Source organism: Paenibacillus phyllosphaerae (assembly GCF_014192105.1).
Classification (GTDB): domain Bacteria; phylum Bacillota; class Bacilli; order Paenibacillales; family Paenibacillaceae; genus Paenibacillus_Z; species Paenibacillus_Z phyllosphaerae.
Genome location: NZ_JACHXK010000028.1, coordinates 1 through 57,671, shown reverse-complemented (window position 1 = coordinate 57,671; position 57,671 = coordinate 1). Strand labels below are relative to the sequence as shown.

At 54.8% G+C, this 57,671-nt stretch carries 40 protein-coding genes and 1 rRNA gene (1 of these 41 running past the window's edge); 37 read left to right on the top strand and 4 right to left on the bottom strand.

The annotated features are described in order from the left end of the window. From FHS18_RS31070 to argH, 17 genes are all read left to right on the top strand, one after another. Window positions 1-1,574, top strand: partial view of a flagellin N-terminal helical domain-containing protein gene (locus FHS18_RS31070; protein ID WP_183604294.1) — the 3' portion only. 136 nt of this gene lie to the left of the window's left edge; 1,574 of the gene's 1,710 nt are visible here — the last part of the coding sequence; its start codon lies off the left edge, out of view; it ends in the stop codon at window positions 1,572-1,574. 165 nt (window positions 1,575-1,739) lie between these two features. Then, a complete protein-coding gene (locus FHS18_RS31065; protein ID WP_183604293.1) occupies window positions 1,740-2,156 on the top strand; it encodes a flagellar protein FlaG in 417 nt (138 codons plus the stop codon). 33 nt (window positions 2,157-2,189) lie between these two features. After that, the gene (gene fliD / locus FHS18_RS31060) at window positions 2,190-3,779 is read left to right on the top strand and encodes a flagellar filament capping protein FliD (RefSeq protein ID WP_183604292.1); all 1,590 of its coding nucleotides are present in this window, start codon (window positions 2,190-2,192) and stop codon (window positions 3,777-3,779) included. A 14-nt stretch (window positions 3,780-3,793) separates the two neighbouring features. Further along, window positions 3,794-4,219, top strand: coding sequence for a flagellar export chaperone FliS (gene fliS / locus FHS18_RS31055; protein WP_183604291.1), 426 nt, complete (start codon window positions 3,794-3,796; stop codon window positions 4,217-4,219). Next, on the top strand, window positions 4,179-4,514 hold the full coding sequence (fliT, locus tag FHS18_RS31050; RefSeq protein ID WP_183604290.1) for a flagellar protein FliT: 336 nt from the start codon (window positions 4,179-4,181) through the stop codon (window positions 4,512-4,514). Before fliS ends, fliT begins: the two co-directional genes overlap by 41 nt. Window positions 4,515-4,719: 205 nt before the next feature. Then, window positions 4,720-4,917, top strand: a complete 198-nt coding sequence (locus tag FHS18_RS31045; protein WP_183604289.1) for a cold-shock protein — start codon at window positions 4,720-4,722, stop codon at window positions 4,915-4,917. A gap of 307 nt (window positions 4,918-5,224) precedes the next feature. Continuing rightward, entirely contained in the window at window positions 5,225-5,770 is a 546-nt protein-coding gene (gene hpf, locus FHS18_RS31040) for a ribosome hibernation-promoting factor, HPF/YfiA family (protein ID WP_183604288.1), read from the top strand. Window positions 5,771-5,929: 159 nt separating this feature from the next. Beyond that, window positions 5,930-8,446 carry a preprotein translocase subunit SecA gene (gene secA / locus FHS18_RS31035; RefSeq protein WP_183604287.1) on the top strand — a complete coding sequence of 839 codons (2,517 nt, stop codon included), beginning with the start codon at window positions 5,930-5,932 and terminating at the stop codon, window positions 8,444-8,446. 94 nt (window positions 8,447-8,540) lie between these two features. Next, window positions 8,541-9,660 (top strand): peptide chain release factor 2 gene (prfB, locus tag FHS18_RS31030; protein ID WP_183604286.1). Its coding sequence is split into 2 segments (ribosomal slippage): window positions 8,541-8,612 and window positions 8,614-9,660, totalling 1,119 coding nucleotides; the frame shifts between segments, so codons are not numbered across the junction. Between the two features lie 493 nt (window positions 9,661-10,153). After that, a complete protein-coding gene (locus FHS18_RS31025) occupies window positions 10,154-10,993 on the top strand; it encodes a YitT family protein (RefSeq protein ID WP_246428016.1) in 840 nt (279 codons plus the stop codon). A gap of 268 nt (window positions 10,994-11,261) precedes the next feature. After that, window positions 11,262-12,311 (top strand): N-acetyl-gamma-glutamyl-phosphate reductase, encoded by a 1,050-nt coding sequence (argC, locus tag FHS18_RS31020; RefSeq protein ID WP_183604285.1) that lies wholly within the window; start codon window positions 11,262-11,264, stop codon window positions 12,309-12,311. A gap of 48 nt (window positions 12,312-12,359) precedes the next feature. Beyond that, window positions 12,360-13,604, top strand: a complete 1,245-nt coding sequence (gene argJ, locus FHS18_RS31015) for a bifunctional ornithine acetyltransferase/N-acetylglutamate synthase (RefSeq protein ID WP_183604284.1) — start codon at window positions 12,360-12,362, stop codon at window positions 13,602-13,604. Between the two features lie 26 nt (window positions 13,605-13,630). Beyond that, window positions 13,631-14,419: an acetylglutamate kinase gene (argB, locus tag FHS18_RS31010; RefSeq protein ID WP_183604283.1), complete on the top strand. Its 789-nt coding sequence runs from the start codon at window positions 13,631-13,633 to the stop codon at window positions 14,417-14,419. 83 nt (window positions 14,420-14,502) lie between these two features. Next, window positions 14,503-15,696, top strand: a complete 1,194-nt coding sequence (gene argD, locus FHS18_RS31005; protein ID WP_246428015.1) for an acetylornithine transaminase — start codon at window positions 14,503-14,505, stop codon at window positions 15,694-15,696. Window positions 15,697-15,723: 27 nt separating this feature from the next. Continuing rightward, the gene (argF, locus tag FHS18_RS31000; protein ID WP_183604281.1) at window positions 15,724-16,680 is read left to right on the top strand and encodes an ornithine carbamoyltransferase; all 957 of its coding nucleotides are present in this window, start codon (window positions 15,724-15,726) and stop codon (window positions 16,678-16,680) included. A 172-nt stretch (window positions 16,681-16,852) separates the two neighbouring features. Continuing rightward, entirely contained in the window at window positions 16,853-18,091 is a 1,239-nt protein-coding gene (locus tag FHS18_RS30995; protein WP_183604280.1) for an argininosuccinate synthase, read from the top strand. A 97-nt stretch (window positions 18,092-18,188) separates the two neighbouring features. Then, on the top strand, window positions 18,189-19,604 hold the full coding sequence (argH, locus tag FHS18_RS30990; RefSeq protein ID WP_183604279.1) for an argininosuccinate lyase: 1,416 nt from the start codon (window positions 18,189-18,191) through the stop codon (window positions 19,602-19,604). 90 nt (window positions 19,605-19,694) lie between these two features. Here the strand turns inward: argH and FHS18_RS30985 are convergent, their stop codons facing one another. Both FHS18_RS30985 and FHS18_RS30980 read right to left on the bottom strand, forming a co-directional pair. Next, window positions 19,695-21,284, bottom strand: coding sequence for a sensor domain-containing diguanylate cyclase (locus tag FHS18_RS30985; RefSeq protein ID WP_183604278.1), 1,590 nt, complete (start codon window positions 21,282-21,284; stop codon window positions 19,695-19,697). A gap of 187 nt (window positions 21,285-21,471) precedes the next feature. Beyond that, window positions 21,472-22,947, bottom strand: coding sequence for a VanW family protein (locus FHS18_RS30980; RefSeq protein ID WP_183604277.1), 1,476 nt, complete (start codon window positions 22,945-22,947; stop codon window positions 21,472-21,474). 436 nt (window positions 22,948-23,383) lie between these two features. On the opposite strand from FHS18_RS30980, the gene ftsE reads away from it, so the two are divergent. The 9 genes from ftsE to uvrA all read left to right on the top strand — a co-directional run bounded on the left by ftsE (window position 23,384) and on the right by uvrA (window position 37,567). After that, entirely contained in the window at window positions 23,384-24,070 is a 687-nt protein-coding gene (gene ftsE / locus FHS18_RS30975) for a cell division ATP-binding protein FtsE (RefSeq protein ID WP_183604276.1), read from the top strand. Further along, on the top strand, window positions 24,060-24,977 hold the full coding sequence (gene ftsX / locus FHS18_RS30970; RefSeq protein WP_183604275.1) for a permease-like cell division protein FtsX: 918 nt from the start codon (window positions 24,060-24,062) through the stop codon (window positions 24,975-24,977). The genes ftsE and ftsX overlap by 11 nt, the downstream gene beginning before the upstream one ends. A 14-nt stretch (window positions 24,978-24,991) precedes the next feature. Beyond that, a complete protein-coding gene (locus FHS18_RS30965) occupies window positions 24,992-26,179 on the top strand; it encodes a murein hydrolase activator EnvC family protein (protein WP_343060757.1) in 1,188 nt (395 codons plus the stop codon). A gap of 158 nt (window positions 26,180-26,337) precedes the next feature. Further along, window positions 26,338-27,795 carry a S41 family peptidase gene (locus tag FHS18_RS30960; protein ID WP_183604274.1) on the top strand — a complete coding sequence of 486 codons (1,458 nt, stop codon included), beginning with the start codon at window positions 26,338-26,340 and terminating at the stop codon, window positions 27,793-27,795. Window positions 27,796-28,025: 230 nt separating this feature from the next. Continuing rightward, on the top strand, window positions 28,026-29,321 hold the full coding sequence (locus tag FHS18_RS30955) for a PDZ domain-containing protein (protein WP_246428014.1): 1,296 nt from the start codon (window positions 28,026-28,028) through the stop codon (window positions 29,319-29,321). 200 nt (window positions 29,322-29,521) lie between these two features. Next, window positions 29,522-29,971 (top strand): MarR family winged helix-turn-helix transcriptional regulator, encoded by a 450-nt coding sequence (locus FHS18_RS30950; protein WP_183604272.1) that lies wholly within the window; start codon window positions 29,522-29,524, stop codon window positions 29,969-29,971. Between the two features lie 237 nt (window positions 29,972-30,208). Continuing rightward, window positions 30,209-32,224, top strand: a complete 2,016-nt coding sequence (locus FHS18_RS30945) for a YhgE/Pip domain-containing protein (RefSeq protein ID WP_183604271.1) — start codon at window positions 30,209-30,211, stop codon at window positions 32,222-32,224. A gap of 271 nt (window positions 32,225-32,495) precedes the next feature. Next, window positions 32,496-34,496 carry an excinuclease ABC subunit UvrB gene (uvrB, locus tag FHS18_RS30940; RefSeq protein WP_183604270.1) on the top strand — a complete coding sequence of 667 codons (2,001 nt, stop codon included), beginning with the start codon at window positions 32,496-32,498 and terminating at the stop codon, window positions 34,494-34,496. A gap of 185 nt (window positions 34,497-34,681) precedes the next feature. Next, window positions 34,682-37,567, top strand: coding sequence for an excinuclease ABC subunit UvrA (gene uvrA, locus FHS18_RS30935; protein ID WP_183604269.1), 2,886 nt, complete (start codon window positions 34,682-34,684; stop codon window positions 37,565-37,567). A 268-nt stretch (window positions 37,568-37,835) separates the two neighbouring features. Here uvrA and FHS18_RS30930 read toward each other — a convergent pair whose 3' ends face one another. Beyond that, window positions 37,836-39,446: a nitrite/sulfite reductase gene (locus FHS18_RS30930; protein WP_183604268.1), complete on the bottom strand. Its 1,611-nt coding sequence runs from the start codon at window positions 39,444-39,446 to the stop codon at window positions 37,836-37,838. Between the two features lie 265 nt (window positions 39,447-39,711). Between FHS18_RS30930 and FHS18_RS30925 the strand changes: the two genes are divergently transcribed. Then, window positions 39,712-39,936 carry a DUF2759 family protein gene (locus FHS18_RS30925; protein ID WP_183604267.1) on the top strand — a complete coding sequence of 75 codons (225 nt, stop codon included), beginning with the start codon at window positions 39,712-39,714 and terminating at the stop codon, window positions 39,934-39,936. Window positions 39,937-40,164: 228 nt separating this feature from the next. On the opposite strand, the gene FHS18_RS30920 is transcribed toward FHS18_RS30925, so the two are convergent. After that, a complete protein-coding gene (locus tag FHS18_RS30920; RefSeq protein WP_183604266.1) occupies window positions 40,165-41,133 on the bottom strand; it encodes a sugar phosphate isomerase/epimerase family protein in 969 nt (322 codons plus the stop codon). A 368-nt stretch (window positions 41,134-41,501) separates the two neighbouring features. Between FHS18_RS30920 and FHS18_RS30915 the strand changes: the two genes are divergently transcribed. From FHS18_RS30915 to FHS18_RS30870, 10 genes are all read left to right on the top strand, one after another. Further along, the gene (locus FHS18_RS30915) at window positions 41,502-42,614 is read left to right on the top strand and encodes a S1C family serine protease (protein ID WP_409348592.1); all 1,113 of its coding nucleotides are present in this window, start codon (window positions 41,502-41,504) and stop codon (window positions 42,612-42,614) included. 91 nt (window positions 42,615-42,705) lie between these two features. Then, entirely contained in the window at window positions 42,706-44,619 is a 1,914-nt protein-coding gene (locus tag FHS18_RS30910; RefSeq protein ID WP_183604265.1) for a copper amine oxidase N-terminal domain-containing protein, read from the top strand. 169 nt (window positions 44,620-44,788) lie between these two features. After that, window positions 44,789-47,311 (top strand): U32 family peptidase, encoded by a 2,523-nt coding sequence (locus tag FHS18_RS30905; protein WP_183604264.1) that lies wholly within the window; start codon window positions 44,789-44,791, stop codon window positions 47,309-47,311. Window positions 47,312-47,454: 143 nt separating this feature from the next. After that, window positions 47,455-49,299 carry an AfsR/SARP family transcriptional regulator gene (locus tag FHS18_RS30900; protein ID WP_183604263.1) on the top strand — a complete coding sequence of 615 codons (1,845 nt, stop codon included), beginning with the start codon at window positions 47,455-47,457 and terminating at the stop codon, window positions 49,297-49,299. Continuing rightward, window positions 49,290-51,428 (top strand): ATP-binding SpoIIE family protein phosphatase, encoded by a 2,139-nt coding sequence (locus tag FHS18_RS30895; protein ID WP_183604262.1) that lies wholly within the window; start codon window positions 49,290-49,292, stop codon window positions 51,426-51,428. The genes FHS18_RS30900 and FHS18_RS30895 overlap by 10 nt, the downstream gene beginning before the upstream one ends. Before the next feature lie 28 nt (window positions 51,429-51,456). Beyond that, window positions 51,457-51,816, top strand: coding sequence for an STAS domain-containing protein (locus FHS18_RS30890; protein ID WP_343060754.1), 360 nt, complete (start codon window positions 51,457-51,459; stop codon window positions 51,814-51,816). 39 nt (window positions 51,817-51,855) lie between these two features. Beyond that, entirely contained in the window at window positions 51,856-52,578 is a 723-nt protein-coding gene (gene pcrB, locus FHS18_RS30885; RefSeq protein ID WP_246428013.1) for a heptaprenylglyceryl phosphate synthase, read from the top strand. Window positions 52,579-52,849: 271 nt separating this feature from the next. Continuing rightward, window positions 52,850-55,201, top strand: coding sequence for a DNA helicase PcrA (gene pcrA, locus FHS18_RS30880; protein ID WP_183604259.1), 2,352 nt, complete (start codon window positions 52,850-52,852; stop codon window positions 55,199-55,201). Between the two features lie 97 nt (window positions 55,202-55,298). Continuing rightward, complete coding sequence (gene ligA, locus FHS18_RS30875) at window positions 55,299-57,314, top strand: NAD-dependent DNA ligase LigA (RefSeq protein ID WP_183604258.1); 2,016 nt, start codon at window positions 55,299-55,301, stop codon at window positions 57,312-57,314. Between the two features lie 281 nt (window positions 57,315-57,595). After that, a 16S ribosomal RNA gene (locus tag FHS18_RS30870) occupies window positions 57,596-57,671 on the top strand; the annotation flags it as partial.

Genomic DNA, 57,671 nt, shown 5'->3' with positions numbered 1-57,671 from the left:
TTGCGATTTCCGAGAAAATGCGCGGACAGATCCGCGGTCTCGACATGGCGTCGAAGAACGCTCAAGACGGTATCTCCCTGGTTCAAACAGCTGAGGGCGCGCTGAACGAAACCCACAGCATCCTGCAGCGTATGCGTGAACTGGCGGTTCAATCGTCCAACGATACGAACACGACAGAAGACCGTAATCAGCTGCAAGAAGAAATGAACCAGCTGACTTCCGAGATCAACCGGATCGGTAACACGACCGAATTCAACACGAAGAAATTGCTGAACGGGAGTCTGACCGAGGATTTCGAAGTAACAAAGGCTTCTACAACTGCCGATACAACAGTTGACGTTCTAAAAGCAACGACTCAGACGGTTACGGTGGGCGCTGAGCCAGTAAGCTGGTCTGGCGACGGTTCCGAGGTTGACTTCGATGTTAGCTTTACGGGTAACGCTGCTAACGGCTTTGACTGGGCTGCCCTGGATACTGATGAAACGAACACACTGTCGATTACGCGTGGCGCTGACGGCTTTACGCTTTCGTTTAGCGGTACAGACTCTGCCGGTACTCCGCAGACACTGGATATCGCTGCACAGGACCTAGCATACGATGATGCTACGGATACATACTCGTTCAATAACGATGGCATCTCCCTGTCTTTCAAAGGTGACGACGCAACGGATTGGGCAGCAGGAGAAACCGTAACAATCGACTTGAACAAAGCGAACAGCGGAACCGGTGACGTAACTACGGCACCGATCAACTCGACGCCTGTAGCACAAGATTGGACAACGAATGACAGCACCGCAGGTAACGAACCTGCAATGACTGGTTTTGAAGTCGATGCAGCTGACCCTGATTTGATCGCGAACGTTTCCCAAGTGAACGTGCAATTTGATGGCACGAATCTGATCGTTGATCTTCAAGATTCGACTGGCACGTCCGTTTCGAAAACAACCTACTCGTGGGATGGCGCTACGGCATTCGACTACGATGCTAACGGCATTAAGTTCAACCTGGATGCAGGCGATGCTACTGACCTGACTGGCACATTTAAGTTGGAAACAGAAACTAAAAAAGTTGTAACTGAAGCGGGAAAAACTACAGCCGCTGTTACTGAAGACCGTTCCCTGAAGTTCCAAATCGGCGCTAACCAAAATCAATCGATGACTTTGGCGGTTTCTGACATGCGTGCATCCGCACTGGGCCTGACAGGAACAGGAACAGGATTCTCTTCGGCAGCTAACGTTACCGATGGTACGGATAACACATTGGCCGAGAAGGCGCTCGATGTCACGACTGCTGAAAATGCTGCAACTGCAATCTCCGCAATCGACAAAGCGATCACTTCCGTATCCTCCGAGCGTTCCAAGCTTGGTGCGGTGCAAAACCGTCTGGAGCACACGATCAACAACCTGGGTACTTCTTCCGAGAACCTGACGGCTGCTGAATCCCGTATCCGTGACGTAGACATGGCTAAAGAAATGATGGAACAAACGAAGAACAACATCCTTGCACAAGCTTCCCAAGCGATGCTGGCTCAAGCGAACCAACAACCGCAAGGCGTACTGCAACTGCTTCGTTAATTCGTTTAAGGAAAGGCCCTGGGCAACCGGGGCTTTTCCTTTTTAAATGAAGCATCCTCTAGCGGCATAAAAATTAGCTTCATTTTTCGACAAGGACATCTAATAGTTCTTGCGGTCGTTACCGATATACATAATATCGAACGAATAATTGGAGGATGGGGTCCAATGAGTATGAACATATCCAGCTCTTCAGGCAGCGGCTTTTCGGAGCGTATCGCCCCTGTCGAACCGGTTAAACCGAGTAGCAATTCATCGTCCACTGTTCCGGATACGACTGCGCAGGCGCAAGCCGCATCTCAGATCCAAAGTATAAGCGCTTTGAAGCAAGCGGAGATGCGCGGTGAGAAGGTAACGTTGAGTGACGAGCAAGTTGTCAAAGCCGTAGAGAGAGCCATTAAGGCCATGCAGGGCAAATCCACTTCGCTCGAGTTCAGCGTACATGAGAAAACGAAGTTGATCGCCGTAAAGGTGCTCGATAAAGATACAGGCGAGGTCATTCGTGAGGTACCGCCGGAGAAAACGCTCGACTTTGTAGCAAAGCTTTGGGAGATGGCGGGATTGCTGGTAGACGAGAAACGATAATCGATAGAAGGCGTTACGGGAAGGAGTTTTGAGATGACATCAGTTAACCGATTAAGCGGTTTAGTATCAGGTCTGGATACAGATACACTCATTAAATCTATGATGACGGCAGCGCGCGTTCCGGTAGACAAGATGAATCAGGAAAAGCAGAACCTGACATGGAAACGGGACGACTATCGGACGATTAATAGCCTGATCTTGGATTTCAAAAATGCTGCGTTCGATATGAAGCTGCAATCGAGCTATCTGGCGAAAACGACGACTTCTTCGAATGATAGCGCAGTATCGGCATCGGGAAACGCCAATGCGGTGGATGGTTCGTATGCAGTTGTGATTAAATCGATGGCTAAGGCGCCTTCGCTGACAACTGGACCTTTATTAGTTGGTTCATCGGCAGCTACCTCGACGACCAAGCTTTCGGACCTCGGTCTTGGCTCCGCTAACAGCGCTACGGAGAACTTTACTCTTAAAGTTACAGGAGCTAAAGGCGAATCCTCCATAGCGATTACGAATGACATGACTGTGACCGAACTTGTCACGCAAATCAATAGTAAAGTGACCAGCACAGGTGTAAAAGCCACCTATGACAGCACGATGAACCGGATATTCTTCGTCGGCACGCAGACGGGCGAGAAGACGATGGCTTTCTCATTGACAGATGCAAATGGTACAGCTTCAAGTGATCTAGGGGAGATCTTTAACTTGGGTAACTCCATTTCGTCGGACACTACTCTTGTTAAGGATGCGAGCGCAAGTTCTGTTTCCGTTAAAGGACAGAATGCGGAAGTCACGTTCAATGACGTAACAGCTTCGTATGAATCTAATACATTCTCGATTGCCGGTCTAACCATAACGGCGAAAGCAGCGGATCCGACATCGACCGTCACGCTCACGGTCACCCAAAACACGGACAAAATTTACGACTCGATCAAAACGTTCGTCGACAAGTACAATACGCTGATCGACGCGATGAATACTAAGATCACCGAGACGCACGACCGGGACTATACGCCGCTTACTGACGCGCAAAAGGAAGAAATGACGGACGATCAGATCGAGAAGTGGGAGACGCTCGCCAAGACAGGTTTGCTGTCGCGGGATTCCACGATTTCGAGCGGACTTACTTCTTTCCGCCGTGCGTTTGCGGATTCGATGTCGGGTGTCAGCAGTACGCTGAACAGTTTGTCGAAGATCGGTATCGGTACTACGATTGTCACCAATGGGGTCGTGCAGGGCACTTACTCCGATAAAGGTAAGATCTATATTGATGAGACGAAGTTGAAGGCAGCGATCGCCGAGAATCCGGATGAAGTAATGAAGCTGTTCACCGCGGACGACAAGGATAGTACGACATCGTCCGGCGACGGCTTGGCAACACGTTTATATACGCAGGCGAGCAATTTGTTCAGCAAAATTGTCGATAAAGCCGGAACATCAACATCTGTGAATTCGACATTTTTGATCGGAAAGCAGATCAACAATTTGGATACAAGAATAGATGACATGGAAGACCGGCTTGCAGATTTGGAAGACCGTTACTATAGCCAATTCACCACGATGGAAACCTATTTGAGCAAAATGAATTCGACTAGCAGCTGGCTGACATCACAATTTAGCAGTTAGAGAGGATGAGGGATATGCAATCGTTACAACGCAGCAAGTATTTGGAGACAACTATTCAGACGGCAACACCAGGACAACTACTCATTATGCTGTATGACGGTGCAATTCGCTTCTGTAGAACAGCCATCGAGGCACTTCATGAGGGCAGGTACGTGGAAGCGAACGAGAATCTCATCAAGGTGCAAAATATTGTGTCGGAGTTTGTCATAACGCTGGATAAGAATTCTCCGCTTGCGAATAACTTGCTGGCCTTGTACGAATATTACAAGCACCTTCTCATTCAAGCGAACATGACGAAGTCTGCACAGCCAGCGGAAGAAGTACTCGGCTATTTTGTGGAGATGAAAGAAATGTGGATACAGGCAGCAAGGGCAGCCAATGCAGCGGGGGCGAATGCAAATGGAAACACCACTCGAGCGGCTCAAACGGTTGTCGGCTAAATTGATCGAGCAGTTAGACGAAGCAAAGCCGGAGAGCTTTGATTCTTATATGACAGAACGCGAACAGATCTTCGAAGAGCTCAAGCGGGAGGGATTGTCTCCCGCTCAGCGGGATGACGTGAACGAGATTCTGCGCATGGATAAACAAATTACCGGCGCTATGCAGAAGCTTAAGGCGGAAGCGGCGTCAGAGTTGTCCAAAATTAAAAAGGGCCGTCAAATGCGAAGCACCTATGACACCGACGCTTACGGCGGTTACCAAGACGAGAGCCTCTTCTTCGACAGAAGAAGATAGCTCTCTTTTTTTATCTGTTAGTGCGTTTATTTAATCTCTTAAACTCGGCCGAATGCTCCGTTTTACAGACGATTAACCAATTTTTCTTCGGAAGTAAAACGCTTCCAAAATAACGTTGACAATTGTGTGACAACGATGGTATATTCGATTTGTAAGTCGCCTAGGGTGATCTTACAGCATTTGAAGATGAAGGGAATGTTTACACATGCAAGGAAAAGTTAAATGGTTCAACGCTGAGAAGGGCTATGGTTTCATCGAGACTGAGCAAGGCGGCGACGTATTTGTTCACTTCTCCGCAATCCAATCCGAAGGCTTCAAGACGCTTGAGGAAGGTCAAGCAGTTGAGTTTGACATCGTGGAAGGCGCTCGCGGACCACAAGCAGCAAACGTAATCAAGCTGTAATCATCCGGCTGACTTCAGCCCACGATAGATGGTTCACTTGACAGACATGCAATCAACCGCAGCCCTGGGCAACCAGGGCTTTTTTTGTGTTTTTACCACAATAACTTGTCACGAACGAGGCCCATCGACTTCCAACGTAAAGCTGACGTAAGCCGGACATACTACGCATGCGCGATCACAAAGGTGAATGACGAGCCGTCACATCCTCGACACTCAAATTATCAAAACATTCTAAATAAACTAAAAATACTTTGAGAAACCGCCTCCACATATGCTATAATAAGAGCATGTAAAGGAGGAGTGCCCCATGAAATACAACATTCGAGGTCAAAACATCCAGGTGACAGACGCGATGCGCGAATATGTCGAGAAGAAAGTTAGCCGCCTAGAAAAGTATTTTGAAGCGCCGAATGCCTCCGATTTGAATGCAACAATGTCCGTAACGAAAGGCAGACACCGGATTGAAGTGACGATTCCTTTGCCGGGCGTCGTGCTCAGAGCTGAAGAGAAAAGCGAGGATATGTACGCTTCCATCGATCTTGTGGTGGACAAACTAGAGCGTCAGATCCGTAAGTATAAGACTAAAGTGAACCGCAAAGTACGTCAGGAAAGCGGGATCCGAACCCTCTTCAAAGATGAAGTCGCAGCCGGCCGAGTGCTGGAGGACGAGGAAGAGTGGGAGCTTGTACGTACGAAGAGCTTTACCTTGAAGCCTATGGACGTGGAGGAAGCGATTCTTCAGATGAACATGGTTGGTCACTCATTCTTCGTCTTCGCGAACTCTGATACCAAGGAAGTGAATGTTGTTTATCGCCGGGGCGACGGCCGCTACGGATTAATTGAACAAAGCTAACTCAAACTAACGAATATCCAGGGCATCGTTTCCTCCGGGAGGCGCTGCCCTTTCCTATTATGCAAACGGGGCTCAAAGCCTCGGCACTCACATTGCGATACGCGCCACAAACTGTTACAATTTACCCAAATATGCTTTTTTCAGCGAAAGGGGAAGACCATGCTCGGACTTGTGAAGAAAATTTTCGGAGACGCGAACGAACGCGAGATTAAGCGTCTGCTGCGCACTGTAGAGCAAATTAACGGGATGGAACCGCGAATTTCCCAGCTTTCGGAGGAAGAGCTCCGTGGTAAGACGGATGAATTCAAGGCGCGCCTAGAGAAAGGCGAGACGCTGGATGATCTTCTCCCAGAAGCTTACGCGGTCTGCCGCGAAGCCTCCAAGCGTGTGCTAAATAAACGCCACTACGATGTACAGCTCATCGGTGGCATGGTTCTGCATGAAGGCAAGATTGCAGAGATGAAAACCGGTGAAGGTAAAACGCTTGTCGCAACCCTGCCGGTTTATTTGAATGCGCTGGCGGGCAAAGGCGTCCACGTCGTTACGGTCAACGACTACCTGGCGGAACGCGATAGCCAGTTGATGGCGCCGCTGTACAATTTCCTCGGCCTGACGGTTGGGGTGAACCTGAGCGGATTATCCCACGAGCAGAAGCAAGAAGCTTATGCCTGTGATATTACGTACGGCACGAACAATGAATACGGATTCGACTACCTGCGCGACAACATGGTGCTGTACAAAGAGCAAATGGTACAACGTCCGCTGTACTACGCGACGATCGACGAAGTGGACTCGATCCTCGTCGACGAAGCGCGTACGCCGCTCATTATCTCCGGACAAGCCGCAAAATCGACCGAACTGTATTTTGCCGCTGACCGCTTCGTGGGCAAGTTGACGCCGGAGGACGACTACATCATTGATGTCAAAGTCCGCAGCGTTACGATGACCGAAGCAGGCGTTGAGAAAGCCGAGAAGGCTTTCGGCATCGAGAACTTGTTCGATCATGCTAACGTTACGCTTAACCATCATATCCAGCAGGCGCTGAAGGCGCATGCGATCATGAAGCGCGACGTCGATTACGTCGTGCAGGACGAAGAAGTCGTCATCGTCGACGAATTTACGGGCCGCCTGATGGCGGGTCGCCGTTACAGTGACGGCCTGCACCAAGCGATCGAAGCGAAGGAACAGATCAAGGTACAGAACGAGAGCATGACGCTCGCGACGATCACGTTCCAGAACTACTTCCGGATGTATCGCAAGCTGTCCGGCATGACCGGTACGGCGAAGACCGAGGAAGAAGAGTTCAAGAAAATCTACGGCCTGGAAGTCGTGCAAGTGCCGACGAACAAGCCGAATATCCGTCAGGACCTTGCGGACGTCGTCTACAAAACGGAGAACAGCAAGTTCAAAGCCGTCGTAGAGACGATCGTGGAGCGCCACAAGAAGAACCAACCGGTGCTCGTCGGTACGGTCTCCATCGAGAACTCGGAGAAATTATCCGAGATGCTGAAGAAGAAAGGCGTTCAGCATAAAGTCCTCAACGCGAAGTACCATGCCGAAGAGGCTGAGATTGTATCCCGCGCAGGTCAACCAAGCGGCGTTACGATCGCAACCAACATGGCAGGCCGCGGTACGGACATTATTCTCGGCGAAGGTGTGCATGATGTCGGCGGCCTTCATATTATAGGTACAGAGCGGCACGAGAGCCGTCGGATCGACAACCAGCTGCGCGGCCGCGCAGGCCGACAAGGCGACCCAGGATCCTCGCAGTTCTTCCTGTCGCTTGAGGACGAACTGATGCGCCGCTTCGGTTCCGATAACATTATGGGCATGATGGAGCGTCTGGGCTTCGAGGAAGACCAGCCGATCGAGAGCCGTTTGATCTCCCGCGCGGTCGAGTCCGCACAGAAGCGGGTTGAGGGCAACAACTTCGATCTTCGCCGCATCGTCCTTCAGTATGACGACGTCATGAACCAGCAGCGGGAGATCATTTACAAGCAGCGTCGCGAAGTGCTGTTCTCCGAGAACATTCGCCAGCATGTGCTCGATATGATCAAGCCGGTCATTGAACGCATCGTTGATGCGCATTGCTCGGACGAAGAAGTACCGGAGAACTGGGAATACCAAGAGATCATCGACTATGCGCAAGGCACGTTCCTCCATGAGGGCATGCTGACGAAGGATGATCTGTGGGGTAAGGAGAAAGAAGAGATCACCGAATATCTCCTTGGCCAAGTTATGGCGTTGTACGAAGAGCGCGAAGCCGAGATCGGCGAAGAGACGATGCGCGAATTCGAGAAGGTCGTCGTTCTCCGTGCGGTAGACAGCAAGTGGATGGACCATATCGATGCGATGGATCAGCTGCGTCAAGGTATCCACCTTCGTGCATACGGCGGTACCGATCCGCTTCGCGAATACCAGTTCGAAGGCTTCGAGATGTTCAAAGAGATGATTGAACATATCCAAGAGGAAGTTACGAAATACGTCATGAAGGCGCATGTCGAGAACAACCTCAAGCGCCAAGAAGTGGCGAAAGGCCAGACGGAGACGGGCGGCAGCAGCGAGACGGGTGCCAAGCGTCCGGTGAAGGCGAAGGAAGAAGACCGCATCGGCCGCAACGATCCTTGTCCATGCGGCAGCGGCAAGAAGTTCAAGAACTGCCACGGCGAATTCTAAACGATGGCGTAAGCTTGAGGCGAATGCGCGGATGTGAATCGGCGCGTTCGCTTACCTTTCGCTATACAGATGTATTTTGAGGTGAAGCAAAGTCATGATCGACATTAGTGTAAAGCAAGATTTGCGCGAGATGGCCAAGCGACTCCAAGAGCTCAGGGGGTCTCTTTGACTTAGATCTTAAGCAAGAGATGATCGGGAACTATGAGGAACGAATGACGGCACCGGATTTCTGGGACGACAACGATCGGGCGCAAAGCACGATTGCCGAGCTGAATGCGGTGAAATCCGTCGTTGAGCAATTCCAGAAGCTGAGCACGGACCATGAGGACCTGCTGACCATGCTCGAACTGGCCGAGGAAGAGAACGATGAGTCGCTCGAAGCGGACATTGCGAGCGGCACGGCAGAGCTCGTACGCAAGGCGAACGAATTCGAGCTGCAGCTTCTGCTGAATCAGCCGTACGACAAGCTGAACGCCATTCTGGAGCTTCATCCGGGAGCCGGCGGCACCGAGTCACAGGACTGGGCGCAGATGCTGTACCGGATGTACACCCGTTGGGCGGAGAAGCGCGGCTTCAAGGTTGAGGTGCTCGATTATTTGCCTGGCGATGAAGCGGGCATCAAGAGTGTCACGATTCTCGTCAAAGGCTACAATGCATACGGCTATCTGAAAGCCGAGAAGGGCGTGCATCGCCTTGTGCGGATTTCGCCATTCGACGCCTCCGGACGCCGACATACCTCCTTCGTCTCCTGTGATATTATGCCGGAGATCGACGACGATATCGAGATCGATATTCGTCCCGATGACTTGAAGGTCGATACGTACCGTTCGAGCGGCGCGGGCGGCCAGCACGTCAACAAGACAGAATCGGCGATCCGCATCACGCATATTCCGTCAGGCATCGTGGTCGCTGTCCAGACGGAGCGGTCCCAGATCGCCAACCGTGATCGCGCGATGAAGATGCTGCGCTCGAAGCTCTACGAGAAGAAGATCGAAGAGCAACAGCAGCACCTGGCGGAGATCCGCGGCGAGCAATCCGATATCGCCTGGGGCAGCCAGATCCGCTCCTACGTGTTCCATCCGTACAGCATGGTCAAGGATCATCGCACATCGGTGGAGACCGGCAATGTCGGCGCGGTGATGGACGGCGATATTGATGCGTTCATCGACGGTTACTTGCGCAGCCAGATTCGGTCGGAACGAACGGAATCGTAAGGCCGGGCTTAAAGGCATGAATAGGATTGAGAAGGAGTTCTCACACTTAGAATCAGGTGTGGGAGCTCCTTTTTGCCGATATAGCGTGCGCTAACGCTTTAATGGAACAGAATGGACAGCTTGAGAGGATCCGTCATTCAGGCGGATCAGACGGCAACAGAAGCAGGAGAGTGGCATAGTGACATCATTAAGAGAATGGTCGGAAGAGCGGCAGGAGGGGGAGCGGACGCCAGATATTGTGTGGGTTCCGTATCGGACGAAATCGAGAACGCGGAGGCATCGCGAAACCGATTTCCTGCTAGACTCGCCAGTCGGTCCGCTCATAGATCGGCCGGATCCGCAGGCAGAGGCGGAAAACATGGTTCGAAGGGCGCTTCAGCAGACGCAGACGCTCCATGCGGACGGAAAGCATATGAAAGCCGGTGCGGAAGAACGGGCGGATAAGCGGGCAGGCGCAGGAACGCGTCGCGGACGGCGGAGCGGGCGCGGACCGATGAATCCAAGGCTTCAGGGGACGTTGAATATCCTGCTGCTCTTGATCGGTTCGTTTATCGTCGCCGTCAGCTTCAATATCTTTTACGTGCCGCTGGGCATTGCTTCCGGCGGCGTGTCGGGGATTTCGATCCTCGTCAATCGGCTGGCCGGCTTCGAACCCGCCTACACGCAGTGGGCGCTCAACATTCCGCTCTTCCTGTTGGGATTGTGGCTGCTCGGCAGCCGATTTGCCTTGAAGACGGCGCTTGGCTCGTTCGTCCTGCCGCTATTCGTCTTGCTCACCTCTAACTGGTCGGCGCCGACGGACAATGCGATGCTGGCTTCGATCTACGGAGGGATTGGCGTCGGAGCGGGACTAGGCCTTGTATTCCGGGGGCGGGGGTCGACAGGGGGCCTCGATCTGGCCGCACAGCTGCTGCATAGGTTTACCGGCATTCGCCTGGGGCTTGCGGTTGCGTGCTTCGATGGACTTGTTATAATAGCGGCGGGCATTATTATAGCGCCGGAGAACTCCCTCTACGCCTTGGTCGGCCTGTTCGTCACGAGTAAGACGATCGACTTCGTGCAGACCGGATTCAGCATGTCGAAGGTCGCCTTCATCGTCTCCGATGAGCCGGACCGCATCTCTGAGGTGGTGCTGCATGACCTGGACCGGGGCTTAACGAAGCTTGGTGCGCGTGGAGGATATACGAATGAAGAACGGACCGTGCTCATGATCGTCGTCAGCCAGGGCGAAGTATCCAAGCTGAAGCAGCTGGTGAAGGCCGCCGATCCGGATGCGTTCGTGATCATCAGCGACACCGCGGAAGTGCTGGGGCAAGGCTTCAGCTTACCATAAACAAAAGCGATGGCTCTCCTTGCTCGGCATGGCAATGCTGACATGGGAGGGTCATTTTTGTGTTGTATTTATATAACGACATTTGTATAATAATACAGGACTTTATTTTTTCCTCTACCTTCCTTTTTAAGCTTAAGCTGTTGTAAGGTGGAGATATCATAATTTGTGGTAGGCGGCCCCTTTGCTAGCCTGCTTGCAGGCAAGAATGAAGAGGCGGCGCTTCGCGTACAATATGCAGCTGTAGTCTGTGGATAGGAGAGAAACAAGGATGAGCGAGAAAGTTAAAGTAGCAATCGTAGGATCGACCGGCTATGGCGGCGTAGAGCTGATTCGGCTGCTGGCCAGCCATCCGACGGCGGAGGTAACGTCAGTCATTTCATCATCGAGCGCAGGAGCCCCGATCGCGGAAGGCTTCCCGCATCTGAGCGAGATTCGCACGGACCTGTTGGACGATGTCGATCCGGTAGTCATCAAGAGCAAGGCGGATGTTGTCTTCCTGGCTACGCCGGCCGGCGTAGCGGCTAAGCTCGCCCCGTCCTTGATGGATGCGGGCCTGAAGGTCATTGATCTCTCGGGCGACTTCCGCTTGAAGTCGCGCGATTCCTATACCGAATGGTACAAGAAAGAAGCGGCGGAGCAGCAATTTATCGATAAGGCCGTATTCGGTCTGGCAGAAGTGTACGGAGCCTCGGTGAAAAATGCCGAGTTCATCTCCAATCCGGGCTGCTACCCGACGGCAACGCTGTTAGGGCTTGTCCCGGCGGTTGCGGCTGGCTTCATCGATCCGTCGACGATCATTATCGATGCGAAATCCGGCGTATCCGGAGCGGGCCGTGGCGCGAATCTAGGCACGCACTACTCGGAACTGAACGAGAATTTCAAAGCTTACAAAATCAACAAGCATCAGCATATTCCCGAGATCGAGCAGGTGCTCTCCGACGTAGCGGGGCGTCCGGTAGTGACGACGTTCACGACCCATCTCGTACCGATGACGCGCGGCATCATGAGTACGATGTACGCCACGGTTCAAGGCGAGCATACGGCTGCCGATTTCATCGGCCTGTACCGTCAGTACTACGAAGGCCGCAAGTTCGTCCGTATTCGTCCGGAGGGTACCGTGCCATCGACGAAGGAAGTATGGGGATCGAACTATTGCGACATCGGCTTTGCCGTCGACGAACGTACCGGACGCGTAACGATCGTGTCCGTCATTGATAACTTGGTTAAAGGGGCGGCCGGCCAGGCCATCCAGAATTTGAATTTGATGATGGGCTGGGACGAGACGCTCGGACTGCAATTCGTTCCGGCATATCCGTAAGGAACTGATCTCACAGTCAACCGATAGAGAAGGAGACGCGATCCAATCATGGGACAAGAGGCTTTGAAGGATACATCCTTTACGATTGTTGAGGGAGGCTCGGTAACGACGCCTCAAGGGTTTACGGCCGGAGGATTGCATTGCGGGCTGAAGAAGACAACCCGTCATGACCTTGGCGCGATTGTGTGCGAGGTTCCGGCAGCGGCTGCCGGCGTGTATACGACGAATATTTTTCAAGCGGCGCCGATCAAAGTGACGAAGGACAGCATCGGGCAAGACGGCCAGCTGCGTGCGATCATCGTGAACAGCGGCAATGCCAATGCGTGCACGGGCCAGCAGGGTGAAGAAGATGCCTACGAGATGCGTCAAGCATTCGCGACGGCCATCGGCGTCTCGGCAGATCAAGTCGCAGTGGCATCGACCGGCGTAATCGGCGAGCTGTTGAAGATGGAGGCTATCCGTTCTGGGGCGGCTTCGCTGCCGGCTAAGCTCGGCTCTTCGTATGAAGCGGCAGACGACTTCTGCCAAGCGATCCTGACGACGGATTTGGTGAAAAAGGAAGCATGCGTTAGCGTTACGATTGACGGCAAGACGGTACATATCGCCGGCGCATCCAAAGGCTCGGGCATGATTCACCCGAACATGGCGACGATGCTCGGTTTCGTGACGACCGATGCGGCAATCGGCAGCGAGGCGCTGCAAGGCGCGCTCCGCCAAGTGACGGATCTGACGTTCAACATGATCACGGTCGATGGCGATACCAGCACGAACGATATGTTGGTCGCTATGGCAAGCGGTCTGGCCGGCAACAACGAATTGTCGCCAGCTCATCCGGACTGGGCGGCGTTCGTGGAAGGCTTGCGCTATGTATGCGAAGTATTGGCCAAAGCCATTGCGCGCGACGGCGAAGGCGCGACGAAGCTTGTCGAGGTGCAAGTGCGCGGCGCGGTATCCGATGAGGCGGCGCAGGCAATCGCGAAGACGGTCATCGGCTCGTCGCTCGTGAAATCCGCCGTGTTCGGCGCAGACGCGAACTGGGGACGCATTATTGCGGCCGTTGGCCGTGCAGGCCAACCGGTGAATCCAGAGACCGTCGATATTCGTTTAGGCGACATCGTGACGCTGGCGCAATCGCGTCCGGTCGTTTTCGATGAAGAAGTGGCGCTCGAGTATTTGAAGGGCGATACGGTCGTCATTCATGTCGACCTGAATATGGACAATGGCGCGGCGACGGCATGGGGTTGCGACCTGACCTATGATTACGTGCGTATCAACGCAGCTTACCGGACTTAAAGCGAGAAGCAGGAGGAACAAGTACGATGCAGCAATTTGTGATGAAATGCGGCGGCAGCACGCTGGCGGCGTTGCCGGAATCCTTTTTCGCCGATTTGCGCGCGCTCCAGGAGAGCGGCGTTAAGCCTGTTATCGTGCACGGCGGAGGACCGGCGATCTCGGAGACGTTAACGAAGCTTGGGATCGAGAGCGAGTTCGTGAACGGCCTTCGCAAGACGAGCGAAGAGGTGCTCGACGTCGTGGAGATGGTGCTTGCCGGCCGGATCAACAAAGAGATCGTCCGCAAAATCCAGCAGAGCGGCGCCAAGTCGATCGGCCTGTCCGGCGTCGATGGCCAGCTCATCATTGCCCAGCCTGTGGCGAATGCCGATGAGATCGGCTTCGTCGGCGACGTGACGGACGTGAACGCCGCGATCATTGCTGGTATTATGGAGATGGGTTATATTCCCGTCATTGCGCCGATCGGTATCGATGCGCAAGGCCAACGATATAACATTAACGCCGATACGGCTGCGGGCGCGGTTGCTTCGCACCTGGGCGTGGAGCGGATGATCGTCGTCACGGACGTGCCGGGCATTCTGAAGACGGTTGACGGCGAGAAGAAGGTGCTGCCGTCGGTAACGGTCGCGGAGATTAACGAGATGATCGCAACCGGCGAAATCTACGGCGGCATGATTCCGAAGGTTCGCGCCGCGATCCAATGCATCCAGGGCGATGTGCGCGAAGTCGTCATCGTCAACGGAGACGAGCCGAATGTATTGAGCAAAGCGGTGCTTGAGGGCGGAATCGGAACCCGCATCGTACAGAGCGAATAAAAGGCAAGCGCACGCCTGCCTTGAGGCGGCTGCATACATGTTCCATATGAGGAACAGCCATAATGAGAGAGGTGAACCGTGAGATGAGCGAAGCTATCCAAGAAGCAAGCCCGCTATTCCCGACCTATGCCAGATACCCGATCGCGCTGGTCAAGGGGGAAGGCAGCTGGCTGTGGGACGACCAAGGGAACAAGTATTTGGACTTCATGTGCGGCATTGCCGTTACGAATCTGGGCCACGCGCCCGTTGTGATCAAAGAGGCACTGAAGAAGCAGCTCGACGAGCTGTGGCATGTGTCGAACCTGTACCATATTCCGAATCAAGAAGCGGCGGCTCGGCTGCTGACGGAGAACAGCTGCGCCGATCGCGTGTTCTTCAGCAATTCGGGAGCGGAAGCGAACGAGGCAGCGATCAAGTTGGCGCGCCGCTATCAGCAGAAGATCGCGGACAATGGCCGATACGAGATCATCACCTTCAACAAATCCTTCCATGGCCGGACGTTGGCGACGCTGACCGCGACCGGGCAGGACAAGGTGAAGGAAGGCTTCCTGCCGCTTCCGGAAGGTTTCCGCCATGTCGAATTGCACGACGTGCAGGCGCTTGAGGCGGCTATTACCGATAAGACGGCGGCGATCATGCTGGAGCTGGTGCTGGCGGAAGGCGGCGTTCATCCGGTAGATCCGGGATTCGTGCAGCATATTGTAACCTTGTGCAAGCAGCATGGGCTGCTGCTCATCATAGACGAGATTCAGACCGGCATGGGCCGGACGGGCAAACTGTTTGCCTACGAGCATTACGGCATTGAGCCGGATATTTTCACCTTGGCCAAAGGGCTAGGCAGCGGCTTCCCGGTCGGCGCCATGCTCGCCAAAGAATACTTGGCCGAAGCGTTCAGCGCCGGCAGCCATGGCTCGACCTTCGGCGGTACGCCGATCGCGACGGCTGTGGTCAAGGCGACCGTAGAAGCGATCGCCGGCGGCAAGTTGTTCGATCGCGCCGCAGAGGCGGGCGACTACCTCAGAGCGCAGCTGCAGGACAAGATCGGCGCGAACCCGTTCGTCACGGATATCCGCGGCAAGGGATTGATCGTGGGGATCGAATGCACGGAGCCTGTCGGACAGCTCGTCATCGAAGCGCAGAAGCGCGGCCTGCTCGTCGTAACGGCAGGACCGAACGTCATTCGCCTGCTGCCGAATCTGCTCGTCTCGCACGAGGAGATCGACCAAGCGGTAGCGATTATTAGCGCCATGTTGGCAGAGCTGCCGGCAGCAGTATAGAAACACTTCAGAAGGAGGACGAACTCCATGCAATCTACGTTGAATGAAGAATTGGCTTTTAACCTCAAGGGCCGGGATTTCCTTGGTCTTGTTGACTATACACCGCAAGAAGTTCGCTACCTGATCGACCTGGCGATCGAACTCAAGCAGAAGCAGAAGTCCGGCGAGGTATACCACCCGTTGAAGGGCAAGACGCTCGGCATGATCTTCGAAAAGTCGTCCACCCGGACGCGCGTATCCTTCGAGGTCGGCATGTACCAGCTGGGCGGCCAAGCGCTGTTCCTGAGCAAGAACGATCTGCAGATCGGACGCGGCGAGCCGATTTCCGACACGGCCAGAGTGCTGTCCCGTTACCTGGATGGCATTATGATCCGCACGTTCGCCCACCGCACGGCAGTCGAACTGGCCCGCGGCGCAACGGTACCGGTCATTAACGGTCTGACGGACACGAACCATCCTTGTCAGGCGCTGTGCGACTACCAGACGATTCTGGAGCACAAAGGGCGTCTCGAGGGACTCAAGATCGCTTATATCGGCGACGGCAACAATATGGTGCATTCCTTGCTGATGGGCGCGGCTAAGCTCGGCATGAACATCTCGGTCGCGACGCCTGAAGGCTATGAAGCGGATCAAGAGATCGTTGATCTGTCGAAGCTGCATGCGAAGGAGACTGGTGCCAACATCCACGTGGGCCATGATCCGAAGGAAGCGATCGCGGACGCGGATGTCGTCTATACCGACGTATGGGCGAGCATGGGCTTCGAGCAGGAGCAGAAGGACCGCGAGGTTGCTTTTGCGAATTATCAAGTGAACGAAGCGCTGGCGAAGTATGCCAAGAGCGACTATCTGTTCATGCACTGCCTGCCGGCGCATCGCGGCGAAGAAGTGAGCGAAGGCGTCATCGACGGCAAGCACTCGATTATTTTCGACCAAGCGGAGAACCGCTTGCATGCGCAGAAAGCGATTATGGCGGCTACAATGTAATGATTGGTTTGCGTTTCTGTATCAGAAACGCAGCATTCATTACGAATTGATTGGTTTGCGTTTCTGTATCAGAAACGCAGCATTCAGCAGCTGATTGGTTTGCGATCCTTTAGTGAGGATCGCAGCATTCAGCTAATCAACAAGTAACTACACGAACGGGAGTGGGAGAACCATGGCGAAGGAAAAAATCGTACTCGCATATTCGGGCGGTCTGGATACGTCCGTTATTCTAAAATGGCTGAAAGAAACGTATGACGCGGAGATCATCGCGTTCACGGCCGATATCGGCCAGAAGGAAGAGCTTGACGGCCTCGAGGAGAAGGCACTGGCAACAGGCGCTTCGAAAATCTACATCGACGACCTCCGCGACGAATTCGCGAAGGACTTCATCTATCCGATGTTCCAAGCAGGCGCGCTGTATGAAGGCCAGTACCTGCTCGGCACGTCGATCGCGCGTCCGCTGATCGCTAAGCGCATGGTCGAGATCGCTCGCGCAGAAGGCGCAACGGCGATCGCGCACGGCGCGACAGGCAAAGGGAACGACCAAGTTCGTTTCGAGCTGACGGCGGCTGCGCTCGCGCCGGACATCCAAGTGATCGCGCCATGGCGCAACGAGGAGTTCCGTGAGCAATTCCCAGGACGTGCCGAGATGATCGCGTATGCCGAGAAACACGACATTCCGGTACAAGCTTCCGCGGCGAAACCGTATTCGATGGACCGTAACCTGCTGCATATCAGCTTCGAGAGCGGCATGCTGGAAGATCCTTGGTTCGACCCATCGGCAGAAGAGAACAAGGGCATGTACGTGCTGAGCGTAGCACCTGAAGACGCGCCGGATCAAGCCGAATACGTGGAGCTGACGTTCGAAGGCGGGGACTGTATCGCGATCAACGGCGAGCGCTTGAGTCCGCTGGCCGTGATGGAGAAGCTGAACGAGCTTGGCGGCAAGCACGGCATCGGCCGCGTCGACATGGTCGAGAACCGTTTCGTCGGCATGAAGAGCCGCGGCGTGTACGAGACGCCAGGCGGTTCGATCTTGTTCACCGCGCATCGCAAAATGGAGTCGCTCACGATGGACCGCGACGTCATGCACTTGCGTGATTCGCTCATCTCCAAGTATGCGACGCTCGTATACAACGGTTTCTGGTTCGCGCCTGAGCGCCTTGCCCTGCAAGCGTTGGTGCTAGAGAGCCAGAAGAATGTGACCGGCGTCGTCCGTCTGAAGCTGTACAAAGGCAACATCATCGGCGCTGGCGTGAAGAGCCCGGTGAGCTTGTATAACCCGGACATTGCGACGATGGAAGCAGATCCGTCCAAAGCCTATGACCAAGGCGATGCAACGGGCTTTATCCGCCTGAACGCGCTTCGTCTGAAAGTATCTTCGGGCGTGGAGCAAAACAAGAACCAATAAGGACCTTATACAGGCCCTGGCACCTGTTCGTTACGGGCCGGGGCCGTATCTGCATCAGTAAACGAGCAGCGGGTTATACGAAAAGGAGCGGACGAACGTGAGTAAATTATGGGGAGGCCGGTTTACCAAGAAAACCGACCAACTGGTTGAAGAATATACAGCATCCATTCTGTTCGACAAGGAGCTGGCCGAAGAAGACGTCCAAGGCAGCCTTGCGCATGTGACGATGCTCGGCAAGCAGGGCATTCTGCCGGCGGATGACGTGGAGACGATCAAGCAAGGCCTGAACCGCGTGCTGGAGAAAATCAAGGCCGGCGAGATCGAATTCTCGATCTCGGACGAAGACATTCACATGAATATCGAGAAGTCGCTGATTGAAGATATCGGTCCTGTCGGCGGGAAGCTGCATACCGGCCGCAGCCGTAACGACCAAGTGGCGACGGATATGCACCTGTATCTCCGTAAGCGCGTCGTCGAGTTCGTCGACCTGCTGCACAAGCTGCAGGCAGCGCTTATCGAGCAGGCGAAAGCGAATCTCGACACGATCGTGCCGGGTTACACGCATCTGCAGCGGGCGCAGCCGATTCTGTTCGCCCATCATCTGATGGCGTACGTCTCGATGTTCGGCCGCGACGCCGAGCGTCTGTCCGACAGCTACAAGCGGATCAACACGCTGCCGCTCGGAGCTGGCGCGCTGGCAGGCACGACGTTCCCGATTGACCGGCATTTCGTCGCGAGCCAGCTTGGCTTCGACCGCGTCTACGAGAACAGCCTGGATGCGGTAAGCGACCGCGATTTCATCTTGGAGTTCCTGTCGCAAGCGTCGATCATCATGATGCATCTTTCCCGTCTGAGCGAGGAGCTTATTCTGTGGTCGAGCACGGAGTTCCGCTTCGTGGAGCTCGACGATGCGTTCTGTACAGGCAGCTCCATCATGCCGCAGAAGAAGAACCCGGACGTGCCGGAGCTTGTCCGCGGCAAGACCGGTCGCGTATACGGCAACCTCATTGGCCTCTTGACGGTGCTGAAGTCGCTGCCGCTTGCTTACAACAAGGACATGCAAGAAGACAAAGAGGGCATGTTCGATACCGTAAAGACGCTCCAAGGGGCATTGCAATTGTTCGCGCCGATGATCGCGACGATGAAGGTGAACAAGGAACAGATGCGCCAAGCGGTCAATCAGGACTTCTCGAACGCAACGGACATCGCCGACTTCCTCGTGAACAAAGGGCTGCCGTTCCGCCAAGCGCACGAAGTCATCGGCAAGACGGTGCTCTACTGTATCCAGCAGGGCAAATACTTGCTTGATCTGACCATCGACGAATTTAAGCAATTCTCTGACCTGTTCGACGATCGCATCTACGAGGTGCTGCAGCCGGAGCAAGTCGTGAACGCCCGCAACGTGTACGGCGGCACGGCACGTACGCAGGTCGCGGAAGCCATCGCCCGCGCAGAGCGCGAGCTGGATCAGACGGCTGCATGGGTCGCCGAATATAGCGAGAAGAGCCGCTAAGTTTCACGCGGCGCTCCTCAAGCGCACCTAGCGATAAGGACCAAAAAGCTATCTCTCACCGTACGAACGGGAGGGATAGCTTTTTTCGATTTAATCGAAATCGGACGCGGCGCGTATTTCATCGCTAATGACGGTACGGTTGCGTCCGGAGTTTTTGGCTGCATAGAGCGCTTGGTCCGCAAGATAGAACGCTTCTTCGAACCCAAGCTCCCGGTTAGGGAAGCGGGAGATGCCGATCGATATGGTAATGGGAGCGCCGACCGGGCTCGGCGTTCGCTCCAGATGCTTGCGGATCCGTTCAGCGACTTCATAAGCATGCTCCGCCTTCGTATGCGGCAGCAAGATCACGAATTCCTCGCCGCCATACCGGCAGCAGATTTCGTCTCGCCGGGTTTCGGCCTGAAGCAATTCGGCTGCGAATTTCAAGACCTCGTCGCCGATTTGATGTCCGTAGCGGTCGTTGATCGATTTAAAATGGTCGATATCAAGCACAATAATCGCAAACGGTACGCTGCCGCTTACCCATACTTGCGTCGTGCTCTCGAACGTGCGACGGTTCATAAGGCCGGTTAAGGCATCCGTATGCGCCTCGACCGAATAATGATCGGCTTTCTTCTGAAGTCCTCGCACCGCAAGGGTAACCGCCCGGTTCAGATGGAACGCTTCGTAGTTCCAGACCGACGGGGAGGGAAGCTTGGCGACGCGCTCGCCGCTGGCAATCCGTCTAGCCGTATCGGTCAGAGCCGTGAACGGCATCGACAGTCGCCGGGCCACGATCAGCGTGAACAGCAACAGAAGCAGGACGAACGGCGTCGCATACTTGATTTGGTTGCGGATCATCGTGCTGCCGGATTCATCGATAACGGTTTGCGGCGTCTGAACAATAATGCCCCAGCTGTTACGCCCTACGCTCGCGTAGCCGGCAAGAAAAGGAATGTCTTGGGTATTGGTCACTTTGCTATAGCCGGAAGCTCCGGTCAAGACTTGGCTGACGACGGCGTTCGCGCTGACATCGACGCCGATTCGCTCGATAGTCGGGTGATAGATCAGATGTCCTTCGCTATCGACGACGTAATGGTAGGTGCCGTTCTGGGATCGAGGCTGATTGCCGAAGATCCGGGTGAATACATTATCCTCGCGGAGATAGATCGAACCGCCTACAAAGCCGAGATAAGCGCCGTGCTCATCGAAGATCGGGTGCGTAAATAGCACGACCATTCTTCCGCTAAGCCCAATATAGGGGGACGTAATATAAGGTCGCTTAAGGGTTAGCGGTATTTCGCACAGCTCCCCGTCCATGTTGGATCCCGTCAAGCCGACCGACGCGGGGGAGATCCCGGTAATGACGCCGGAAGCGTTCACCAGGAAGACCGAATTGAACAACTGACTGCTGTTGAGCAGAAGATCAAGCGGCTCCTGAATGCTGGCGAGCTTATGGGCGGAGAAGGCTTGGGCGGCCGATTCCAGACTGGATTGCATGGAGCCGAGCAGCGTATTCATCGTTTCGCTTAACTTAAGCGCCTGCTCATAATTCGTATGGAGAGTCGAATCGGTAAGCGTCTTCTTTTGCGTCAGAATGCCGGCAATGTTCTGAATGGTGCTCGTCCCGACAATCGAAATCAGCACAAGGCCGATCAGGACATGGATCAGGCGCAAGCGAAGAGGCCGTATAGCGAACATGTTGCGGATACCTGAATCCCTCCTTCGGCCAGTCTGTTGCTGTTGTATTTCGACAAAATTCGACCGAATCCTCTTTGCCCATGATGGTTAAATAAAACAACGACCAGCCGCGAAGCATGGCCTCGAGGCTGGTACATGGACTTTATGTGACTGCGATATGCACGCATGCTGGACGCCGGTAATCCACTTAGTCGGTAACGCCGTCCTCCAGCAGCTCTTTGCCTTTGCCATGCTGGCCCTGGCTGCCGTGAGGACCGGCATTCTCCGGGGCTACGGCGTAGACGGCCGCCTGCGCTTTGTATTTGTCGCGCGAGATTCGCTTGGTCGCAACGGCTTTGCCGTCGACGAGCTTCGTCCGGTATGTCTCGACGACGTAGCCGGGCTTGCCTGGCGTCATGAGCAGCCGGTCGCCGGGCTGGACGGCAGCGGAAGGGACTTCCTTGATCGTCGGCGCAATCTCCTCGATGGTTTTGGAAGCAAGCGTGTAGGAGACGCCTTTCTCCATCGTGCCGAACAGCTTCACCGTCAGTTTGCCGCCGGACGCTTCCGTGCGAATGATCAGATGTTTGCCCGTCGTGTTTTTGAACCGGAAGTTAATGTAGCCCTCGGCGAACGTGGCATCTCGTCCCATAGGCAAATAGGAGACCGGCAGCGAATGGTTGCGCCGTTCCGTCATATCAAGGCCAGCCAGCAATACGGTATTGTACAGCGTGCTGGACACTTGGCAAATGCCGCCGCCGATCCCCGGGACGAGCTCGCCGTTCAGGATGACCGGCGCCTCGCGGAAGCCATAGCCTTCGCGAGTAGCGGCAATAACCTTGCGGTAATCGAATATTTCGCCCGGCGCAAGCTCCCAGTTATTCAGGATCTTGGCTGTCGAAGTCACGTTGTAGGCGCGGCCGGAGCCGCTTGTGCTGAAGTCGGTAGTGAACTCCGCTATTTTGCGGGCGACGCCTTGCGCCTTCAGTTTGTCGAGCGTCATGTTCGGATGGACGAGCATCAGCGGCAGATCGAGCACGACAGGCTTGCCCTGCGCTCCCCATTGCGGGGTTTGCGCTTGCGCAATCGCCTTGCCCGCGGCGGCGGCAAGCGTCTTGGTATCGATCCGGTAAGCGTCCGAATGCGGCGTGTAGATGATGGAGTCGTCCGACTTGATGGTTCGTGTCGCATTCACGGGAGCGTTGGCCTCGAGAAGCCCCCATTGTTGCCTTACCGCCTTGTCGAGCAAGCCGGCATCCCATCCAAGCGTAACGTGAAGCTGCCTATCGAACAGATAGCGGTATTTGGCCCTTGTCCATATTCCGCCCGTACGAAGGCCTTCCAGCGCTTGCACAGCCCCCTGAACTTGGGCCTTGAACCCGAGTTGATCAAGCGTCCAAGATCGCTCATCCTTGCCGGTATCGTTGGCTTGAATCGTAAGTCGCACCTTACTTGCGGCCAATGAGTGCTGTTTCACCAGCTTCAGCGCTTCATCGAGCGGGAGACCGCCGATTGCGATCGCGGTCTCCCCTTGCAGCGTCAGACTGCCGTCCGATACGGCCGATACTTTCACACTTTCAGGCACGGTGTCCCGCTGTCCATATATCCATAACATTCCCCATCCGATCGAGAAGACCAGAAGCAACGCGAAGATTGCGATGCCGATGCCATGCCAGATTTTCATGCCTTCCCACCTTTCTTCAAGAGGTATTGTTCAAAAAGTCACCCATTGATCACGAAGCCTATCAGGGAGTGTCCCTTCTTCCTTCTTCACCTTTACGCAACCTTCTCGGTGCTGGACGGTCGACTTTTTGAACGTTCTTCAAGCGAACATCGTTGAAGATGTATATGCAGCAGGAACGGAAATTCTGACGGCTACTTAAAGATAAGGGAGAAACGTTAAATTTTGATGGCACCATCCTCGTTTGAAAAAAGCTATACTAAGAACAACACGCGCGCCATGTTTGATTCTGTCGAATCACGGTTAGCGATCCGGTCGTACGATTAGTCCCAAGCTTCTCATTAGAATTATGAAAAATGGTGAATTCGCGGCGTTTCTAGAGGAATTGCCATATTTATGTCGAATACCAATAAGCTGAATATCTACAGGATGTGATATCGTGATTGAAATGCAGGACGTCTGGAAGACGTACGCGGACGGCACACATGCCTTGCGCGGTGTCTCCGTTCTTATAGAGCGCAATGAGTTCGTTTATTTAGTCGGTCCGTCAGGCGCGGGCAAATCGACATTCATGAAATTGATTTACCGGGAGGAAGTGCCGACCAAAGGCCAGATTTCGGTCAACGGGTTCAATATCGGCAAGCTGAAGCCGCGCAAAATCCCTTATGTCCGCCGCAACATCGGCGTCATATTCCAAGATTATCGGCTGTTGCCGAAGATGACGGCGTATGAGAACATCGCCTTCGCGATGGAAGTCATCGAAGCGCCGCGCCGCATCATCAAGAAACGGACGATGGAAGTGCTCGAGCTTGTCGGCCTTCGCGGGAAGCACGCGTCCTTGCCGGCTCAGCTGTCAGGCGGCGAGCAGCAGCGGATCGCCATTGCCAGAGCGATCGTGAACAACCCGTCCGTTATCGTAGCGGACGAGCCTACCGGCAACCTGGATCCGGAGACGTCATGGGGCATCATGAACCTGCTGGAGGAGATTAATTTCCGCGGCACCACGATCGTCATGGCCACCCATAACAAAGAGATCGTCAATACCATGCGCAAGCGTGTCATTGCCATCGAGTCTGGCCTCATCGTTCGCGATGAAGTGAGAGGAGATTACGGCTATGAAAGTTAACACGTTCCTGCGCCATTTGCGCGAAGGTTTCAAGAATATCGCCCGCAACGGTTGGATGACGTTCGCATCGATCAGCTCGATCGTCATCTCGTTGTTCATTCTGGGCGTGTTCCTGCTGCTGGCGCTTAATGTGAATAACCTGGCGAGCCAGATCGAGAGCCAGGTTCAAATCCGCGTCTTCCTTCAGCTGGACACGCAGCAAGCGACGATCGATTCGCTGAAGACGCAGATTGCGAACATCCCGGAAGTGAGCAAGGTGGAATACGTATCGAAGGAACAGGGATTGGAACAGCTTCGTGAAAGCATGGGGGCGGAGAGCGCGGACCTGCTGGAAGGCTATGATGCGGAGAATAATCCGCTGCCGGACTCTTTTACGATCGAGGTGTTCGATCCGCAGACGATATCCTTCGCCGCGAAGAAGATCGAAGCGCTCGGCCAGACGAGCCAAGTGAATCCGTTCATGAGCGTCAAGTACGGCAAAGGCACCGTTGAGACGCTGTTCAAGGTGACGAACGCGGTGCGCAATATCGGCCTCGTTATCGTGGGGGGCCTTGCGATTACGGCCATGTTCCTCATCTCCACGACGATCAAGATGACGATTCTCGCCAGACGCCGCGAGATCGGGATTATGAAGCTGGTCGGCGCCACGAACCATTTTATCCGTTGGCCGTTCTTTATCGAAGGCGCGCTCATCGGCATCAGCGGCTCGCTCATTACGACCGTATTGCTGCTCTACGGGTATCACAAGCTTGTATCTGCCTCTCAATTTGATCTTGGACTGATGATGATCAAGCTGGTCACCCTGAAGGAAGTCGGGCTGCTCGTCGCGTTGCTGCTCATGGGACTTGGTACGGTCATCGGCATCTGGGGCAGCACCATATCGGTACGCAAATACTTAAAGGTGTAGGAGGAAAGTCGAACGTGAAGAAAGGTCTCGCCACCCTGGCCGTTGTCATACTCGCAGCCTTTATGTTTCAACCCTACAGCGGTTACGCTGCGTCGCAAGTGGATAAGATTAACAAGGAACTCGAGAAAGTCCGGCAGCAGATGGAAGCTGCCACTCAGAACCGGAAACAGGCCGACACGTATAAAGCCTACTACGAGAAGCAGTCCGTGGCCACCAAGCAGACGATGGATAACATCCTGTCGCAGATCGACACGGTTGGCACGCAGCTGACCGGCGTACAATCGCAGATCGATACGACGGAAGAGAAACTGCTGAAGACCGGCGAGGAACTGCAGGAGGCCGAGCAGCGCGTCGCTTCCCAGGACAAGCTGCTCCAGTCGCGGATTCGCCTGATGTATACGAACGGTTTCGTGTCTTACTTGGATGTGCTGCTCAGCTCCACGAGCTTCGGCGATTTCCTCGACCGCTTCGACAGCTTGAAGTCGATCTTAGGTCAGGATCGCGAGATTCTGGCGAGCCACAAGGAAGACAAGGCGCTTGTTGCCGAGAAGAAAATCCAAGTCGAGCAGACGCTCGGCGAAGTTCGCACGATGTATGCCAAGCTTGAGGATTATCAAGGTTTCCTCGTCGATAAGGAACAGGAGAAGGAAGTTCTTGTCGCGTCGTATGAAGAGAAGGCCGAGGAATCCGAGGAGATCAGCGAAGAGCAGGAAGAGCTGCTCATGCAGCTGGCCAAGAAGGTCGCCGATCTGGAAGAACAGAAGCGCATTGCCTCGAAGAAGAAGAAAGTGACCTACTATAAAGGCGGCAAGCTGGCCGTCCCATTACAGGACTCCTACCGTTTATCTTCGAACTACGGTTATCGCATTCATCCGATTACGGGCAAGAAGAAGCTTCATGCGGGAATGGACATGGCCGCGCCGGCAGGAACGCCGATCTATGCGGCGGAATCCGGTACTGTCCTGGTTGCGCAATGGTGGAGCGGGTATGGCAACGCCGTCATCATTGATCATGGCAACGGGTTATGGACCGTTTACGGACATATCCGTAACGGCGGCATCAAGGTCGAGAAGGGCGAGACGGTTAAACGCGGCCAGAAGATCGCCGAGGTTGGCAGCACGGGCCAATCGACCGGCAACCATCTCCACTTTGAGGTGCGCCTGAACGGAACGCCGGTGGAACCGTCGCAATACTTGAAATAACTGGATAGCAGCGTATTCGGCACTACGCCGATGTAAGACGCTGTATGAGACGACAAGCCGTACCCACATACGCAAATAAATGGGTGCGGCTTGTCATATACTAGGAATGTTGCGGTTGAGGTACATAATCGGATTGACCAAAGGAAGCTGGTGATTAGATGCAATTCAAAGGACGTACCGTAGCCGCCTTCGTGCTGCTCACCATGGCGGTATCCGTCATGCTCACGTTAGTGGTCAGCGATCGGCAGGTCGCAATGGAAAGCGGGAAGACGGCAGGCGCAGCTTCCTCGGAGAGCACCGGTCAGGATGGCTTGACCACCAAGGAAGAAGACAAGCTGGACGCCGTCATGGAGCTGATCGAGCAGAAGTATTACAAAGAGGTGGACAGGTCCAAAGTCGTGGACGGCGCCATCACGGGCATGATGGAGGCGCTGGATGACCCTTATTCGGTCTATATGGAGAAAGAGACGGCACAGCATTTCTCCGAATCGATCGAAGGTTCCTTCTCTGGCATCGGAGCGGAAGTGGCGCTTCAGGATGGCAAAGTAACGGTCGTCTCCCCGATCAAGGATTCTCCGGCAGACAAAGCCGGCGTCCTGGCCAAGGACGTGCTGCTTTCCGTCAACGGCGACTCGCTGGAAGGCCTTGCGCTGAATGATGCGGTTGCCAAGATTCGCGGTCCTAAGGGGACGAAGGTGAAGCTCATCATCGCGCGGGCAGGCGTGACCGAGCCGATCCATTTGGTGCTCGTTCGGGATGATATCGACTACGAGACGGTATACTCGAATCTGCGCAGCGACGGCGTTGGCGTGATCGAGATCCGCCAGTTCTCGCTCAATACGGGGGAACGCTTCCTGGAGGAGCTGGATCGTCTGGAGAAGCAGGGGATGAAAGGGCTCGTCATTGACGTGCGCAACAATCCGGGAGGCGTGCTGCCTGTCGTCGTATCGGTTGCCCAGCCTTTTGTTCCGCAAGGCAAGCCTATCGTGCTGATCGAGGATCGCACCGGCGAGAAAGAGCAGACGCTGTCCAAAGGCACGGGCAAGAAATACCCGGTCGCGGTGCTGATGAACAAGGGCAGCGCCAGCGCTTCGGAGGTGCTCGCTGGAGCGCTGAAAGAAGCGGGCGGCGCCGTGTTGGTCGGCGAGAATTCGTTCGGCAAAGGCACTGTTCAGGTCAGCTACGACAAAGCAACCGGTGATGGTAGCCTCGTGAAGATGACGATTGCCAAATGGCTTACGCCGCTCGGCAATTGGGTGCATGAGAAGGGGCTGGCCCCGGACGTAGAAGTGCTGCCGCCGGATTACTACACGGTCGCGCGTCTGTCCAAGTCCAAGACGCTTGAGCCGGATACGCTCGGCGAGGACGTGCGCAGCCTGCAGATCATGCTGGATGGCTTAGGCTACAAGGTCGACCGCAAAGACGGTTACTTCTCCGCGGTGACAGCCGAGAGCGTGAAGCAGTTCCAGAAGAAAGCGTCGCTCACCGTTACCGGCAAGGTCGATGTTCAGACGGCGGAGAAGATTGAAGAGGCGCTAGTCGCTCAGATCCGTGATGAGAAGAATGATGCTCAGCTGAACAAAGCGGTCGAGGTCGTGAAGGAAAAGACGAAGTAAGCCGCCGGCAGGAATTTTTGCCCCAGGCGTCGAATGTATGGAAGGTTGAAGCTGCGCGATCGTATGGCAGCTTTCGGCCTTCTTTTTTTTGTGGAGGGCAAGCAAGGTTCGCTAGGCGTTTCCATGCAAGCTGATTGGCCTTAACGTTCCGAATCGTCGCGAGATGGGGAATGCGGCAATCAGCGGTCACTTTACATGCCACAAGCCAGACTGTCGAAGGAGTGAATGCTTTGGACGCGGCTTTAGATCTGCTGGGCCAGGTCGGAGCAGGGGCGTTGTCGCTGCTGCTGTCTCCCTTTTATTACGTCGGAATTATTCTCATGATGCTTTACTATATGCGGCAGACCCGGATGGAGCGGGCCATGTTCCATGTCCGGCTGCATGCGTGGCCGCGTGAGCTGGGGCGGACGATCGCCTCGGGCTTGCTCGTCGGTTTGCTCGTATCGGTGGCCGGTCTTTTCCTCGGCATTCAAATCACGCAAGAAGCGGTACTTTGGATGTGGGGGATGACGGTCATTCTGGCGGTATTCTCCGTGCGCTATCTGTGCTTTGCCTACAGCGTCGGCGTACTCGGCGTGCTGCAGTGGATTGTCGGTTGGACGCCGCTATCCGATCGAGGCGACTGGCTAGGCACAGTCTCTACCTCGCTGCAGGCGCTTGATATTCCCGGGCTGCTCGTCCTGGTAGCGATTATGCATCTAGCCGAGGCGCTGTTAGTCGGTTGGCAAGGTTCCCGGTTCGCCAGTCCCTTGTTTCTGGAAGGGAAGCGCGGCAAGCTTGTCGGCGGCTATATGCTGCAGGGCTACTGGCCGGTACCGCTTATGCTGCTCGTGCCAGCTGCCGGATCAGGCACGGAAGCTGCCCTCCCTTGGTCGACGCTGCTAAGCGGGGATTCGTTAGGCGCAGGCTGGATGATGCTCAGCTTCCCGATGATGCTCGGCTTTACCGAATTGACGCGGACGATGCTGCCGAAGGAGAAGGCGAGCGAAGCCTCCCGGAGCTTGCTGTATTACGGCCTGCTTCTTGGAGGATTGGCTATCTTGGCGGCCTATTGGACGCCGTTCACGTTGCCGGCTGCCATCGCTGCATTCGTGCTTCATGAGGCGATCGTGCTGATGAGCGTGCTTCGCGAAGAACGCAAAAGCCCGTTCTATGTGAATGCGCCGAACGGTCTGCGGGTACTGGCCGTTATTCCAGGTACGCCGGCCGAGGCGATGGGAATTGCTGCCGGCGAGCTGCTCCATAAGGTGAACGGACGGCTGGTGCGGACGAAGGAAGAACTTCATGCCGCGCTGCACATCAACTCGGCGTTTTGCAAGCTGGAGGTTATTAATCTGGCTGGTCACGTGAAATTCCTGCAGCGTGCGCGATTTGCCAATGAGCATCATCAGCTGGGCGTTGTGCTCGCGCCCGACGAGCATGCGAGTGCTTATGTCGAGCCGACGCCGACGTCGCTGATCGGTCTATTGCGCAGCCGCAGCGCCGCAAGGCGCGAGGCGAGAGCCAATACGGATGTCGGCGCTTGAAGCCTGCTTAACGAGAATCCAAGCCGAACGGGGGGATGTTTCCCCTGAACGGCTTTTCTTGAATGAGGAGCGGCAATGGCGCGGACGTTCAGCGGTAACGGACATGAGATTGTCTATAGTAGCGAACCGGGTGAGAGAGGCGAAGGAGGTGCGCATGACAGGCATAAAGAGAAGCCACACTATTGCATAACAATGGAGGAATGATGATGACCTTAACCCACATTGATCAAATCGAACACGAAATCGCCGTATTCGTCCGGCGGGCTGAGGCTGCCCGAATCGCATTTCTCAAATACAAAGATTTCGACCGATCCACCTACCTGCTGCTGCAGAAGCTGGATGAGAAGGGGCCGCTCGGCATTAAGGCGCTGGCCGATGTGTTTCAGCTGGATCTATCGACCTTAAGCAGACAGACGGCTTCGCTGGAGGCCAAAGGTTATGTCGAGCGCAAATCGGATGCCAAGGACGCGCGGATCAACTTGCTGCATATCACGGCTTACGGGCGCAGCCAGCTGTACGAAGTGCGGGAAGCCAGGCAGGAATTGTTCGGCCGGCTGCTCGGCGACTGGTCGGAGGAAGAACGCAAAATATTCGGCGAGATGCTGGCCAAGTTCAATCGGACGACCGAACAGTATTTGGGATCAAAGTAAAGGATGAAACGGCTCTCTGGCTCCTTCAGGAGCAAGGCGACAGCCGTTTCACCTGGAAGGTCAAACGAGGATCTGTTGTACACCGCGATAAGTCTCGCATTCTCGGGTATGCTTCTGCATTCATCGTTCAGAAAGTCGCAATTGCGGGTTGAGTAGTAAAGAGGGTTGTATTTGCGGTTAATAGTTGTATAATACAATGTTGTATCATACAACTATATAAAATGGAGGCGTAACACGATGAAAGGGTTGCGGTTGTTGGGCAAAGAATGGCAGCATATTCTTAGTAAAACGCAGGCGCGTATCGGGATTGCGATCTTGCTGTTAATCCCGCTTATATATGCAGGCATCTTCCTTGGCGGGTATTGGGATCCATACGGCCATCTGGACGAATTGCCCGTCGCGGTCGTCAATGACGATCAAGGCGCGCAGATGGATGGCAAGACGCTCCATATCGGAGATGACCTTGTCGCGAAGCTGAAAGAAAGCGGTACGCTCGATTTCCGATTCGTGAGTAAGGAAGAGGCACGGTCGGGGCTTGAAGAAGGACGGTACTATATGTCCGTCATCATCCCGGATTCGTTCTCGGACCATGTTACGACGTTAACGAGCGGCGACCCCCAAGCTGCGCAGCTGGAATATTACATCAACCCTGGCCACAACTTCGTGGCCGGCCAGATCGGTTCTTCCGCAGTCGAGAAGCTCAAGGATCAGGTGGGGGATGAAATCACGAGGTCGTATACGGAAACGGTGTTCGGCAGTCTTAAGAAATTATTTGATGGATTGGGGCAGGCAGGCGGCGGTGCCGATGAGCTGAATCGGGGGATTGCGGTCGCTCAGGCCGGAGTAGTCAAGCTGCAGGATGGCGCAAGCGAACTGGCCGCCGGAGCCGGCAAGCTGGAGGGAGCCAGCAGTAAGCTCTCTGAGGGGGAGACGAAGCTTCAATCGAACATGAACGTCATTCGTAATGGCGCCAAGTCGCTGTCGGAGGGGTTGTCCGCACTCGATTCCTCGCACCAGAAGTTGGAGCAGAGCAGTGAAGCCGTATCGGGCGGCATGTCGGCGCTCGCGGCAGCTGTTCAATCGGCGGCAGATTCCGCAGGTGAGCTGAAGGCGCAAGCGGACGTGCTTCAGCAGCAGCTTGCCAAGCTGAAGGCGGAGCATCCGGAGCTCGCGCAGGACGCTTCGATCATCGCGCTCGACAAGGCAAGCGAAGAGCTGCAAACCGAAGTGGGCACTGTAAGTGCAAGCGAAGCCGACTTGGCTGAAGGATTGAAGCGTGCGGAGTATGGCCAGGCGCAGCTGATGAACGGCATGGCCCAGTTCGGCCGTAAGCTGGCCGGCGCTAGCGACAGCGGTAAGACTTTGGCCGAAGGCATGGCGGCGTTGTCAACCGGCATGAAGACGTGGGATCAGGGATTCACGACGTATACGGATGGAGTGGATACACTTGCTGCAGGGGTCTCGGCATTAAAAGACGGCGCTGCGCCGCTTGCAGCCGGCATGGTGAAGCTGGTGGATGGCAGCAGCGAGCTCGCTGCTGCGCTTAATGACGCGGCTGCGCAAGCGTCGAGCGTCCGTTCTGACGCGAAGACGGTGACGATGTTCGCCCGTCCGGTGCAGCTGGAAGAGACGAAAGTGAACGATGTGCCGAATTACGGCACGGCGATGGTTCCGTATTTTCTGACGCTCGGTTTGTTCGTGGGCGGACTGATAGCCTCCAACATATTGCCTTATGAGCGCAAATCCAAGTACGGCGTGTCCGGCTGGCATCATTTCGTGAACAAGTACGGATTGTTCTTGTCCATTGCCGTCCTGCAGACGCTTATTGTGGATGGGGTTCTACTGCTCGGCCTCGGCATTGAGGTGCAGAGCGTGCCGAAATTCATGCTGCTCAGCTTTATCGCATCGTTTGCCTACTTTACCTGCATTCTGATGCTGGTCTCCGTAATCGGGCCGCTGGGTCGCCTCGTTGCGGTATTCCTGCTCGTCACCCAGCTGGCTACATCAGGGGGCACGTTCCCGATGGAGCTTGCGATTGCGCCGATGCAAGCGGTCAGCGGCTACTTGCCGATGACTTATGCAGTGAACGCGTTCCGGGCTGCCGTCTCAACCGGAGACTGGGGACAGTATTGGAGCAATACCGGTATACTCGCAGCCTATATTGCGGCTTTCGTCGCGATCGCCCTTCTTGTGTTGGTTAAAAGCAATGCGAAGCCGGCGGGCGGTCCGGCAGCCGCGCTACAGGAGGCTTAATTCGATACGGAATTGAGATGGAAGCAGTCGAGGGGCAGGTATGCCTTTCGGTTGCTTTTTTTGTTCCTTAGGCCATGAGCACCGGATTGCAAGTGTTCCCTATAAGGGGTATAATGGTGGAATGGGAACACATATTCTTATGTTGTCCTTCTTTTTACAGTGCGTGCATAAGAGCTTCATTCATATAGAACCGTCTAGCGGAATGGTGTTTTGGGGTATACCTATTAATAGAGCTTGATTCATAGAGCGATGGAACGGGGTGTTAGTGAGCATGGGTGAGATGAAGGAGCAAGGGCGGCTGTTTGAGCTGAAATCGCCTTATACACCGCAAGGTGACCAGCCGGGAGCGATCCGCGAGCTAGTCGAGGGCGTAAGAGCAGGCCAGAAGCATCAGACCTTGCTGGGAGCGACGGGAACGGGCAAGACCTATACCATAGCGAACACGATTGCGCAGCTTAACCGTCCGACGCTCGTAATCGCGCACAACAAGACGTTGGCCGCTCAGCTGTGCAGCGAGTTCAAGGAGTTTTTCCCGGACAATGCGGTATCGTATTTCGTCAGCTACTACGACTACTTCCAGCCGGAAGCGTACATCCCGTCGACGGATACGTACATCGAGAAGGATTCGAGCATCAACGACGAGATCGATAAGCTGCGCCACTCCGCGACGAGCTCCTTGTTCGAGCGGCGCGACGTCATTATCGTCGCCAGCGTGTCCTGTATCTACGGCCTCGGTTCGCCGAAGGAATACGGCAATCTCGTGCTGTCGCTGCGGGTCGGCATGGAGCGGTCGCGGGACGAGATCCTGCATAAGCTGGTCGATATCCAGTATCAGCGCAACGATATTAACTTCGTGCGCGGTACGTTCCGCGTGCGCGGAGACATCGTCGAGATCTTCCCGGTAGCGAACAACGAGCGTGCCATGCGGGTAGAACTGTTCGGCGACGAGATTGAACGGATCACGGAGATCGACGTGCTGACCGGCGAGATCGTCGGCGAACGCGATCACGTGGCGATCTTCCCCGCGTCTCACTTCGTTACGCACGAAGAGACGATGCGCGTTGCGCTCAAGAACATTGAAGCCGAGCTTGAAGCGAGACTTGCCGAGCTGCGGGAGCAGGGCAAGCTGCTAGAGGCGCAGCGCTTGGAGCAGCGGACGCGCTACGATATCGAGATGATGCAGGAGATGGGCTTCTGCTCCGGGATCGAGAACTATTCCGGACCGCTGACCTTCCGCGAACGCGGAGCCACGCCGTATACGCTGCTGGACTATTTTCCGGACGACATGCTGTTCGTCATCGACGAGTCTCATGTGACGCTTCCGCAGATCCGGGCGATGTATAACGGCGACCGTGCCCGGAAGGAAGTGCTCGTCAATCACGGCTTCCGGCTGCCGTCCGCGATGGACAACCGGCCGCTTCGCTTCGAGGAATTCGAGGAGAAGATTACGCAGATGATCTATGTCTCCGCTACGCCGGGGCCATACGAGCTGGAGTTGTGCCCGACGATGACGCAGCAGATCATTCGTCCGACCGGTCTTCTCGACCCGATTATCGAGGTGCGTCCGACGAAGGGACAGATCGACGATCTGCTCGAGGAAGTGCGTGACCGGATCGCCAAGGACGAGCGCGTGCTGCTGACGACGCTGACGAAGAAGATGGCCGAGGACTTGACCGACTATCTGAAGGAGGTCGGCATCAAGGTCCGCTATTTGCACTCCGATATTAAGACACTGGAGCGGATGGCCATCTTGCGTGATCTACGGCTGGGTACCTTCCACGTGCTGGTCGGCATCAACCTGCTGCGGGAAGGGCTCGACCTTCCGGAAGTGTCCTTGGTGGCGATTCTCGATGCCGATAAGGAGGGCTTCCTTCGCTCCGAACGTTCGCTCATCCAGACGATCGGCCGGGCGGCGCGCAACTCGGAAGGCCGCGTCATCATGTATGCCGACAAGATGACCGACTCGATGAATATGGCGATCAAGGAGACGGAGCGCAGACGCTCCATTCAGGTCGCGTACAACGAGAAGCACGGCATAACGCCGCAGACGATCCGCAAGCGGGTCCACGATATTATCGAAGCGACCAAGGTGGCCGAGCAGAAGAGCGAATACTTGGCCGGCGTCGGCGTGGAGAAGATGTCGAAGAAAGAACGTCAGTCCCTCATTCAGCGCCTAGAGGCGGAGATGAAGGATGCGGCGAAGAATCTGCAATTCGAACGCGCGGCCGAGCTGCGCGACGCTCTGCTCGAGCTGAAGGCCGAGGCGGGCTAGGACACATCACGAACATCTTGCGGCGAACGTCCACTCTATTGGCTTCGCCGCTTTGTATATCATGCGCAGTTGAATGTTCGGCAGATGCATGGCTGCAATTGCAATAATCTCAATGAGATACGGGAGGCCGGTGCGGGCGCGGATGCGCTAACGCGAAGGTAAGCGTACAGGAGGAGAGAAACCAAGTGGCAAGCGAATCGATCGTTATTAAAGGGGCGAGAGCCCACAATCTGAAGAATATTGATGTCACCATTCCGCGTGACAAGTTTGTCGTATTGACCGGACTATCGGGCTCGGGGAAATCCTCGCTCGCATTCGATACGATCTATGCGGAAGGACAACGCCGCTACGTGGAGTCGCTGTCGGCGTATGCCCGGCAGTTTCTCGGTCAGATGGAGAAGCCGGACGTAGATTCGATCGACGGCCTGTCCCCGGCCATTTCCATCGATCAGAAGACGACCAGCCGTAACCCGCGTTCCACCGTCGGCACGGTTACCGAGATTTATGATTACTTGCGTCTGCTGTTCGCGCGCATCGGCAAGCCGCATTGTCCGGAGCATGGCATCGAGATTTCCTCGCAGACGGTCGAACAGATGGTCGATCGGATTATGGAATACCCGGAGCGGACGAAGCTGCAGATTCTGGCGCCGATCGTGTCCGGACGCAAAGGCGAACATACCAAGCTGCTGGCTGAAGTACAGAAGCAAGGTTTCGTGCGCGTCCGCGTGAATGGGGAGCTACGCGAACTTAGCGAGAAGATCGAGCTCGAGAAGAACAAGAAGCACAACATCGAGGTCGTCGTCGACCGGATCGTCGTGAAGAGCGATATTCAGACCCGTCTGGCCGATTCCATCGAGACTGCGCTTAAACTGTCGGATGGCAAGGTGCTCATCGACGTGATGGAGAAGGAAGAGTTGATGTTCAGCTCGAATCTGGCTTGCCCGGAATGCGGATTCAGCATCGACGAACTGGCGCCGCGCATGTTCTCCTTCAACAGCCCGTTCGGCGCATGTCCCGACTGTGACGGTCTTGGCGTGAAGATGATCGTGGACCCGGATCTGCTCGTTCCGGATACGAGCCGTTCGATCGAGGAAGGCGCCTTCGAGGCGTGGGCTGGCAGCACCTCGAACTACTATCCGCAATTCCTTGAGGCGGTCTGCGTTCATTACGGCATTTCCCGTGATGTCCCTGTCAGCGAGCTGACAAGCGAACAGATGAAGAAGCTGATGTATGGAACGGGCGGCGAACGCGTCCGATTCCGGTACGAGAACGATTTCGGCCATGCGAAGGAAGCGTACGTTCCGTTCGAAGGGATCGTGCACAACCTGGAGCGCCGCTACCGGGAGACGGCGTCGGAAGGCATTCGCGAGTACATTGAACAGTATATGAGCGCGAAGCCGTGCGGAGGGTGCAAAGGAAACCGTCTGCGGAAGGAAAGTCTGGCGGTTACCGTCGGCCGGGAGAATATCGCGCATGTGACCGCCCTCTCCATCGGCAGCGCGCAGCAATTTTTCGACGGTCTGGATCTGAACGAGAAGGATCGCACGATCGCGCAGCTTATCCTGAAGGAGATCAACAGCCGTCTCGGCTTCCTTGTGAATGTAGGCCTGCAGTATTTGACGCTGAATCGTGCGGCGGGAACGCTGTCGGGCGGCGAGGCGCAGCGGATCCGTCTGGCTACGCAGATCGGTTCGAGCCTTATGGGCGTACTCTATATTCTGGACGAGCCAAGCATCGGGCTTCACCAGCGCGACAACGACAAGCTGATCCAGACGCTCGAGCATATGCGCGATCTGGGCAATACGCTCATCGTCGTCGAGCATGACGAGGACACGATGATGGCGGCCGATTATATTATCGACGTCGGCCCGGGAGCAGGCGTGCACGGTGGCCGCATTATTGCCCAAGGCTCGCCGCAGGAGGTCATGGCGGATGAGAACTCGCTGACCGGCGCCTATCTGAGCGGCCGCAAGTTCATCCCGGTGCCGCTGAAGCGCCGTTCGACCAGCGATAAGTGGTTGGAGGTGCGCGGGGCGAAGGAGAACAACTTGCGCAACGTGAACGTGAAGATTCCGCTCGGTGTCTTCTCGGCCGTGACCGGCGTATCCGGTTCCGGCAAGTCCACGCTCGTGAACGAGATTCTGTACAAGACGCTTGCCCGTGACTTGAATAAGGCAAAGGTCCGCCCCGGTGAGCATAAGGAGATTCGCGGTCTGGAGCATATCGATAAGGTCATCGATATCGACCAATCCCCGATCGGCCGGACGCCGCGTTCCAACCCAGCTACGTACACCGGCGTATTCGATGATATCCGGGATCTGTATGCAACGACGAACGAAGCCAAGGTGCGCGGCTATAAGAAGGGGCGCTTCAGCTTCAATATCAAAGGCGGCCGATGCGAATCCTGCCGCGGCGACGGGATTATCAAGATCGAGATGCACTTCCTTCCGGACGTATATGTACCATGCGAGGTTTGCAAAGGCAAACGCTACAACCGCGAGACGTTGGAAGTGAAATACAAAGGCAAAAGCATTGCCGAAGTGCTCCAGATGACGATCGAGAATGCCACCGAGTTTTTCGCCAATGTACCGAAGATTCACCGCAAGCTGCAGACGCTGATGGATGTCGGTTTAGGCTATATGGATCTTGGCCAGCCGGCCACGACATTGTCCGGCGGCGAGGCGCAGCGCGTGAAGCTCGCGGCAGAGCTGTACCGCCGCAGCACCGGCAAGACGATTTATATCCTCGATGAGCCTACGACAGGGCTGCATGTCGACGATATCGACCGGCTGCTCGTGGTGCTGCATCGCCTGGTAGAGTCCGGCGAGTCGGTGCTGGTTATCGAGCACAATCTGGATGTCATTAAGACAGCCGATTACTTGATCGATCTCGGACCTGAAGGCGGCAGCGGCGGCGGTTCGATCGTGGCGACAGGTTCGCCGGAACAAGTGGTGAAGGTGGAGGGCTCCTATACGGGCCGCTATCTGAAGCCGGTTCTGGAGCGGGACCGCGTACGGACGGAAGAAGCGCACCGAGCGGCTGAAGCGGTAGCGGAGGCTCACGCGGAGTAACAAGCGAGAGGATTGAGCACGGTTACGGTCATTTGGCTGCAGCCGTGCTCTTTTTTGCACAATCGAAAGGATGGACGTCTCTCACTTCGGCTAGATGTAGGACAGTTTGCAACGTAACACAGTAGGGACGTAACACAATAGGAACATGGTGCACATTAGAAGAAGGTTCAGTTGGGATTGCTTTTCTTGGGGCTCGTACGCGGGCATGACAAAGAACCTCTAACCCATACAGGCCGGAGGTTCATCCTCGTTGATCTCATTTATGTGATTAGGAAGCAAGAATCGACGTCAGCTTTTCTTGGAAGGCGGGGACTCCGACGCGTTTCACATAGTGATGGAACGTCTCGCCGTTTTCCCGGTTCTCTTTATAGAAATTGATAAGCTGGGCAAGCACGCCTGCGACATCGTCGCCTTTTACGCGGCCTTTCAACGCCGTATTGAACTGCGCATCCGGGCCAAGTACGCCGCCTACCGCAATATCGAACGCGTCGACCATCCCTTCCGGCGTCTTCACCAGTGCGCCCTGCAGGCCGATGTCCGCGATATGTTTCTGGCCGCACGCATTCGGGCAGCCAATGAAGTGGATTCGAATTTTCTCGTCCAGCTGAATATGCTCATCCAGGTACTCCGCAACCCGGCGTGCGCGCTCTTTCGTTTCAACAACCGCGAGGTTGCAGAATTCATTGCCCGTACAGGAGACCGTGCGGCTCATGAACGGCTTAGCTTTCGGAGATAGTCGCTCGAGCACAGGCGCTTGCAGTACTTCGTCCAGCTTCTCGGTCGGGATACCGGCGAGAATGATGTTCTGCGACATCGTCGTGCGAATCGTACCGTCGCCATATCGTTCAGCCAGGTCAGCCAGCTGTTCGAACTCCTCCGAATTCGTACGGCCGACAGGGACGTTAAGGCCGATGAAGTGAAGGCCTTCTTGTTTTTGTTCATACACGCCGTCATAGTAGATGCCATTCCAACCGACCGTTTTGCTTTCGCCTTTTGTCGGCAGATCGCCGACGAGCTCCACGAGCTTATCTCTGAACTTCTCCGGTCCCCAATCGGCGACGAGGAACTTCAGGCGTGCCTGGTGGCGCTTCTCACGGTAGCCATAGTCCCGGAAGATCGTCGTGACGCCGATGGACACGCGCAGGACGTCCTCGGGACGGACGAATACGTCAAGTTCTTTGGCCAGATGCGGTTTAGCGGACAGTCCGCCGCCGACGAACATATGGAAGCCGATGACCTCTTCACCATCGATCGCTTTCACCGCTGGAATGAAGGCAAGATCATTGATCTCGGCATTGGCGTTGTTATAAACGTTGCCAGTAATGGACATTTTATATTTGCGGGGCAAGTTGGAGAAATCCCGGTTCATCAAGTAGAACGCGTTGACTTCTTCCACGATCGCCCGTGTATCGATCAGTTCATCTTTATCGATGCCGGCAAGCGGGTTGCCGACAATCGTGCGCGGACAGTCGCCGCATGCTTCATAAGAATAAAGGCCTACTTCTTCCAACCGATTGAAAATATCAGGGAGGTCCTCGACCTTCAACCAGTGGTATTGAATCGCTTGGCGAGTCGTAACATCGATCAGGTTGCGACCGTAGTCGCGGCCGATTGAAGCGAGCGCACGAGCCTGTGCTGCGGTCATAATCCCGGTGTTAATCCGGATCCGCATCATGAAATAACCTTCTCTAGGCTTTTGCTCGTACACGCCAGCCCATTTGAAGCGGTTCATGTCATCTTCAGGAATGGAGTCGTACCCTTTTTGTGAATACTCGTCAATAATGGTGCGGATGACATCGAGGCCGTCCTTTTCCATTTTGATAAACTCAAATTTATTCAGTTTGGACGAGTCATTCATCCAAATCGGTTCGTACGCCATATGTGTGCCCCCTTCATCGCTGGACTCATACCGCGCGGCAAATCCGACGCATTTGGTATGAATATGCTAGAAAAAGCGTATCATATTTTACCTAGTGAAACTAATAAGACTTTATTATACGAAGCATTGGCAATCGTTATAATGAAATTGTCATACGGTAAATTGTGACAAAATTATGGCGAAATTATGTTCGGACTTGCAGCAATGGTATTATGAAGCTAACATAAACTAATATAGGCTACGTGCGAAAATAAGGAGGTTCCCTATGTTTTTTCTTGCAGAGGAAGCAGCTCAAGCAGCAGCATCGACCAGTACGTTTGATCCGTTCGATATCGTCATGGTACTGTTCACGATCATCGTGTTGATTGGCTTGGTTCGTGTATTGAAAGCGCGTAACAAGAACTACTTTGCAATTGGTTTTGCACTTGTTGCGGCCGCGGTTTTCTTATTTTCCGATTACGTAATGGTCTTCGAGGGATGGCTGGGTTAATCCGCCGACATATTGACCTTACATAAGCCGCCGGTGCCCTGGATCAGATCCAGATGGCATCGGCGGTTTTCCATAGCTGAGACGTAGAATGCCGCCGACCGGGCGGCATTCTTGCGTTCTTGCCCACTCGTGCAGGTTCACTCCCTTTGTACCCAAGCAAAAACGCCAAGTCAGAGCGCATAAGCGCTACGGACTTGGCGTTTCTTTGTTCTGCCTTTTACAAGGCGATTATACCCACCACATCTCGCCGAGCGGCTCGCGGATGAGAACTTGCTGCAGGTTCTGAACGGCTTTCGTGAAGCCTTCGTCAACGGACATCAGGCCGTCTTCATGCTCGATGCTCACGACATAGTCGTAGCCTACGAGGCGAAGCGCGCTGATGATATCCGACCATACTTTCATATCGTGGCCGTAGCCAACCGTACGGAACTGCCATGCACGGTCGAGCATCAGCGAATACGATTGCATATCCGTTACGCCATGACGGTTCACGTTGACTGGGTCAATGGTCGTGTCCTTCGCATGGAAGTGGTGGATCGCGCCGGCACGGCCGAGGATATGAATCGCTTGTACCGGGTCAATGCCTTGCCACCACATATGGCTCGGATCGAGGTTGGCGCCGATTGCATCGCCTGCCGCTTCGCGAAGGCGCAGCAATGTTGCCGGGCTATGAACGGAGAAGCCGCCGTGCAGTTCAAGGCCGATTTTAACATTGTTCTCGGTTGCCAGCTTGGCGATCTCGCTCCAGTACGGGATGACTTTCTCTTCCCACTGCCACTTGAGAATGTCTTGGAAGTCATTCGGCCATGGCGCTACCGGCCAGTTCGGATATTTGGCATCCTCATGGTCGCCAGGGCAGCCGGAGAATGTGTTGACGACAGGTACGCCGAGCTTGCCTGCAAGCACGATCGTTTTGCGGATGATCGCGTCATGCTCGCTGGAGATCGCTTTTTGCGGATGAAGCGGGTTGGCATGACAGCTCAGTGCGCTGATCGTGATGCCGCGGGATTCTACTGCCGCCTTGAACGCTTGCAGCTTGGACTCGTCATTCAGCAGCGTGTCGGGATCGCAATGCGCGTTGCCAGGGTAGCCGCCTGTGCCGATCTCGATCGCTTCCAGACCTTTCGAGGCAATATAGTCGAGCGTTTCTTCTAACGATTTCTGTGCGAAGAGGACGGAGAATACGCCAAGTTTCATGGTTTAGGAAAACCTCCTGGATATGTAGGGTGATTACAACTTGCTTCTAAATTATAGCATGACCATAGAGGGACGATAAGCGCACATCCTACTGAATGGCAAAATCACACAATAAATGAGCAAAAAGATAAAAGCGCCATCATAGCAGTCCTTTTCAATAACTAACAGAGTTGAAACGTATGTCGTACTTTGGCGCTTCGTGTCAAAATAGCATGAATTTAAGAAGAACTGTCTATTTCTTCATTAAAATTTTAAATTATTGGAAATTAAATTAAATTGTTACACTTTAAGAAATATAGTACACTAATTCTACGACTTTGGTTCTAGTAACAAATAGTAGTTTAGAAGTAGAAACGAGGGATCGCGAAGTGAGAACAAGATGGCTTCGGCCGGTGGCGGGAACAGCTGCGGCAGCACTGATTCTGGCAGGCACCATGGGCGTCGGAATAGGCAGTGCAAGCGCGCCTGCCCAGTCGCTCGAAGCGAAGATGGTGAACGGAGAGGTTTACGTTAAAGCCAGCTCGCTCACCAAGACATTGGGAGGGAGCGGTACATATAACGCAAAGACCAATACTTATGCGTATACCGCCTATAATCCCATCCCGGCCGTTATTAGCAAAGTATCGCCTTCGGTAGTCGGCATTATCGGCAAGCCTGCGGGCTACGAGGACCGTTACGCTTTGGCCCATGGAACAGGCGTCATTTGGAAATCGGACGGTTGGATCGTTACCAATGCCCATGTAGTGAAGGATCTGACTTCCTTTATTGTGGTAACGGCTGATGGCAAGGAGTATGACGGCAAGCGGGTGTACATCGATGAGAAGAGCGACCTGGCCATGGTGAAGATCGCAGCTACCGGATTGAAGGCAGCGACCTTTGCGGCTGTGCCACTCAAGTTGGAAGTCGGCGAAGGTGTAGTTGCCATCGGCACGCCGGCTGATTTTGGCCTGCGCAATACGGCCACCAGCGGCATCTTAAGCGGCATGAACCGGTCCATCGCATCCGACTATAAGCTGCTTCAGACGGACGCAGCGATCAATCCGGGCAACAGCGGCGGTCCGCTCGTGAACCTCAAGGGCGAGATTATCGGCATCAACTCGCTGAAGTTCGTCAGCGAAGGAATCGAGAGCCTCGGCTTCGCCATTCCGACGGATACGGTCCGTTACGTCGTCAATCACTTCTTCAAGTATGGCAAGGTCAACCGCTCCTCGCTTGGCGTTACGCTGGAAGAGAGTTGGTCTGCGATCGTCGGCTTGCCGTCGTCCGACCCGCTTACGGTGAAGACGGTCACTAGCGATGCTGCGGTCAAGTCCGGCCTCAAGGCAGGCGATCTGCTGTATTCCATCGCTGGACAGCAAGTGTCCTCGCAGGTGGAAGTGAATGAGATTTTGAAGGCTTATTTACCGGGTCAGCAGGTAGAAGTGCTCGTGCAATCTGGCGGGAAGCTCGTTACCCGCAAGCTGACGCTTGTTGCCGGTTAACGTAACGGCGACGAATCAACGCACAGCAAGAGATAGAAACAGAAGCAAGACGAAGAGAATATAAGCAGACTTGGGAGAGGTTGTTGTTACAATGTTGAAACGCGTTCTTGTGGTGCTGACTATGGTTAGCATGATTCTCGGGCTGATTCCTGCTGTGGCTGGAGCTGCCACCAATAATACCGTCGTCGTGCAGCTGACGGTAGGAAGTCCTACCGTTACGATTAACGGCGCGACGTCCACGATCCAGAAGCCTTACGTCGTGAATGGCACGACACTCGTTCCGCTTAGCGTGATTACGAAAGCTTTCGGAGCAGGACTGACACTGAATAAGAAAGTAATTACCCTCACATATAACAACAAGAAGGTTGTGCTGACGATCGGCAGCAAGACCGTAGTTGTAGACGGCAAGGCGGCGACTGTTGCCGTTGCTCCTACTGTAGTGAACAACACGACGATGGTTCCGCTTCGCGTCATCACGACAGCGTTCGGCGCAGCCATCAGCTCGACGGGCAAGCAGATCGTTATCGTTGGCATGAAGGCCGGCGCTGCAGAGACAACTACGGGCGGAGGCACTGCGACAGGCGGAATCAATATCGACTCCGGCAAGACCAAAGTAGGCGACAGCTACTTCGGCTGGTCGATGAGCTACCCGAGCAATCTGACGTTGGCTGAGCAAAGCGACAACGGCGACTATGTCGTTTGGTCGGATATTAACGAGAATGCGATTCTATCGGTTGGCGTTCAGGATGTCGGCGAGACTTATACGAAGGAAGAGCTTCGTACCTTTATGATTGAGCGTACAAGCTCGGATGCGTTCGTTATCGAGAAGAAGACGATCAACACGAACGGTCAAGATTTCGAGAAGCTTGTAGTAAAAACGCGTGATGGCCTCTTCCTGGAGTACCGCGCGATCCAGAAGGACACGAAGATCTATACGATCATTGCCGGTGTGAAAGCCGCGACGCGCGACGCGCTGAACAGCTTTAGCACGGTGCTCGACAGCTTCACGCTGACGTTTAGCAGCTCCGATGCATCGATCAAAGACATTACGAAGGTCAAGGACGGTTATGTTGTAGCTTCTGACCTGGATTACGGCCTGACGGTACAGCTTCCTGTCGGTTGGGATCGCGACGAAGATTCTTACATTCCTTCGTTCGGCAACGAAGACGGCTACTTCCTGGACTTCTATGTCCACTCGTCCGAGAGCGGCGAGACAGCATCGGATTGGATGAAGAAAGAGCGTCTGGCCTATGAGAATAACTTCGTAGCAGAATACCGCCGCAACTCGACAGAGTCTACGGTTGCGATCGATAATGGTCAAGCGTCCGTCTTCACGACAGAATATACTTTCGATCAGAAGGAATGGTTCAAGTCCTACGATGTGTACTATGTCGAAGGGAACCACAAGTACTGGGCAAGCCTGATGTTCCCGGCTGAAGATGGAGCGAAGGGCGATGCTATCATCCAACAAATCATTTCTACGCTGAGCATCGCGACGGAATATGTTGAAGAGAACTTTAGCGAGATCGAGGAAGATGATTTGACAGGCTTGGTAGTTCGCAAGACAAGCAAAGAGTACGGTTATTCGATCGAACTGCCGCAATCGTGGTATGGCGTTAGGAAAGATTTCGAGGAAGATACGGTTGTTTACGGTATCGGCAGCATTGGCATCTTCACGATCAATGCAGTAGGCAACGAGTTGTCCGCTTCCGAATTCACGCAGGCAATCTCGAGCATGGTTTCGCAGGATGCCGATTACGCGGCAGCCAAAGCGAGCGTGAAAGAACAAACTTCCGTTACGATTAACGGCGTGCAAGCATACAAAATCGTAGTCGAGTTCAAAGAGCCAGGCGAAGATTCTTGGCCATTCGTGCAAACTTTCTATGCGTTCGAGAAGAATGGCAACACGGTTATCGTGAACTACCTGTTTAATATCGCGAACAATACGCAATTCAACCGCGACATTGCAGACAAAGCCGTTCAGTCCTTCATGTTTACCTCTTAATATAGTAGAGTCGCTGTTTTCGGGAAGAATCCTTTCTGGAAGCGGCGGCTTTTTCTTATGTTCCGGCCCATAGTTGGACAGGATGGTAATGGCTGACGGTGGAATCCTAGCCTTCCGTCTGATACACTTGATAGATTAGCAATCGTACAAAGAAGGATGGTTGACATACATGACGACATTAGTGCGCTCAGATGTAGAGTTGCTGGCGCCCGCTGGGGATTGGGAATGCATGCGGGCTGCCGTTGCTAACGGCGCAGATGCGATATTTTTTGGCGTGGAGAAGTTCAATGCACGTGCGCGTGCCAACAATTTTCAGATGAGCGAGCTGCCGGAGATTATGGCGTTCCTGCACAGCTATGGCGTGAAGGGGTTCCTGACCTTTAATATTCTGGTATTCGAAGACGAGCTTCGGGATGCGAAGCAGCTGATCGATGCTTGCGTGGATGCAGGCGTAGATGCGGTAATCGTACAAGACTTAGGGCTCGTGAAGCTCATTCGCGAGATTTCGCCGGACTTCCCGATTCACGGCTCCACCCAGATGACGATTACGTCGCCGGAGGCGGTGGAGTTCACCAAGCCGTTCGATATCGAACGGGTCGTGCTCGGCCGCGAGAACAACCTGAAGCAGATCAAGACGATCGGCGAACAAGCGAAGCTGCCGATGGAAGTTTTCGTCCATGGCGCGTTGTGCGTATCGTATTCCGGTCAATGCCTGACCTCCGAGATGTGGGGCGGACGTTCGGCCAATCGCGGCGAGTGCGCGCAAGCCTGCCGTCTCCCGTATGACCTCATGGTCGATGGCGTGCATCAGCCGATGGGTGATATTGCCTACCTGCTTTCGCCGAAGGACTTGGCGGCGATCGATATTATGCCGGAGTTGATCGAAGCAGGCGTTACTTCCTTTAAGATCGAAGGCCGTCTGAAGAGCCCAGAGTACGTAGCGAACGTCGTCAGCAAATATCGCGCGGCGATCGACCGTTACTTTGACGGGGACCGTTCCGCACCATCGAAGGAAGAGATTCAGGAGCTGCAACAGAGCTTCTCGCGCGGGTTTACGCATGGCTTCCTGAAAGGGACGAATAACAAGCAGCTTGTCGAAGGGACATTCCCGAAGAGCCGCGGCGTTTATCTCGGCCGAGTGGAGCGCGTGCTTCGTGACGCGGTCGTCTGCCGGATCGAGACGGCGCTTAAGCGGGGCGACGGGATCGTATTCGATGCCGGCGATCCGACGAAGAAGGAAGAGGGCGGCCGGATCTATGATTTGCGTCGTCAAGGCGTGAAGATCGAGGGCGAAGCGCAGAACGGCACGATCTTGGAGATTGTGCCGGGACGCAATGACGTCGATCTGCGTAAAGTCCATGTCGGCGACCGGATTTGGAAAACGAGCGATCCTGCGCTTGACAAGCGGCTTCGCGCAACCTTCGAGACGGACAAGCCCTACCGGGTGTTCCCGCTGCACGTGAAAGTACTGGGTACATTGGGCCAACCCCTGAAGACCTGGTGGACAGATGTGCAGAAGGGTACGACGGTGGAGGTATTCTCGGAGATTGATCTGGAGGCTGCGCAGAAGCGGCCGATGGATTACGCCCTGCTCGAGGAGCAGCTCGGACGTCTGGGCGGTACGCTGTATCAGCTGGAATCGCTGCATGCCGACTTGCACGGCGATCTGATCCTGCCGATGCGGGAACTCAACCGGATGCGCCGCGTTGCGGTGGAACAATTGGCTGGCGAACGGCCGAAACCGCCGGTGTACATCAAGCGCGAAGTTGAGGTCTATGCCGATTCGCATCAGCCGAAGCAGAAGGCCGAGCCGCAGGTAACGGGTTCAGCCGCATCGCGAATGACGGTCCTGTGCCGTACCCTTCCTCAAGTGGAAGCGGCCGTTCGCACCGATGTCAGCATGATCTATGCGGATTTCGAATTCATCAAGCAGTTCCCTGCAGCAATTGAGATCGCGCGCAAAGCCGGCAAGCCGATCGCGCTGGCGACGCCGCGCATCCATATGCCGAACGAGAACGGCTACCATGCGAATATCTTGAAGCTTAAGCCGGATGCGGTCCTTGTGCGCAATACGGGAGCGCTCTACTATTACATGCGTGCGCGCGCCGAGCGCGGCGGTGAAGACTTCCCGAGAATTATCGGCGATTTCTCGCTGAACATCGCGAACCATAAAGCGGCCGATCTGTTTACGGAAGCAGGCTGCGAGCTTGTAACGCCATCGTACGATCTGAACGTGCAGCAAATGTTCGATTTGCTGAGCCATTCGGATACATCGAAGATGGAAGTCGTCATTCACCAGCATCTGCCGATGTTCCATACCGAGCATTGCGTCTATTGCACGTTCATGAGCGAAGGGACCGACTTCACGAACTGCGGCCGCCCTTGCGAGGAGTCCCGCGCTTCCCTGCAGGACCGGATCGGCATGAGCCACCCGGTTCGCGTCGATGAAGGTTGCCGGAACACGGTATATAATGCGATCGAGCAGTCGGGTGCGGAATACTTGCGTCAATTCGCCGATATGGGCGTCAAATCGTTCCGGATCGAGTTTCTGGAGGAGTCGGCGGAGAAGGTCGACGAAGTAATCGGGCTGTACAGCGATGCGCTGAGCGGCCGCATTAGCGGTACGCAGGTATGGCGCAGCCTGAAGGCAATCAATCAGCTGGGCGTCACGCGCGGTCAGCTAGTCAAATAGGTAAGAAAGGAGCGGGCCCTTCGTCGGGATACCGCTCTTTTTGTTGGCCGTGCAAGGACGAATTGTCACAATCATTTCCAGACTTTTGGAGAATAAGGCAGGTATTTTAGCGAATCAAGGCGAATGAACATAGAGGATCATTAATGACAATCGAACGTGAGGAATTTACGATGGAACATAACAATGGATTGTCTCAACATACAGATGCCTGGACGGACAGCGTATTGTCGCTGGAGCGGGCTATATTAGACGGAAGACGTGTTACTGCGGACATGCTTTCCGTGATTCCGGTTGCGATTCGAAGCCGGTCGCCGCTGCTGTTGCAGGCCGAGTGCGAAGATGGGTTGCTGACAGGCCGGCTGGTAGAGACGAAGCGCTTGATTGAGTCTGCCTTGCGCGCATTCGCCGCGCAAGCGAATGAGCAAGCGATGCTGACGTTAATGGGGATGCTGGGCTTGTTATACCAGCAGGTGGGGGACAGGCATGAGTCGTTGCCCATCACCGAGTTCTTAAGCTCCGAGTGGAAGCGAACGCCTGAAGCATGCAGCGGTTTCGTAGCATGGGCGCTGGCTCGGGCTTTTGCGAATGAATCGGCAGAGGCGATAGAGCAGGGCGCTGCCAACGATACCCCGAACGCCATGTTCCTAGGAGCGGCCACGCGCTTCCGTTCCGAAGGAAAGCCGATATGGGCGGCATTGGTGCTGCTGGATCGGTTGATCTATGATCCGGCTGATCCGGCGCTGCAGCAATCGGAGTGGCAGTTGCACATGCAGTGGCTGAACCGGAATTTGGACGAAACGCCGCTGAGCCGTTCTTTGGCGGAAGCCGTAAGCGCGGGAGGCAGGCCGAAGGATGAAGCCATGGAGGCGCTGCCGGCTCGGTTCGATTTTTTGATCAACGCGGTCTACTTTAACCGGGCTAACCGCAAACCGCTCAAGTCGCTCAGCGACGACATCGAGGTGCAGTTCTATGCGGCTGAGGCGGAGCTTAAGCGCCAGCTTCAGAGAGGTGAAACGGCACAGGCAGCGAACATTCAGGCTGCGCTCGAAGGTTACTTGAAGCTTGTCGTTACGCCGGAGATGAATCGCCGGATGGAACGTATCCGTCAGATGATGTCATCTGCCCCTAACGAGGTGGGACAGCATGAAGAGGGGCCAACGCTTGCAACGGAGACGACTCCTTTTGCGGCACAAGACGCGGGAGAAGCTGCATTATCGGAAGAGGCGGACTCGACCGGAGGCGCTGCGGACAAACGTTGGCGCGTACAGTTAATGGATGGCCTGCGATTCAGCACTTACGACGGATTTGTGGCTGAACCCGTCTGGAAGCGCCGCAAAGCGGGCGAGCTCCTTGTCTATCTGCTGCTGCAGCCTGCCTATAAGGCGAATCGGGAGCAGGTGCTCGAGCGCGTGTTCGGCGAAGGCGAGCATACGAAGCAATCGAACCAGCTCTATGTGACCTTGCATGATTTGCGCCACACGCTTCGCGAGATGGGGATGACCGATCCGGTCTACGTCAAACGCGGCGTAATCGGCTTGGACGAACAAATTATCGAGCAGGTGGACGCCGAAACGTATATGACGCTGTCGCGGGTCGGCGATCAACTATGGAATGACGATCGCGAAGCGGCCTGCCGCCTCTATGATGAAGCACTGCCGCTTTACGGACAGCTTGCGACGGAGCTGCCTTACGTGGAATGGTTGGAGAGGATCCGGGAGCAGATGCTGGACCGTCAGACGAATATGCTCAAGCGGCTTGCCATGTATTATACGGAACTTCAAGATGACGTCCGCGCCGAACAGCGTATAAGCGAATGGATCGCCCTCAGGCCCAATCAGGAGGAAGCTTATGAGTCGATGATTCGCCATTGTTTAGCCAAAGGACGTCGTGCAGAGGCAATTGGCTGGTACAAGCGCCTTGAACGGATCTATGAAGAGGAATTCGGTACGGAGCCGCTCGAGGAAACGAAGCGATTGTTATGGAAGTAAGAACGACTTTAGGCGAGAGGGGCATCCGGCGTCAGCCAGGCATGTTCCCCATCTCGATTCCGGCGGTAACGAGCAAGCTGATTGCCGTTTTGGTGTTTTCACTCGCGGTCGGTCTTACTGCCTTCTGGATCAAGAATGATCTGGTGCAGCATCGCCTGATCACGCATGTGCATTCCGACCATAACGTCTACCCCTTTCTCTCGGTAGCGGGCATCATTGCCTTGCTGGTGATTCATATGGGGATACGCTTATATCCGGTTTATCAAGCGCTAACGTCGAACAACTCGAGCCGTGAAGCCGTGAAGCGGCTGCAGAAGTATCCGTACGAACTGCTTGTCGGGATGGTACTGCTTGGTCTGGGGGCGGTCTTCGTCTCGGAATGGGTGGGACGTGAAGGGCGTCTGGAGGGGGCTAATCTGATTAGCCCCTTAATCGGCGGCATGGGCATCTCCCTAACGATAGCCATTCTGATGTTCACGATGGTACGGCGCGTCCTCCGGCCGGTCATTGTGGAATTGCAGTATGCCTTGGACGGCTACAGCATTGGCATACCGATTGTGTGGCCGATGCTCATTACATATGCTTGCACGCTGTTGGCGGCAATTTTGAATTTATTCCAGCTTACGATTGTCGAAAGTCAGGAGCATGACAAGAACGCGCCTTATTTTGTCGGAATGGCGGCGCTTTTCGATGTCGTATTCGCGCTGCTGTTAGCCGGGTTCGTCACGCTGCGATTCCGCAGGGAGCTGGCCGGCCTTGTGCGAAGCATCCGCGAACTGGTGGTGGAAGGCAGCGACATGCGCTTGAGCAAGAAGCCCGCGGCTTCGCCAGCCGATGAGGCGGGGGAGCTGGCGTTGGTCTTCCGTGAGCTTCAGCTGCGTATTGAGCAGAAATTCGAATCGCTGGGACGGGAGCTGAAACTTGCGAACAAAGTACAGCAAAAAATGCTGCCTCCGGGAGACTTAACGATTGGCTCCTATCGGATTGCTGCGCGCAATCGTCCATTCCAGGAAGTGGGCGGCGATCTGTTCGACGTGTTAAGCCTCGGTCCGAACCGGTTTGCCGTCATGATCGGCGATGTGTCGGGCAAGGGATTGCCGGCAGCTTTGCTGATGTCGGCACTGCTGCTGCTGTTCCGTTCGGAGATACGCCGCAACGGCAGTCCGGCCGAGGTGTTGGCGCGGATGAACCGGGAGCTGTGCGAGGCGATGGGCGAAGATAGCACCGTAACGCTGGGCGTTGGTGTCATCGATGCGGTACATGATACGATTCAGTATGCGAGCGCGGGGCATCTATCGCCGTACATCGTCCATAAGGAAGGGACGATCGAAGCTATATCCTGCAGTTCGCTTCCGATCGGCATTGACGAAGACATGAAGTATGAAGAGACGGTGCTGAAGCTTCAGCCAGGCGATCGCTTCATTCTCTATACGGACGGGCTGATCGAGTCGATGGATGAGAGCGGCCGCATGTACAGTTTCGACGGACTGGAGCGGGAATTGGCCGCATGGCAGGCTGGAGATGATGTGGCTGCGGTGTTGGACGACTGGCTTGCGCGTATGGATGCGAGCTATGTCAAAGATAACGATGACCGTACCGTAGTTGTGCTGGAGCTCGTACAAGCCTACTGGCTGCAGACGGCGCAGCGGGAAGCGTCGGCGGTCACGCATGCCGAAGCGCTCTCCGAATTGACACCAAGCCGATTTTATGCGCATGATTGGATGCTGAATAGTATCGAGGGGATGGAACGGTCGGTTTCCGAGCAGGTCGGTCTTCTCGTTGCTACGTTCTGGCCGGAAGTTGACCTTCGCGAAGATGTCCAGAGCGCCGTATCGGAAGGGATTATGAATGCCATCGAACATGGCAATCGGCATAACCCGGAGTTGGTTGTGACGGTTCAAGCGCAGGTGGGCAGCAGGCTGACGGTTATTCGCATCTATGACTGCGGCGGTGGCTTCTTCCCCCATGTGGCGCGAAGCGAGAACGAGATGGCCAAGAAGCGGGAACTTGAGGATCCGCGCGGCTGGGGACTGGTGCTGATCGACTCCCTGTCCGATTACTGGTCGACCGGCCGGGATGAGCGGGGCTTTTATATGGAACTTTATTTTATGCGCAAATCACGCGGGTAACCCGCACACAGCAAAGGAGGCGATGGCGGTGGAACAGCCATTAGTCATCGACAAGCGTGAATTCCCCGGAGGCTATGTGGTTCAGCTCAAAGGCGAGCTTACCCGGGCGTCGGAGCAGGATCTTCTAGGCCGCTTTACGGTGGAGAATGAGCAGATTCGATTTTTGGCGCTCGATCTTACGGAGGTTGCTTATATAAACAGCGGTGGGATGGCGGTCTTGATCCGATTGGCGCGTACGGCCAAAAAATCCGGTACTCATACGTTCGTGTGGGGCATTACGGCGCATTATGAGAAGCTGTTCCGGATGGTCGGCCTGACCGAATGGGTCATGCTCTATCCGAATGAATTTGCCGTGATGCAACGAATCGAAGCATTAGGACAGCAGTAAGTCGGTTTATGCTTTAGGAAGGGAATGCTTACTACCATCATGCACACAAATCTATTTTCGTCCTGGCGGCATGTCTTTAAGCTCGATCCGGAGCGGGAGCTAACCGACGAGGCGCTTGACGCCATCTGTATGTCCGGCACGGATGCGGTTCTAGTCGGCGGCTCCAGCGGCGTAACCTATGATAATACGGTCGACCTGATGTCGCGGATCCGTCGCTTTGAGGTGCCGTGCGCCCTCGAAGTATCGAGCCTTGAAGCGGCCGTTCCAGGCTTTGATTGGTATTTCGTACCGCTTGTGTTGAACACTCCGAGAGGGGAATGGATCGCCGGCAATCAGATCGAAGCCATGCGCAAAATGGGGCCCTTCATTCCGTGGGAATGCACGTCCGCGGAAGGATACATCATTCTTAATCCGGAAGCGGAGGCGGCCAGGTTGACGGGCGCGGATGCCTCTCTTGGCCCGGATGCCGTGGCGGCTCATATGTATATGGCGGACCGGCTCATGCGCCTGCCGGTCGTCTATCTGGAATACAGCGGGACATTCGGCGACATGGCATTAGTCAGCCATGCTTCCAAGCTGCTGACACAGGCTCAGCTGTTTTACGGCGGAGGCATCGACGATGCGGCGAAGGCGCGCGCGGCAGCCGAGGTTGCGCAGACCGTCGTTGTCGGCAACGTCATCTACGACGATTTGGAAGCGGCTTTATCGACAGTCCAGGCCGTTCATCAGACGCCGCTAAGAACGGCAGCATCTTCATCCTAATAAGCACTTCACTCGAATAGGCTCCCAAGCGATTCAATTGCAGCTCTTGCCAGCGTAATGTCGCATAGGGGGCCTTCTCTTTTTTGATCTGGACACGGGGCGAGCATCCGGCAGTTAAGCCTGATAATGCGAATGACGGTTTTCGAATTCCGCTCAACAATAACACATGGAAAATGCCGTAAAGGCGCACTTTCAAATTGACACCGCAAGCCCTGTTGTCTAGACTTAGGAGAGGCGAACAAATGCGAACAAAAGGAGCTTTATTCCTCATATGTTAAACGAATTTAGTATCGAACAAGCGGTGCAGAGGCTGAATCCGCAGCAGCGGGAAGCAGTATTGGCTACCGAGGGTCCGCTGCTGATTATGGCTGGAGCGGGCAGCGGCAAGACGCGCGTGCTGACTCACCGGATTGCGTACTTGATTGAGAAACGCCGAGTTGCGCCTTGGAGCATTCTGGCGATTACATTTACGAATAAGGCGGCAAGGGAGATGCAGGAGCGCGTCTCTTCGCTTGTAGGCCCATCCGGACAAGATATTTGGGTATCGACCTTCCACTCGATGTGCGTTCGAATTTTGCGGAGGGATATCTCTCGCATCGGATTCTCCCAAAGTTTCTCGATTCTCGACTCGGCTGACCAGTTATCCGTTATCCGCAATATTATGAAAGAGATGAATATCGATACGAAGAAGTTCGAGCCGAAGGCGGTTCAGGCGAAGATGAGCGCCGCGAAGAACGAACTGTTGACGCCGGAGCGTCTCGAGAACCAGATCGGCGACTACTTCGACGGGATCGTGGCCAAAGTCTATACCGCCTACCAGAAGCGTCTGAAGGCCAACAACTCGCTCGATTTCGACGACTTGATCATGACGACGATCGAACTGTTCAAGGAAGTGCCGGAAGTGCTAGAGTTCTATCAGAACAAATTTCGTTACATCCACGTCGATGAATATCAGGATACGAACCGGGCGCAATATATGCTGTGCAACATGTTAGCCGACAAGCATCATAATATATGCGTCGTCGGCGATAGCGACCAGTCGATCTATCGTTGGCGCGGCGCCGATATTACGAACATTCTCAATTTCGAAGAAGACTACCCGGAAGCGACGACGATTCTGCTCGAGCAGAATTATCGTTCGACTGCGAACATCCTCGATGCCGCGAATGCAGTGATCAATCTGAATACCGGGCGTAAGGCCAAGAAGCTGTGGACCGACAGCGGCGAAGGCGATTTGATTACCGTCTACCAGGCAGATTCGGAACATGACGAGGGCTACTTCGTCACCGGCGAAATTCAGAAGAATATTAAGCAAGGCAAGCGCTATGCCGATCATGCGATTTTGTACCGGACCAATGCGCAGTCCCGTGTCATAGAGGAAACGCTGATCAAATCCGATATTCCGTACCAGATCGTCGGCGGCGTCAAGTTCTATGACCGCAAAGAGATCAAGGACCTTCTTGCCTATCTGCGCCTCATCTCGAATCCGGACGACGACATCAGCTTTGCGCGGATCGTGAACGTGCCGAAGCGGGGGATCGGGGATACGACCGTTTCCAAGCTCGCGGAGATCGCAGGCGAACGGGGTATCTCGATATATGCCCTGCTCGATGAGCTGGACTGGCTGGACGTCACGGGCCGCGCGCGTACGGCACTCAAGGAATTCCGCGATATGATTGCGAATCTCACGCAGATGGTCGAGTACCTCTCCGTCACGGAATTGACGGAGAAGATTCTGGAGATGAGCGAGTATCGTCTCGAATTGCAGCGGGAGAAGACGCTCGAATCCACCGCGCGGCTCGAGAACATCGACGAGTTCCTGTCGGTTACGCAAGATTTCGAGAAGCGCAACGACGACAAGTCGCTCGTTTCCTTCCTGACGGATCTAGCGTTGATCGCCGATATCGACACGGTCGATAAGGATGAGCCGGAGGGCGGCGTGAAAGACGCGATCATCCTGATGACGATGCACAGTGCGAAGGGTCTTGAGTTCCCGGTCGTCTTTATTATCGGCATGGAGGAAGGGGTCTTCCCGCATAGCCGCGCATTTATGGACAATGAGGAGCTGGAGGAAGAACGCCGTCTTGCTTATGTAGGCATTACGCGTGCGGAGAAGCAGCTGTTCCTGACTTGTGCCCGGATGCGGACCCTCTTCGGACGGACCAATGCGAATAAACCATCCCGATTCCTGGATGAAGTGCCGGATGAGCTCAAGAAGGATGCCTCTGCGGCAGGGCGCATTGGCGGCCGTTCATTCGGAGGCGGCAGCTTCAGCGGAAGCCGCACGTCTTCGCCGGCAGGCGGCGGTCTCGGTTTCCGCGGAGGCAGCACGGGCAGCCGTCCATCTGCTGCAAACTCTACGCAAACTAGCCCTAGCCCGGTATCCAGCGGCGTTCGGGTCACATCGCCAGTACCGGCGGCCGGAGCGGTTGCCGGAGGTGCGGCAGGCGGATCGAAGGATTTCAAAGTCAGCGACAAAGTGTCACATGGCAAATGGGGGATCGGTACGGTCGTGGCTGTCAAAGGCACGGGCAACGATACCGAGCTGCAGATTGCGTTCCCGGCACCGGTCGGCATTAAGAAGCTGCTGGCCAGTTTTGCCCCGATTACGAAAGTCGAATAATTGCTTATCCAACGGAGGAGAGACGCTGCAGCTTTAGGGTGGGCGTCTCTCTATTTACATACAGATCCATATGACGATAAAGCGAGGCGGAATGACCATGACAACAGCAATGGAGCGCATGCATGAGTTGGTAGCATTAATTGAACAGCACAACTACAACTATTACACCTTGGATAACCCAACGGTCAGTGACCAGGAATATGACGCGCTCTATGATGAACTGGTGAAGCTCGAGCGGGAGACGGGGACGGCGCTAGAAGATTCCCCGACGCAGCGGGTAGGCGGGGATATTCTCAAAGGCTTCGATCCGCACAAGCATCGCGCAAGATTATGGAGCCTCGACAAAGCGCAAGACATGGAAGACTTGATCGCTTGGAACACGCGCGTTCGCAAAGCGATTACGGATTATAACACCAAGAATCCGACGCTCGAGCCATTGCCGGAGCCTTCTTACGCGGTTGAACTGAAATTCGACGGCCTGACCTTGAATCTGACCTATGACAGCGGACGACTCGTGCAAGCTTCAACCCGAGGGAATGGCGTTGTCGGCGAAGGCATCCTTGCACAGGTCAAAACGATCAAGTCGATACCGCTGTCGATCCCGTTCACAGACGGAATCATTGAAGTGCAAGGCGAAGGGATCATGAACCTATCCGTCCTCGAGGCTTACAATAAGACGGCTGCAGAGCCGCTGAAGAACGCGCGGAACGCTGCTGCCGGGGCTCTGCGCAACCAGAATCCGCGGATAACCGCCGAACGCAAGCTGAATGCGTTCTTCTATAATGTCGGGTTTGCGGACGGCGTCGATTTTGACAGTCATCAAGAAATGATTCAGTTTCTGCGGGACAACCGTTTTAAGGTGAATCCATATATCTCGTATTGGCAGACCATCGAAGAAGTGCAGACCGAACTCGAACGAATCACGTCCATTCGCAATGACCTCGACTTTCTGATCGATGGAGCCGTTGTGAAGCTGACCGACATGCGTACGCGCGAAGCGCTCGGTTACACTGACAAATTCCCGCGTTGGGCGGTAGCTTTCAAATTCGAAGCCGAAGAGACGACGACGATTCTGGAGTCCGTATCTTGGGAAGTAGGCCGTACGGGCAAAATCACGCCGGTTGCGCGTGTCGAAGCCGTCGAGCTTGCAGGCGTAACCGTATCTAACTGCACGCTCAATAATATCGGCGATATCGAGCGGAAGAACTTGAAGCATGCGCTCGGTACGCGTGTATTTATCCGCCGTTCGAACGATGTAATTCCCGAAATTCTCGGCAAAGCCGACGAAGAAGAGATCGGGGCGGAGATCGTCTCCCCAACGTCATGCCCGGCTTGTGGAACACCACTCGAGCAACGCGGCGCCCATCTCTTCTGCAACAATAAATTAGGCTGCAGACCGCAGACGGTCGGACGCATTACGCATTTTGCTTCCCGCGATGCGATGGATATCGAATCGTTCAGCATCATGACGGCCGAGCAGCTATTCGACGAGTGCGAGGTGCGCGATCCGGCAGATCTCTATGAGCTCGACTATGACCGCTTGATTAAGCTGGATCGCTTTGGCGACAAAAAAGCAAAGAAACTGCTCGATGCGCTGGAACAGTCCAAGTCGCGAAGCCTGGCCTCATTCTTATTTGCCCTCGGTATTCCGAATACGGGCAAAGCGACGACCAAGATGCTGGCCGACCATTTCGGCAATCTGGCATCCATTCGTCAAGCCGAGGTGGAAGAGTTGATCGGATTGCCGGATGTGGGAGGAATCGTAGCAGAGAGTATCTATAACTTCTTCCGCGATCCCGTCTCGGCTGCAAGTGTCGATCGTATGCTGGCGCTCGGTATAAAAGCGGAATCGGAGCAAGCGGTGCCTGCTCGGACGGATAGCATCTTTAGCGGCAAAACCGTCGTCTTGACGGGGACGCTGACAGCGATGGGCCGCGATGAAGCAGCTAAGAAGCTAGAGGCATTAGGGGCGAAGATCAGCGGCAGTGTATCGAAGAAAACGGATATCGTTGTAGCTGGGGAGAGTGCGGGCAGCAAACTGACCAAAGCCCGTGATCTCGGGATTACAGTCATCGATGACGAGAATGAATTTATTCGTCTCTTGAACGAATAGCGAAGAGGTGCGCAAGCCCGCAACGACAGCGTTGCGGGCTTGTTATATTTTACAAGTTGCAAGAGTGGTTTCAGTATGGTAAATTACTTCTTGTCGCTTTTGAAGTTTGATCGACAACGAGATTCGCCAAATTAATAGTGAAACAAGTTGTTGACAAGCGAGTGAGAAGCTGATAAGATATGTCAAGTCACGACGAAACGTGACGCAAGTTCTTTGAAAACTGAACATATGATTCAATGAATCGACAACGTTTTGTTTTTATATGAGTCACAAGCACTTCTTTTATGGAGAGTTTGATCCTGGCTCAGGACGAACGCTGGCGGCGTGCCTAATACATGCAAGTCGAGCGGAGTTATT

Bases quoted from the DNA above. Each gene is read 5' to 3' on its own strand.
- FHS18_RS30930 (WP_183604268.1), bottom strand. From the start codon at position 39,446: ATGGCGTACGAACCGATTTGGATGAATGACTCGTCCAAACTGAATAAA.
- FHS18_RS30905 (WP_183604264.1), top strand. From the start codon at position 44,789: ATGACGACATTAGTGCGCTCAGATGTAGAGTTGCTGGCGCCCGCTGGG.
- fliT (WP_183604290.1), top strand. From the start codon at position 4,179: ATGGAAACACCACTCGAGCGGCTCAAACGGTTGTCGGCTAAATTGATC.
- FHS18_RS30985 (WP_183604278.1), bottom strand. From the start codon at position 21,284: ATGTTCGCTATACGGCCTCTTCGCTTGCGCCTGATCCATGTCCTGATC.
- argD (WP_246428015.1), top strand. From the start codon at position 14,503: ATGAGCGAAGCTATCCAAGAAGCAAGCCCGCTATTCCCGACCTATGCC.
- FHS18_RS30925 (WP_183604267.1), top strand. From the start codon at position 39,712: ATGTTTTTTCTTGCAGAGGAAGCAGCTCAAGCAGCAGCATCGACCAGT.
- FHS18_RS30980 (WP_183604277.1), bottom strand. From the start codon at position 22,947: ATGAAAATCTGGCATGGCATCGGCATCGCAATCTTCGCGTTGCTTCTG.
- argB (WP_183604283.1), top strand. From the start codon at position 13,631: ATGCAGCAATTTGTGATGAAATGCGGCGGCAGCACGCTGGCGGCGTTG.
- fliD (WP_183604292.1), top strand. From the start codon at position 2,190: ATGACATCAGTTAACCGATTAAGCGGTTTAGTATCAGGTCTGGATACA.
- fliS (WP_183604291.1), top strand. From the start codon at position 3,794: ATGCAATCGTTACAACGCAGCAAGTATTTGGAGACAACTATTCAGACG.
- ftsX (WP_183604275.1), top strand. From the start codon at position 24,060: ATGAAAGTTAACACGTTCCTGCGCCATTTGCGCGAAGGTTTCAAGAAT.
- FHS18_RS30920 (WP_183604266.1), bottom strand. From the start codon at position 41,133: ATGAAACTTGGCGTATTCTCCGTCCTCTTCGCACAGAAATCGTTAGAA.
- FHS18_RS30960 (WP_183604274.1), top strand. From the start codon at position 26,338: ATGCAATTCAAAGGACGTACCGTAGCCGCCTTCGTGCTGCTCACCATG.
- pcrB (WP_246428013.1), top strand. From the start codon at position 51,856: ATGCACACAAATCTATTTTCGTCCTGGCGGCATGTCTTTAAGCTCGAT.
- FHS18_RS31045 (WP_183604289.1), top strand. From the start codon at position 4,720: ATGCAAGGAAAAGTTAAATGGTTCAACGCTGAGAAGGGCTATGGTTTC.
- FHS18_RS30895 (WP_183604262.1), top strand. From the start codon at position 49,290: ATGGAAGTAAGAACGACTTTAGGCGAGAGGGGCATCCGGCGTCAGCCA.
- FHS18_RS31025 (WP_246428016.1), top strand. From the start codon at position 10,154: ATGAATCCAAGGCTTCAGGGGACGTTGAATATCCTGCTGCTCTTGATC.
- secA (WP_183604287.1), top strand. From the start codon at position 5,930: ATGCTCGGACTTGTGAAGAAAATTTTCGGAGACGCGAACGAACGCGAG.
- FHS18_RS30995 (WP_183604280.1), top strand. From the start codon at position 16,853: ATGGCGAAGGAAAAAATCGTACTCGCATATTCGGGCGGTCTGGATACG.
- uvrB (WP_183604270.1), top strand. From the start codon at position 32,496: ATGGGTGAGATGAAGGAGCAAGGGCGGCTGTTTGAGCTGAAATCGCCT.
- argJ (WP_183604284.1), top strand. From the start codon at position 12,360: ATGGGACAAGAGGCTTTGAAGGATACATCCTTTACGATTGTTGAGGGA.
- FHS18_RS31065 (WP_183604293.1), top strand. From the start codon at position 1,740: ATGAGTATGAACATATCCAGCTCTTCAGGCAGCGGCTTTTCGGAGCGT.
- FHS18_RS30910 (WP_183604265.1), top strand. From the start codon at position 42,706: ATGTTGAAACGCGTTCTTGTGGTGCTGACTATGGTTAGCATGATTCTC.
- ligA (WP_183604258.1), top strand. From the start codon at position 55,299: ATGACAACAGCAATGGAGCGCATGCATGAGTTGGTAGCATTAATTGAA.
- argC (WP_183604285.1), top strand. From the start codon at position 11,262: ATGAGCGAGAAAGTTAAAGTAGCAATCGTAGGATCGACCGGCTATGGC.
- pcrA (WP_183604259.1), top strand. From the start codon at position 52,850: ATGTTAAACGAATTTAGTATCGAACAAGCGGTGCAGAGGCTGAATCCG.
- hpf (WP_183604288.1), top strand. From the start codon at position 5,225: ATGAAATACAACATTCGAGGTCAAAACATCCAGGTGACAGACGCGATG.
- argF (WP_183604281.1), top strand. From the start codon at position 15,724: ATGCAATCTACGTTGAATGAAGAATTGGCTTTTAACCTCAAGGGCCGG.
- FHS18_RS30950 (WP_183604272.1), top strand. From the start codon at position 29,522: ATGATGATGACCTTAACCCACATTGATCAAATCGAACACGAAATCGCC.
- FHS18_RS30900 (WP_183604263.1), top strand. From the start codon at position 47,455: ATGACAATCGAACGTGAGGAATTTACGATGGAACATAACAATGGATTG.
- FHS18_RS30945 (WP_183604271.1), top strand. From the start codon at position 30,209: ATGAAAGGGTTGCGGTTGTTGGGCAAAGAATGGCAGCATATTCTTAGT.